The 57,671-nt window shown below is 60.9% G+C and carries 49 protein-coding genes (1 of these 49 running past the window's edge); 19 read left to right on the plus strand and 30 right to left on the minus strand.

Annotated features, from left to right (window positions below):
• From B3R00_RS08060 to B3R00_RS08090, 7 genes are all read right to left on the minus strand, one after another.
• The coding region (locus B3R00_RS08060) for a hypothetical protein (RefSeq protein WP_286998556.1) at positions 1-234 on the minus strand (234 nt) is incomplete at its 3' end.
• On the minus strand, positions 203-1,153 hold the full coding sequence (gshB, locus tag B3R00_RS08065; RefSeq protein WP_286998557.1) for a glutathione synthase: 951 nt from the start codon (positions 1,151-1,153) through the stop codon (positions 203-205). The genes B3R00_RS08060 and gshB, both read right to left, overlap by 32 nt.
• Positions 1,154-1,196: 43 nt before the next feature.
• On the minus strand, positions 1,197-2,384 hold the full coding sequence (locus B3R00_RS08070; protein WP_286998559.1) for a benzoate/H(+) symporter BenE family transporter: 1,188 nt from the start codon (positions 2,382-2,384) through the stop codon (positions 1,197-1,199).
• A 227-nt stretch (positions 2,385-2,611) separates the two neighbouring features.
• Positions 2,612-3,907, minus strand: a complete 1,296-nt coding sequence (gshA, locus tag B3R00_RS08075; RefSeq protein WP_286998560.1) for a glutamate--cysteine ligase — start codon at positions 3,905-3,907, stop codon at positions 2,612-2,614.
• Positions 3,908-4,002: 95 nt separating this feature from the next.
• Complete coding sequence (locus B3R00_RS08080; RefSeq protein ID WP_286998561.1) at positions 4,003-5,469, minus strand: TrkH family potassium uptake protein; 1,467 nt, start codon at positions 5,467-5,469, stop codon at positions 4,003-4,005.
• Positions 5,470-5,484: 15 nt separating this feature from the next.
• The gene (gene trkA, locus B3R00_RS08085) at positions 5,485-6,942 is read right to left on the minus strand and encodes a Trk system potassium transporter TrkA (RefSeq protein WP_286998563.1); all 1,458 of its coding nucleotides are present in this window, start codon (positions 6,940-6,942) and stop codon (positions 5,485-5,487) included.
• Between the two features lie 74 nt (positions 6,943-7,016).
• A complete protein-coding gene (locus B3R00_RS08090; protein ID WP_286998564.1) occupies positions 7,017-8,297 on the minus strand; it encodes a glutamate-5-semialdehyde dehydrogenase in 1,281 nt (426 codons plus the stop codon).
• Between the two features lie 111 nt (positions 8,298-8,408).
• Between B3R00_RS08090 and B3R00_RS08095 the strand changes: the two genes are divergently transcribed.
• Positions 8,409-8,696 (plus strand): hypothetical protein, encoded by a 288-nt coding sequence (locus B3R00_RS08095; protein ID WP_286998566.1) that lies wholly within the window; start codon positions 8,409-8,411, stop codon positions 8,694-8,696.
• A gap of 133 nt (positions 8,697-8,829) precedes the next feature.
• Here the strand turns inward: B3R00_RS08095 and mnmA are convergent, their stop codons facing one another.
• Positions 8,830-9,951 carry a tRNA 2-thiouridine(34) synthase MnmA gene (gene mnmA, locus B3R00_RS08100; RefSeq protein WP_286998567.1) on the minus strand — a complete coding sequence of 374 codons (1,122 nt, stop codon included), beginning with the start codon at positions 9,949-9,951 and terminating at the stop codon, positions 8,830-8,832.
• A 61-nt stretch (positions 9,952-10,012) separates the two neighbouring features.
• Positions 10,013-11,251, minus strand: coding sequence for a mechanosensitive ion channel family protein (locus B3R00_RS08105; RefSeq protein ID WP_286998685.1), 1,239 nt, complete (start codon positions 11,249-11,251; stop codon positions 10,013-10,015).
• Positions 11,252-11,462: 211 nt separating this feature from the next.
• Here B3R00_RS08105 and leuS point away from each other — a divergent pair, with 211 nt between their 5' ends.
• From leuS to holA, 3 genes are read left to right on the plus strand one after another with little or no spacing between them, the layout of a single operon-like run.
• Positions 11,463-14,237, plus strand: a complete 2,775-nt coding sequence (gene leuS / locus B3R00_RS08110) for a leucine--tRNA ligase (RefSeq protein WP_286998569.1) — start codon at positions 11,463-11,465, stop codon at positions 14,235-14,237.
• Positions 14,238-14,258: 21 nt separating this feature from the next.
• Positions 14,259-14,771, plus strand: a complete 513-nt coding sequence (gene lptE / locus B3R00_RS08115; RefSeq protein WP_286998570.1) for an LPS assembly lipoprotein LptE — start codon at positions 14,259-14,261, stop codon at positions 14,769-14,771.
• Positions 14,772-14,777: 6 nt separating this feature from the next.
• Positions 14,778-15,842, plus strand: a complete 1,065-nt coding sequence (holA, locus tag B3R00_RS08120) for a DNA polymerase III subunit delta (RefSeq protein ID WP_286998571.1) — start codon at positions 14,778-14,780, stop codon at positions 15,840-15,842.
• Positions 15,843-16,032: 190 nt separating this feature from the next.
• Here holA and B3R00_RS08125 read toward each other — a convergent pair whose 3' ends face one another.
• Positions 16,033-16,953 (minus strand): phosphoribosylaminoimidazolesuccinocarboxamide synthase, encoded by a 921-nt coding sequence (locus B3R00_RS08125; protein WP_284213701.1) that lies wholly within the window; start codon positions 16,951-16,953, stop codon positions 16,033-16,035.
• 386 nt (positions 16,954-17,339) lie between these two features.
• Between B3R00_RS08125 and hpf the strand changes: the two genes are divergently transcribed.
• From hpf to hprK, 3 genes are all read left to right on the plus strand, one after another.
• Positions 17,340-17,687 (plus strand): ribosome hibernation-promoting factor, HPF/YfiA family, encoded by a 348-nt coding sequence (gene hpf, locus B3R00_RS08130; protein ID WP_219163113.1) that lies wholly within the window; start codon positions 17,340-17,342, stop codon positions 17,685-17,687.
• 129 nt (positions 17,688-17,816) lie between these two features.
• The gene (locus B3R00_RS08135; RefSeq protein ID WP_219163115.1) at positions 17,817-18,287 is read left to right on the plus strand and encodes a PTS sugar transporter subunit IIA; all 471 of its coding nucleotides are present in this window, start codon (positions 17,817-17,819) and stop codon (positions 18,285-18,287) included.
• A gap of 52 nt (positions 18,288-18,339) precedes the next feature.
• Positions 18,340-19,308: an HPr(Ser) kinase/phosphatase gene (gene hprK, locus B3R00_RS08140; protein ID WP_174863556.1), complete on the plus strand. Its 969-nt coding sequence runs from the start codon at positions 18,340-18,342 to the stop codon at positions 19,306-19,308.
• 76 nt (positions 19,309-19,384) lie between these two features.
• Here hprK and fur read toward each other — a convergent pair whose 3' ends face one another.
• Positions 19,385-19,813 carry a ferric iron uptake transcriptional regulator gene (fur, locus tag B3R00_RS08145; protein ID WP_284213699.1) on the minus strand — a complete coding sequence of 143 codons (429 nt, stop codon included), beginning with the start codon at positions 19,811-19,813 and terminating at the stop codon, positions 19,385-19,387.
• A gap of 149 nt (positions 19,814-19,962) precedes the next feature.
• Between fur and B3R00_RS08150 the strand changes: the two genes are divergently transcribed.
• Positions 19,963-20,505, plus strand: a complete 543-nt coding sequence (locus tag B3R00_RS08150; protein ID WP_219163119.1) for an outer membrane protein assembly factor BamE — start codon at positions 19,963-19,965, stop codon at positions 20,503-20,505.
• 89 nt (positions 20,506-20,594) lie between these two features.
• Positions 20,595-21,416, plus strand: coding sequence for a 4-hydroxy-tetrahydrodipicolinate reductase (gene dapB, locus B3R00_RS08155; protein WP_286998574.1), 822 nt, complete (start codon positions 20,595-20,597; stop codon positions 21,414-21,416).
• 56 nt (positions 21,417-21,472) lie between these two features.
• On the opposite strand, the gene B3R00_RS08160 is transcribed toward dapB, so the two are convergent.
• From B3R00_RS08160 to B3R00_RS08170, 3 genes are all read right to left on the minus strand, one after another.
• A complete protein-coding gene (locus tag B3R00_RS08160; protein ID WP_286998575.1) occupies positions 21,473-22,819 on the minus strand; it encodes a diguanylate cyclase in 1,347 nt (448 codons plus the stop codon).
• A 180-nt stretch (positions 22,820-22,999) separates the two neighbouring features.
• Positions 23,000-23,560, minus strand: coding sequence for a single-stranded DNA-binding protein (ssb, locus tag B3R00_RS08165; protein WP_219163171.1), 561 nt, complete (start codon positions 23,558-23,560; stop codon positions 23,000-23,002).
• 292 nt (positions 23,561-23,852) lie between these two features.
• A complete protein-coding gene (locus tag B3R00_RS08170; protein ID WP_286998686.1) occupies positions 23,853-25,028 on the minus strand; it encodes an MFS transporter in 1,176 nt (391 codons plus the stop codon).
• A gap of 305 nt (positions 25,029-25,333) precedes the next feature.
• Between B3R00_RS08170 and uvrA the strand changes: the two genes are divergently transcribed.
• The gene (gene uvrA, locus B3R00_RS08175) at positions 25,334-28,264 is read left to right on the plus strand and encodes an excinuclease ABC subunit UvrA (protein ID WP_286998687.1); all 2,931 of its coding nucleotides are present in this window, start codon (positions 25,334-25,336) and stop codon (positions 28,262-28,264) included.
• Positions 28,265-28,439: 175 nt separating this feature from the next.
• Here the strand turns inward: uvrA and B3R00_RS08180 are convergent, their stop codons facing one another.
• Positions 28,440-30,440, minus strand: a complete 2,001-nt coding sequence (locus tag B3R00_RS08180) for a methyl-accepting chemotaxis protein (protein ID WP_286998576.1) — start codon at positions 30,438-30,440, stop codon at positions 28,440-28,442.
• Between the two features lie 247 nt (positions 30,441-30,687).
• Here B3R00_RS08180 and B3R00_RS08185 point away from each other — a divergent pair, with 247 nt between their 5' ends.
• Complete coding sequence (locus tag B3R00_RS08185; RefSeq protein WP_286998577.1) at positions 30,688-31,830, plus strand: NAD(P)/FAD-dependent oxidoreductase; 1,143 nt, start codon at positions 30,688-30,690, stop codon at positions 31,828-31,830.
• Between the two features lie 159 nt (positions 31,831-31,989).
• Here the strand turns inward: B3R00_RS08185 and B3R00_RS08190 are convergent, their stop codons facing one another.
• The 6 genes from B3R00_RS08190 to B3R00_RS08215 all read right to left on the minus strand — a co-directional run bounded on the left by B3R00_RS08190 (position 31,990) and on the right by B3R00_RS08215 (position 39,077).
• Entirely contained in the window at positions 31,990-32,970 is a 981-nt protein-coding gene (locus tag B3R00_RS08190) for a Bug family tripartite tricarboxylate transporter substrate binding protein (RefSeq protein ID WP_286998578.1), read from the minus strand.
• 243 nt (positions 32,971-33,213) lie between these two features.
• On the minus strand, positions 33,214-34,278 hold the full coding sequence (gene fba / locus B3R00_RS08195) for a class II fructose-bisphosphate aldolase (RefSeq protein ID WP_286998579.1): 1,065 nt from the start codon (positions 34,276-34,278) through the stop codon (positions 33,214-33,216).
• Between the two features lie 153 nt (positions 34,279-34,431).
• A complete protein-coding gene (gene pyk / locus B3R00_RS08200; RefSeq protein ID WP_219164859.1) occupies positions 34,432-35,868 on the minus strand; it encodes a pyruvate kinase in 1,437 nt (478 codons plus the stop codon).
• A gap of 67 nt (positions 35,869-35,935) precedes the next feature.
• Positions 35,936-37,312 carry an aminopeptidase P N-terminal domain-containing protein gene (locus B3R00_RS08205; protein ID WP_174863295.1) on the minus strand — a complete coding sequence of 459 codons (1,377 nt, stop codon included), beginning with the start codon at positions 37,310-37,312 and terminating at the stop codon, positions 35,936-35,938.
• 96 nt (positions 37,313-37,408) lie between these two features.
• The gene (locus B3R00_RS08210) at positions 37,409-38,155 is read right to left on the minus strand and encodes a TSUP family transporter (protein ID WP_286998581.1); all 747 of its coding nucleotides are present in this window, start codon (positions 38,153-38,155) and stop codon (positions 37,409-37,411) included.
• Between the two features lie 136 nt (positions 38,156-38,291).
• Positions 38,292-39,077: a nucleotidyltransferase family protein gene (locus tag B3R00_RS08215; RefSeq protein WP_286998583.1), complete on the minus strand. Its 786-nt coding sequence runs from the start codon at positions 39,075-39,077 to the stop codon at positions 38,292-38,294.
• A 161-nt stretch (positions 39,078-39,238) separates the two neighbouring features.
• Here B3R00_RS08215 and tkt point away from each other — a divergent pair, with 161 nt between their 5' ends.
• Both tkt and gap read left to right on the plus strand, forming a co-directional pair.
• The gene (gene tkt, locus B3R00_RS08220) at positions 39,239-41,281 is read left to right on the plus strand and encodes a transketolase (RefSeq protein WP_286998585.1); all 2,043 of its coding nucleotides are present in this window, start codon (positions 39,239-39,241) and stop codon (positions 41,279-41,281) included.
• Positions 41,282-41,380: 99 nt separating this feature from the next.
• The gene (gap, locus tag B3R00_RS08225; protein ID WP_286998587.1) at positions 41,381-42,379 is read left to right on the plus strand and encodes a type I glyceraldehyde-3-phosphate dehydrogenase; all 999 of its coding nucleotides are present in this window, start codon (positions 41,381-41,383) and stop codon (positions 42,377-42,379) included.
• A 219-nt stretch (positions 42,380-42,598) separates the two neighbouring features.
• Here the strand turns inward: gap and B3R00_RS08230 are convergent, their stop codons facing one another.
• Complete coding sequence (locus tag B3R00_RS08230) at positions 42,599-42,859, minus strand: hypothetical protein (protein WP_219163186.1); 261 nt, start codon at positions 42,857-42,859, stop codon at positions 42,599-42,601.
• A 487-nt stretch (positions 42,860-43,346) separates the two neighbouring features.
• Here B3R00_RS08230 and B3R00_RS08235 point away from each other — a divergent pair, with 487 nt between their 5' ends.
• A complete protein-coding gene (locus tag B3R00_RS08235; RefSeq protein ID WP_286998590.1) occupies positions 43,347-44,753 on the plus strand; it encodes an aspartate ammonia-lyase in 1,407 nt (468 codons plus the stop codon).
• A 128-nt stretch (positions 44,754-44,881) separates the two neighbouring features.
• On the opposite strand, the gene B3R00_RS08240 is transcribed toward B3R00_RS08235, so the two are convergent.
• The gene (locus tag B3R00_RS08240; protein ID WP_174863538.1) at positions 44,882-45,253 is read right to left on the minus strand and encodes an HPF/RaiA family ribosome-associated protein; all 372 of its coding nucleotides are present in this window, start codon (positions 45,251-45,253) and stop codon (positions 44,882-44,884) included.
• 370 nt (positions 45,254-45,623) lie between these two features.
• On the opposite strand from B3R00_RS08240, the gene B3R00_RS08245 reads away from it, so the two are divergent.
• The gene (locus B3R00_RS08245) at positions 45,624-46,496 is read left to right on the plus strand and encodes a gamma-glutamyl-gamma-aminobutyrate hydrolase family protein (protein WP_286998591.1); all 873 of its coding nucleotides are present in this window, start codon (positions 45,624-45,626) and stop codon (positions 46,494-46,496) included.
• A 294-nt stretch (positions 46,497-46,790) separates the two neighbouring features.
• Here the strand turns inward: B3R00_RS08245 and B3R00_RS08250 are convergent, their stop codons facing one another.
• The 6 genes from B3R00_RS08250 to B3R00_RS08275 all read right to left on the minus strand — a co-directional run bounded on the left by B3R00_RS08250 (position 46,791) and on the right by B3R00_RS08275 (position 54,066).
• Positions 46,791-47,282 (minus strand): FKBP-type peptidyl-prolyl cis-trans isomerase, encoded by a 492-nt coding sequence (locus B3R00_RS08250; protein WP_286998592.1) that lies wholly within the window; start codon positions 47,280-47,282, stop codon positions 46,791-46,793.
• Positions 47,283-47,467: 185 nt separating this feature from the next.
• Positions 47,468-48,505: a pirin family protein gene (locus tag B3R00_RS08255; protein ID WP_286998593.1), complete on the minus strand. Its 1,038-nt coding sequence runs from the start codon at positions 48,503-48,505 to the stop codon at positions 47,468-47,470.
• Positions 48,506-48,657: 152 nt separating this feature from the next.
• The gene (locus B3R00_RS08260) at positions 48,658-49,371 is read right to left on the minus strand and encodes a glutathione S-transferase N-terminal domain-containing protein (RefSeq protein ID WP_376747652.1); all 714 of its coding nucleotides are present in this window, start codon (positions 49,369-49,371) and stop codon (positions 48,658-48,660) included.
• A 129-nt stretch (positions 49,372-49,500) separates the two neighbouring features.
• Positions 49,501-50,070 carry a DUF1439 domain-containing protein gene (locus tag B3R00_RS08265; RefSeq protein ID WP_219163198.1) on the minus strand — a complete coding sequence of 190 codons (570 nt, stop codon included), beginning with the start codon at positions 50,068-50,070 and terminating at the stop codon, positions 49,501-49,503.
• Between the two features lie 166 nt (positions 50,071-50,236).
• Positions 50,237-50,998 carry a tyrosine-protein phosphatase gene (locus tag B3R00_RS08270; RefSeq protein WP_286998597.1) on the minus strand — a complete coding sequence of 254 codons (762 nt, stop codon included), beginning with the start codon at positions 50,996-50,998 and terminating at the stop codon, positions 50,237-50,239.
• A 143-nt stretch (positions 50,999-51,141) separates the two neighbouring features.
• Positions 51,142-54,066, minus strand: a complete 2,925-nt coding sequence (locus B3R00_RS08275; RefSeq protein ID WP_286998599.1) for a DNA topoisomerase III — start codon at positions 54,064-54,066, stop codon at positions 51,142-51,144.
• A gap of 150 nt (positions 54,067-54,216) precedes the next feature.
• Here B3R00_RS08275 and B3R00_RS08280 point away from each other — a divergent pair, with 150 nt between their 5' ends.
• The 3 genes from B3R00_RS08280 to B3R00_RS08290 are packed head-to-tail and all read left to right on the plus strand — an operon-like array spanning position 54,217 to position 56,291.
• Complete coding sequence (locus B3R00_RS08280) at positions 54,217-54,741, plus strand: SET domain-containing protein (protein ID WP_286998601.1); 525 nt, start codon at positions 54,217-54,219, stop codon at positions 54,739-54,741.
• Complete coding sequence (locus tag B3R00_RS08285; RefSeq protein WP_286998688.1) at positions 54,732-55,595, plus strand: biotin--[acetyl-CoA-carboxylase] ligase; 864 nt, start codon at positions 54,732-54,734, stop codon at positions 55,593-55,595. Before B3R00_RS08280 ends, B3R00_RS08285 begins: the two co-directional genes overlap by 10 nt.
• Before the next feature lie 18 nt (positions 55,596-55,613).
• A complete protein-coding gene (locus tag B3R00_RS08290) occupies positions 55,614-56,291 on the plus strand; it encodes an SPOR domain-containing protein (RefSeq protein ID WP_286998603.1) in 678 nt (225 codons plus the stop codon).
• Between the two features lie 230 nt (positions 56,292-56,521).
• Here the strand turns inward: B3R00_RS08290 and B3R00_RS08295 are convergent, their stop codons facing one another.
• Positions 56,522-57,490: a tripartite tricarboxylate transporter substrate binding protein BugE gene (locus tag B3R00_RS08295; RefSeq protein WP_286998604.1), complete on the minus strand. Its 969-nt coding sequence runs from the start codon at positions 57,488-57,490 to the stop codon at positions 56,522-56,524.
• A gap of 121 nt (positions 57,491-57,611) precedes the next feature.
• Here B3R00_RS08295 and B3R00_RS08300 point away from each other — a divergent pair, with 121 nt between their 5' ends.
• On the plus strand, positions 57,612-57,671 hold the 5' end (the start) of the coding sequence (locus tag B3R00_RS08300; RefSeq protein ID WP_286998606.1) for a LysR substrate-binding domain-containing protein. It continues 918 nt past the right edge of the window; the window shows 60 of its 978 coding nt (coding positions 1-60); its start codon is at positions 57,612-57,614; its stop codon lies off the right edge, out of view.

Raw genomic sequence — 57,671 nt, forward strand, 5'->3', positions numbered from 1 at the left:
TGACTCGCTGCGATCAGCGAAGCCTTGTATTGTAGCACCAATTTCTTGGTGCTTGAAAAAGAATTTTTGATCTTCTTTTTCTTCGTGATCAGCATCAGCGTAACCAGCGAAGAACGCAATTGTATACCTAGTTTTGAGCAGCTTTAGGGAAATCCCTTGAATTTCCCTGCAACCGCCTTGCGGCGGTTGCTTGCCATGAGGTTTAGCACTGCTGGACGGCTTGCTCCAGTGCATCGACGAACAAGGCGGGAACGTCACAACCTGTTTGCTGCTGGATTTCTTGGAAGCAGGTGGGGCTGGTAACGTTGATCTCGGTGACCTTGTCACCAATCACATCTAAGCCCACCAGCAACAAACCACGCTCCACCAAGATGGGCCCCAGCTTTTGCGCAATCGCACGGTCTGTATCGCTCAGCGGCTGGGCCACCCCTTTGCCACCAGCTGCCAAGTTGCCACGCACTTCGCCACCTTGGGGAATGCGGGCCAAGCAATAAGGTACAGGCTTGCCGCCAATAATCAGGATGCGCTTGTCACCCAACGCAATCTCCGGCAAGAACTTTTGCACCATGACGCTGGTTGCACCCTGCTGATTCAAGGTCTCGATGATGGAGCCAAGGTTCATGCCATCCGCACCCACGCGGAAGATGCCCATGCCGCCCATGCCATCTAGCGGCTTCAAAATGATGTCTTGGTGCTGTGCGTGGAAAGCACGGATATCTTGGGCGCTGCGCGTGATCAAGGTGGGGCCCAGTACTTCGGGAAACTCCATCACCGCCATTTTTTCCGGGTGCTCCCGCAAGGCTGCGGGCTTGTTGAAGACCTTTGCACCTTCCCGCTCTGCCTGAGTGAGCATGTGGGTGGCATAGAAGAACTCACTATCAAAGGGCGGGTCTTTGCGCATCAGCACGGCATCAAAAGCAGCGAGCGCCTGCTGAGCGACCGCCAGCTCTTCAAACCAAGCGTGTGCATCACCCGTGAGGCGAATCTCACGCACCTGGGCCATGACCTTGCCGCCCACCTGCCAGCTCATATCTTTCGGCTGCGTCGCAAAGATTGTGTGGCCGCGTCGCTGCGCCTCACGCATCATCGCAAAGGTGGTGTCTTTTTTGGTGTTGAAGGATTCCAGCGGATCGGCAACGAAAAGCAATTGCATGGCAAGCAGGGGGGGCAACCCCGTTCAATAAAAGAGAGAGTGTTCAGCGCTCAGTTGTACGCCAAGGTTTGTACTGTTGCACAAACAGGGCCAAACTGCCGGCGACCACGCCCCAGAACGCAGAGCCCACGCCCGCAATCACCACACCGCTCAATGTCACCAAGAAAGTAATGAGCGCAGGCTCGCGGCTGCTGTCTTGCTGCATGGCCACCAGCAGCCCACCGCCGATACTACCCAGCAGTGCCAGACCCGCAATGGCCATGACCAATTCTTTCGGGAAAGCAGCCAGCAGCCCTGCCACCACGGCACCAAAGATTCCGATGAGCACATAAAACAGGCCGCACCACACCGCAGCGGTATAGCGCTTGGAGGGATCGGCATGCGCTTCGGGGCCCATGCAGATGGCGGCAGTGATGGCCGCCAAGTTCAGACCAAAGGCACCGAAAGGCGCCAAAAGCAGATTGACGACGCCCGTGCCGCCAATCAATCTGGAGACCGGCATCTGGTAGCCCGCCGAGCGAATCACCGCCACGCCCGGCAAATTCTGCGAGGCCATAGTGACCACACACAAAGGCAAGGCCAGGCTGATGCACGCTTGCCAAGAGAAGACCGGGCTGGTCCATTGCGGCCTGGCCAGCGACCACTGCACCTGCTCCCAGTGCATCAGCCCCTGGCTTGCGGCATAGGTAACACCCGCCAACAAGGTACACATCACCGCGTAGCGCGGTAGCAAACGCCGCGACAGCAAGTACACCAGCAGCATGGCAAGCACCAAGGGCAGCGCTGTTTGTGCCGACTCAAACACCTGCAGCCCAAACCTTGCCAGCACCCCCGCCAGCAGCGCTGCAGCAATCGATGCGGGAATGCGGTCCATCAACTTTTCAAACCAGCCGCTAAAGCCAAGCAGCACGATCAAGGCCGCACTGACCATGAAGGCGCCCACGGCTTCGCCCATGCTAAAGCCCCCCGTCAAACCCGCTGCCGCCAAAACAGCCGCACCAGGTGTGCTCCATGCCACCATCACTGGCTGGCGCAAGATGAGTGACGGCACCGCGCAGCACAGGCCAATGCCCCAGCCCAAGGCCCACATCCATGAACTGATCTGCGCCGGCGTGGCCCCAAAAGACTGCGCAGCCTGAAAGACCAGCGCCACCGAACTGGTGACCCCCACCAGCACCGCCACAAAGCCAGCGCTCAACGCCGACAGGCTGAAGTCTTTGAAAAATTGCATAGCTGCACATTGTGCGCAGAGGCGCTGCAGTGCGCTACCACCAACGCGCCTCCCCACCCAGGCAGCCACAAAAAAAGCGCGGGGCTTGCACCACGCGCTTTAAAAAGGTGAGCTATTAGCGCTTGCATTCAAAGGATTTCAGATAGATATAAATCTGAATCCCAGTAAATACCAGCGCAAGCAGCTCTTATTTTTTACAAAACCACCTGCATTGCTGCACGCAGGCTTTAGTCGTACACCTCGGCTTCGGGGTTGGTGGCCTCCAACTCATAGCTGGCAGCCAGCATGGCCAGGCGAGCGATGACGCCATACATATAGAAGCGATTGGGCGCGCTGGCACCGGGGTGCATGCCGGGCTGGGGCATGTGGTTGCTGTGCGCAAAGGCCAGCGGCACATAGCTAGAGCCGGGGGCATTCAAGTTTTCGTCGATGCCGCGTTCGGGGTGCATGCGGTAAAAGCCGCCAACCACATAGCGATCCAGCGTGTACACCACCGGCTCCGCCACGGCATCGTTCATGCGCTCCGAGGTTTGCACGCCTTCTTGGATGATGAAGTCTTGCACCGGCAGGCCATCTTTGATGATGCCCATCTTGTTGCGCACCTTCTTGGTCAGGTCATCCAGTTCTTTGGCATCGCGCACCGTCATCACGCCCATGCCATAGGTGCCGTTGTCGGCCTTGACGATGGCAAATGGCTTTTCCTTGATGCCGTATTCCTTGTACTTGCGGCGCACCTTGGTCAGCAAGGCATCCACCTGCTCTGCCAAGTTACCGATGTTGCCACCTTCGCTGAAGTCCAAGCCTTCCGCTTTCGCGAACAGGGGATGAATCAGCCAATGGTCAATACCCAGCAATTTACCGAAGCGCTTGGCCACATCTTCATAGCTTTGGAAGTGACGGCTCTTGCGGCGTGTGCACCATCCTGCATGCAAGGGTGGCAGCAAGTATTGCTCGTACAGCTCTTCCAAAATGCCAGGCACACCGGCAGACAGATCGTTGTTGAGCAAGATGGTGCAAGGGTCAAAGTGCTTCAGGCCAATGCGGCGCTTGGTGCGCAGCACAGGCTCGAGCAGCACCGTCTCGCCATTGGGCAACTTGAGCTCGGTTGGCTTCTTGATGTCCGGGCTGATCGAGCCCAGACGCGTGTTCAGCCCTGCCATCTTGAAGATACGTTGCAGCTGCGCCAGGTTGCTCAGGTACGAGGGGTTGCGGTTGTGGTTCTCCGGAATGATCAGGAGGTTGCGCGCCTCGGGGCAGATTTTTTCAATCGCTGCCATGGTGGCCTGCACGGCCAGGGGCAACATCTGGTCGGTCAGGTTCTGCCAGTTACCGGGGAACAGATTGGTGTCCACTGGCGCTAGCTTGAAACCCGAATTGCGGATATCCACCGAGCTGTAAAACGGCGGCGTGTGCTCCATCCACTCCAGCCTGAACCAGCGCTCAATAGCGGGCATGGAGTCGATGATGCGCTGCTCTAACTCGTTGATCGGGCCAGTCAAAGCGGTGATGAGATGTGGAACCATGTGTGTCCTTGAACGACGGTGGTTATGTAATTGTAAGTAATCGCTGCAAACTTAAGTGTTTACCCTTATGCCCCGGATCATACGCAGGTGCTTACTCACCTGCGCCAGAATGCCGGAGTCAAAAGGGCGATGAAGCTCAAAATCTCCAACCGCCCCAACAACATACCAAGTGTACAAACCCAGATTTGGAAGTCTGTCAACGTGGCATATGAAGAAGTCGGTCCAATGCTACCGAGCCCAGGCCCCAAGCAGTGCACACTGGCAATGGCAGCGGAAAAAGCCGTTACAGGGTCCAAATCCGTCAGCATCAACACCATGCTCAGCAGCACAATCGTGCCGCCATACACGAGCATAAAGGCCAAAACCGCAAAAATCATGCGGTTATCCACAACGCGCCCGCCCAGCACCACCGGTTGTACTGCGCGCGGATGCACCAGCCTTGTCAGCTCACGCCGCGCCTGGCTGAACAAAATCAGCATACGCATCATTTTGATGCCTCCGCCCGTGGAACCTGCACTGGTCGCCATGCCAGACAAAATCAACATGAAGACCGGCGCAAACACCGGCCACGTCAGATAGTCTGTCGTGGCAAAGCCCGTGGTGGTGGCGACCGATACCGTATTGAACATGCCGTAGCGCAAGGCATCCAGCGGGCCGTAGATGCCTTTGACCCACAGCAGCAGCGCCACCAGCAAGCCCCCCAGCAGCAACACCCCCACGGTGGCGCGCATTTCGGGGTCATGCCAAAAACCACGCCAATTGCCTTTGCGCATGGCCACAAAGTACAAGGCAAAGTTACAGCTGGCGGCCACCATAAAGACAAAAGCAATCGCTTCCAGCAGCGGTGACTGGAAGTAGGCAAAACTCGCATCATGGGAGGACAGCCCCCCCAGGCTCACGGTGGTGAACATGTGCATCAACGCATCCAACGGCGTCATGCCACCCCACCAAAATGCCAAGAAACAGCTGATGGAAAACACCGCATACACGCCCCACAGCCCCTTGGCCGTACCGGTGATACGCGGCGTGAGCTTGGTGTCTTTGACAGGCCCCGCCGCTTCTGCGCGAAACAGTTGGCTGGCCCCGACACCCAGCAACGGCATGATGGCCACCGCCAAAATCAAAATGCCCATGCCGCCAATCCACTGCAAAAAGGTGCGCCAGATGTTCAGGGACACCGGCAAGGTATCCAGATTGCTGAGCACCGAAGCGCCCGCCGTCGTCAGCCCTGAAACCGCCTCAAAGTAGGCATAGGTGAATGACAGGTCTTGGCCCATCTGGTTGTAGACCAGCATCATGGGCAGCGCAGCGCTCAAAGGCAGGCACACCCACACCAGCGTCACCAAAATAACCCCGTGGCGCGGCTGAAGCTCTTGCTTGTGGTGGCGCATGAAGAACCACACCAGCACCCCCACCACTGCGGTGACCAGCATGGATGCCGGCCAGGCCTGCCACATACCGTCTTGCCATAACCACGACACCGCCAGCGGCACATTCATGCTGAGGGCAAAGAACACCATCAGCACGCCCAGCACGCGTAAGACAGGAAATAGATCGCGCATGCGCTGCCTCTGCCGTTAAAAGAAAGTCGCACTCACGCGGAACAGGCGCTCGACCTCTTGCACCAGGCGCTTATTCGGCAGGAAAAACACCACGTGGTCATTGCTCTCAATCACCGTGTGGCTGCGCGGAATGATGACCTCAGGCTCAGCGCCCTCGGCCTGCGCACGAATATCTTCCGTATCTGGCAGGCCGCGAATGATCAGCCCAATGTGCACCTCATGCGGCAGCTTCAGATCACCCACCTTGCGCCCCACCACCTTGGAGTTTTTGCGATCACCGCGCGCCACAATCTCCAGCGCCTCTGCCACGCCGCGGCGCAAGCTGTGCACCGCCTGCACATCGCCCTGGCGCACATGGGCCAAAAATTCCCCCAGCATGGCTTGGGCGGGTGACAACGCAATATCAATTTGCGTGCCATGCATCAAATCGGCATAGCTGCGGCGGTTGATCAGCGCCAGCACGCGCGTGGCTCCCATGCGCTTGGCCAGCAAACTGGCCATGATGTTGTTTTCATCGTCTTCCGTCAGCGCCAAAAACAGGTCGGTTTCATCGACGTTTTCATCCGCGAACAAATCCTCATCAGTCGGATTGCCTTGCAGCACCAGCACTTCACTGGGCAGTACCGACGCCAGTTGTGCGCAGCGCTGGGGGTCATCTTCGATGATTTTGATATTGAAATCCCGGGACTCCGCAGAGAGCTCCTGCGCCAGTTGCAGGCTGACCTGCCCACCACCTGCTATCAAAATACGCCGCACGGTGCGCGCTTTTTGGCCGCTGGGGCGATGAAAAGCATCCAGCACCCCTTTCAGGTGCTCGCTGGCCGCCAGCACAAAGACTTCATCGCCGGGCTCAATCCGCGTCACACCGTCGCAGCGGATAAAGCGGTCGGGCTCATCCGCAAAACGGCGGTAGATGGCCACAATGCGCAGTCCCAACTCCGGGTTGTGCAAACGCAAATCCCCAATGCGCATGCCTACAGCCGGAGCCCCCAAGCGCGCACGCACCGAGGACAGGCACGCCCGCCCACCGGCGAACTCGCGCACCTGCAAAGAATCGGGGTACTCAATCAGCTTGCGGATGTAGCGGGTCAGCGAGGCTTCGGGGCAGATGATGGCATCCACCGCAAAGCCTTCCGGCCCCATCAAGGGCTGGTTGATGTCAAACCCTGAGGAGCGCACCCGTGCCACGCGGGTGGTAATGCCAAACACCATGTGCGCAATCTTGCAGCACACCAAATTGGTCTCATCCTGCGCGGCACAGGCAATCAGCAAATCGGTGTCGGCGGCCCCGGCATCCGCCAGCACCTGCACATCGATGCCGTTGCCCACCACGCCGCGCAGGTCAAAGCGCTCTTGCAACTCCGCCAAGCGCTGCGCATCGGTGTCGATGACCGTGATGTCATTGCGCTCCGAGACCAGACTCTCCGCCACGCTGTAGCCCACACGGCCCGCACCCAAAATAATGATCTTCATGCACTGTCCTTGGTGTTGTCGCGCATGCAAAAGAAAAGGCAGCCGAGGCCGCCTTTGCATTGTGTACCTATGGCTTAGCCGCGCACGTCACCTTCGCCCAACACCACGTATTTGAGCGAGGTCAGGCCTTCAATGCCTACCGGCCCACGTGCATGGAACTTGTCGGTGCTGATGCCAATTTCTGCGCCCAAGCCATATTCAAAGCCATCCGCAAAGCGGGTGCTGGCGTTGACCATGACGCTGGACGAGTCCACCTCGCGCAAGAATTTCTGCGCGTGCACATGGTCGCGCGTCAGGATGGCCTCGGTGTGGCCGCTGGAGTACTGGTTGATATGGGCAATCGCCGCGTCCACATCGTCCACCACCTTCACGCTGATGATGGGCGCCAGGTACTCTTCGCTCCAGTCGGCCTCGGTGGCGGCAGCCAATTGCAGGCCTGCTACAGACTGCAAAATCGCCAGCGATTCGGGGCAGCCGCGCATTTCCACGCCTTTGGCGGCAAAAATCGCGCCGATTTGGGGCAAGAACTCCTGCGCCACACCGCGTGCCACCAGCAAGCTCTCGGTGGCATTGCAGGGGCTGTACTTGTTGGTCTTGGCGTTGTCCGTCACCTTCACGGCCAAAGCCATGTCGCAAGGGTCATCGACATAGGTGTGGCAGTTGCCATCCAGATGCTTGATGACCGGCACCTTGGCTTCGCGGCTGATGCGCTCGATCAGGCCCTTGCCCCCACGCGGAATAATGACGTCCACATAGTCAGGCATGGCAATCAGCTGGCCCACGGCCTCGCGGTCGGTCGTGCCCACCAGTTGCACCCCATGGGCGGGCAAGCCCGCTTCTTGCATGGCCCGCGCCACCAGTTGGGCCAAGGCTTTGTTGGACTCAATCGCTTCCGAGCCGCCACGCAAAATGCAGGCATTGCCGCTCTTGATGCTCAAAGAGGCCGCCTCAATCGTCACGTTGGGGCGGCTTTCAAAAATCATGCCGAACACACCAATCGGCACACGCATTTGCCCGACGCGAATGCCGCTGGGCTGCTGCTTCATGCCCGAGATTTCACCAATCACATCCGGCATGTGGGCCAGCTGCTCACAGCCTTGGGCGCAGGTTTCCAGCACCTTGGGCGTCAGCCGCAGGCGATCCACCATGGGCGCGGCCAAGCCATTGGCTACGGCCCGCTCCAGATCCTTGGCGTTATCGACTTGCAAAGCCTCTACGCTCTCACGCAGCAGGCGTACCAACGCCAGCAGAGCTTTGCTTTTGGTAGCAGCATTCGCCCGTGCCATCTGGGCAGAGGCCACTTTTGCTTGCAAACCAAGGGTGTGCATATATTCGGCAATATTCAGCGCGTTCATGCCGCCATTCTCGCCGAGAACGCCAGCCCCATACACAGACAGGGCTGTGAGGTCGCCATACACTGGACACACCGACACATACACCGGCACGTCCATCTGCAGGAGACCACCATGACCGCCCCCACCGATGCCTGGGTTCAGCTCCAGGCTTTCCAAGATGCACTGCAGCGCTTTGAGGACGGCAGCATCAGCGCATCCACGCTGAACAACCAGGCGCGTGCTTCGCAAGCGCTGCTGTCGGCCCTGCCCGAACGCTACGGGCAGGTGCTGCTACAGCTGCTCGACCGGTTGGAATCCAGCGCCTTGTTCACCGAGGAAAGCTGCTCTTTCAGCCAAAGCGACTTGCACCAGCACCTGCACGACTGGCTTGCCAAGGCGCACACCCAGCTTAACGCTTAAAACTATAGCTGCTAGCGCTTACCAGATAAGCACCAGAAGGCAAAAAGGCTCTGAATCACTTCAGAGCCTTTCTTCTTTTTTGACTGCAGCCGCCTGCGTCGGGGCTAGCGCATATTCCTGCGCTCCACGCGCCTCAATCCTTGGGGTCTACCGCAGCGATGATGCCGCCGCCCAGGCACACCTCGCCGTCGTACAGCACGGCAGACTGGCCAGGGGTGACCGCCCATTGCGCCTCGGGAAAGTTCAGGCGGAAGTGGGTGTCGGTGGCATCGCTGCCAATCACCGCCGGGGAATCCGGCTGGCGGTAACGCGTTTTCGAGCCATAGGTGCCAGCCACTGGGGGCTTGCCCGCCACCCAGCTTGCGCTGTCGGCATCCAGGCGGCGTGACAGCAGCATGGGGTGGTCGTGCCCCTGCACCACGCGCAGCACATTTTTCTCCATGTCTTTGGCCGCCACGAACCAGGGCGCATGGTCGCCCGCGCCACGGGCCGCGCCCTTTTCCTTGACGCCGCCAATCCCCAAGCCCGAGCGCTGGCCCAGCGTGTAAAAACTCAGGCCCACGTGCTTGCCCAGACGGCGGTTGCGGTCGTCCAGTATCCAGCCGGGCTCCTTGCTGATGTAGCGGTTCAGAAACTCGCGAAAGGGGCGCTCTCCGATAAAGCAGATGCCGGTGGAGTCTTTTTTCTTGGCGTTGGGCAAGCCAATTTCTTCCGCAATCCGGCGCACTTCGGTCTTGCACAGTTCGCCCACAGGGAACAGCGCCTTGGACAGCTGCGCCTGGTTCAGCCGGTGCAAAAAGTAGCTTTGGTCCTTGCTGCTGTCTACGCCCTTGAGCAGTTCGTACAGCCCGGTTTCGGTGTTGTGGCGCACGCGGGCGTAGTGGCCCGTCGCAATCTTTTCGGCGCCCAGACGCATGGCGTGGTCCAGGAAGGCCTTGAACTTGATCTCGGCGTTGCACAGCACGTCGGGGTTGGGCGTGCGGCCCGCCTGGTATTCGCGCAAAAACTCGGCGAACACGCGGTCTTTGTAGTCGGCGGCGAAATTGACGTGCTCAATCTCGATGCCAATCACATCGGCCACGCTGGCCGCGTCCAGGAAGTCCTGGCGGCTGGAGCAAAACTCGCTGTCGTCGTCATCTTCCCAGTTCTTCATGAAGATGCCGACCACGTCATGCCCTTGCTGCTTGAGCAAATAGGCGGTTACCGCTGAATCTACGCCGCCGGACAGGCCAACGACCACTCTGTGCTTAGTCATAGCTGCGAATTATCCCAGTGCGCCCGCGTTTGCGTGCGGGCACGGTTTTGCTGCGGCGGGCTCAGGCGGCGTCGCCGTCGTGTTGCAGCGCCTGCACGATCTGGCGGTGGCTGTAGTCCGACGAGCGCTGGTACAGCGCCAGCCCAAACAATGGCATCACGCCAATCAAGTGGTCAAAAATTTCACCCTGAATGCCTTCGTACTCCACCCACACCGTGGTGGCTGTGTAGCAATACAGCTGCAGCGGAATGCCGGTTGGCGACGGCTCCAGGGTGCGCGCCAGCAAGAACATGCCGGGCCCCTTGGCAATACGCGGGTGGGCCATCAGGTAGGCGTAGGCATACGCCTTGAACGCCGCCAGGTTGGTGACCATCTCCGGCGCGATGGCTTGCGTGGGCATGGCGTTTTGCGCAGCCTCTGGCTGGGCCAGCAGGCCATCGCGCTCACTCCAGTACCCCTTGAGCAGCGCGATATTGGACAGCGCCGCCCGCTCCTGGGGTGTGAGCAGGTGCACCGTGGCCGCGTCGATATGCAGCGCACGCAGAATGCGGCGCCCACCCGAGTTGAACATGCCGCGCCAGTTCTTGAAGCTGTCGCTCATCAGCTTCCATGTGGGAATGGTGGTGATGGTCTTGTCCCAGTTCTGCACCTTGACGGTGTTCAGGGCAATGTCCACCACAAAGCCATCCGCCCCCACCTGGGGCATTTCAATCCAGTCGCCCACGCGCATCATGTCGTTGGAGGCGATCTGCACCCCTGCCACGAACGACAAGATGGTGTCTTTGAACACCAGCATCAGCACCGCTGACATCGCGCCCAGCCCCGAAAGCAGCAGCAGGGGCGAGCGGTCCATGATGGCCGCGGCAATCAGCAGGGCACCAATGATGTAGGCCATCAATTTGCCCAACTGCACATAGCTTTTGATGGAGTTGGTTTGCGTGACCTTGGGGCCATCGTGGCGGTCATGGGCGTCATTGATCTCACTGAGCAAGGTGGCAATCACACGCACCACGTGGTAGACCGTGAGCGCCGTTGCCACATTGGCAATCGCTTTGCTGCCGTTGGCAGGAAGGTGTTCCACCCAATGGATGCCCAGTTGCACCACCACCGAAGGCACGATCTTGGCCATGCGCACCAGCACATGGTCGTGCAACAGAATCGGCGCCCACCCCGCGCCAGGCATGGCACGGCGCCACAGGCGGATGAAATGAAACAGCACGCCCTGCACCACAAAGCGCGAGACAAAAGCCAGCAGGGCCAACACCATCAAACCCGAGGTCGCCTGGGCCCAAGGCTCCATCTCGGCATAAAAAGCAATCGCAGTTAAATCCACAGATACCTACCTCCGCCCGCATTTCACATGCAGCGAATGACACAAATTCAAGTCTTCAGGGGGAAACACGGGCAAGCCGCACTTAAAGGGTCGCCCGTTCACGCGCAAGGGAATGCCCCCAAGCGCCTAAAATCCAAGAGAAGCAGTATTTTGACTGCACAACCGATCTACCAGCTCCATGCAAGACAAATACAACCACATTGAGGTCGAGCGCGCTGCGCACGACCACTGGGCCGCCACTGATGCCTACCGTGTCGTAGAGGACAGCAACAAGAAAAAGTTCTATGCCTGTTCCATGCTGCCCTACCCATCGGGCAAGCTGCACATGGGCCACGTGCGCAACTACACCATCAATGACATGCTCACGCGCCAGCTGCGCATGAAGGGCTACAACGTCTTGATGCCCATGGGTTGGGATGCTTTCGGTTTGCCCGCGGAGAACGCCGCACTGAAGAACAAGGTGCCGCCTGCGAAATGGACGTACGACAACATCGCGTACATGAAAAAGCAGATGCAGGCGATGGGCCTAGCCATCGACTGGAGCCGTGAAATCTCCACCTGCGACCCCGAGTACTACAAGTGGAACCAGTGGCTGTTCCTGAAGATGCTGGAAAAAGGCATTGCCTATCGCAAGACCCAGGTGGTGAACTGGGACCCGGTCGACCAGACCGTGCTGGCCAACGAGCAGGTGATCGATGGCCGTGGCTGGCGCACCGGCGCACTGGTGGAAAAGCGCGAGATTCCCGGTTACTACCTGGCCATTACCAACTACGCGCAAGAGCTGCTGGACCATGTGCAGGTCGGCAACGACAAGGCCACGCTGACGGGCTGGCCCGACAAGGTGCGCCTGATGCAGGAAAACTGGATCGGCAAGTCGGCGGGCGTGCGCTTTGCGTTCACCCACGACATCAAGAATGCCGCCGGTGAGCTGATTCAAGACGGCAAGATGTACGTCTTCACCACGCGCGCCGACACCATCATGGGCGTGACCTTCTGCGCCGTGGCGCCCGAGCACCCGCTGGCCCTGCACGCCGCTGCTGCCAACGAGAAGCTGGCAGCCTTTATCGAGGAATGCAAAAAAGGCGGCACCACCGAAGCCGAGCTGGCGGTCAAGGAAAAAGAAGGCATGCCCACGGGCCTGTTTGTCACGCACCCGCTGACCGGCGCGCAAGTGGAAGTTTGGGTCGGCAACTACGTGCTGATGAGCTATGGCGACGGCGCCGTGATGGGCGTGCCTGCGCACGACGAGCGCGACTTTGCGTTTGCAAAGAAGTACAGCATTGAAATCAAGCCAGTCATCCGTTGCTGGAAAGCGAATTATCAAGAAGTAGGTACATCTGCAGGCAATTTGCAAGATCCCGAAAACTACCTCTACGTTGACCCACAAGGCGAGTGGAAGGACTGGTACGGTGATAAGCACGCGGGCGGCATTTCGGTCTACAACAGTGGCGCCCCGCTGGACGGGTTGATGCCTAGCCAAGCCGTGGACAAGGTGGCCGAGCTGGTCACAGCCAAGGGCCTGGGCGAGAAGAAGACCACCTGGCGCCTGCGCGACTGGGGCATCAGCCGCCAGCGCTACTGGGGCACCCCCATCCCCATCATCCACTGCGCCGATTGCGGTGCCCAGCCTGTGCCCGAGCAAGACCTGCCCGTGGTGCTGCCGCAAGACCTGGTGCCCGATGGCTCAGGCAACCCACTGGTAAAAAGTGAAGCATTCCACGCAGGCGTGGTCTGCCCTTGCTGCGGAAAGCCTGCCCGCCGCGAGACCGACACCATGGACACCTTCGTGGACAGCTCGTGGTACTTCATGCGTTATTGCGATGCGCAAAACCGCGAGCAGATGGTGGCCGACGGCGCCGACTACTGGATGCCCATGGACCAGTACATCGGCGGCATTGAGCACGCCATCTTGCACCTGCTGTACGCCCGTTTCTGGACCAAGGTCATGCGCGACCTGGGCCTGGTGAAGGTGGACGAGCCCTTCTCCAAGCTGCTGACACAAGGCATGGTGCTCAACCACATCTACAGCCGCCGCACCGCCAAGGGCGCCAAGGAATACTTCTGGCCCAAGGATGTGGAACACGTCTATGACGAAGCGGGCAAGATCATCGGCGCCAAGCTGAAAGTGGAAGTGGACAGCGCCGACGGCCTGCTGCCCGTGGGCACGTCCATCGACTACGAGGGCGTGGGCACCATGTCCAAGTCCAAGAACAACGGCATTGACCCGCAAGAGCTGATCGAGAAGTACGGCGCCGACACCGCGCGCCTGTACACCATGTTCACCTCGCCCCCAGAGCTGACGCTGGAGTGGAGCGACTCTGGCGTGGAAGGCAGCTACCGCTTCCTGCGCCGCGTCTACAACTTCGGCCACAAGCTGCTGGGCATCAACTACACACCGGCCATCATGCTGGCGCTGGGCCTGGACCGACTGGACGACGTCGAGTTTGGTAAAGACGCCAAAGCCCTGCGCCTGGAGATCCACACCGTGCTCAAGCAGGTGGACTACGACTACCAGCGCATGCAGTACAACACTGTGGTGTCGGGTGCGATGAAGATGATCAACGCACTGGAATCCTTCAAGGGCATGGAGACGGCCGACGGCCAGATCGCAGCCATTGAGAGCTTTGGCATCTTGCTGCGTGTGCTCTACCCCGCTACGCCGCACCTGACCCACATGCTGTGGAAGGAGCTGGGTTACGCCAACAAGCAAGGCGACTTGCTGGATGCTGCCTGGCCCGAAGTCGACCCCAAGGCCTTGGTGCAAGACGAGCTGGAGCTGATGCTGCAAGTCAACGGCAAGCTGCGCGGAGCCATTTTGGTGCCCGCCTCGGCCGACAAAGCGCAGATCGAAGCCATTGCCGTGGCCAACGAAGACGCCTTGAAGTTCACCAACGGCGCCACGCCCAAGAAGGTGATTGTGGTGCCGGGCCGTCTGGTTAACATCGTCGTTTAACGCAACCCAAGGATGACCGCCATGCGTAAACGTACGCTGCTTTCCCTGATGGCGCTGGCCCCCGTGGTCAGTGCCTGCGGCTTTCGCCTGCGTGGCGCGCCGTCCTTTCCCTTCAAGACGCTGTATGTCCAGGCGCCAGAAGGCTCCCCCTTCACGCGTGAAGTGCTGCGCAATCTGGCCACTGCGGGCGGCAACCTCACTGTCGTGCTGCCACCCGCCAAGCCCGACACGGCCGAAGCCACGCTGCAACTGCTGGGCGAGCGCCGCCAGCGCATCATCTTGGCCAAGACCGTGTCTGGCCAGGTGCGTGAGGTGGAGCTGCGCTTATTTGCCCGCTTTCGCCTGGTAGACCAGCAAGGCCGCGTCTGGCTGGAAGACACGGAGCTGCAGCAAAAACGCGAGATGAGCTACAGCGAATCCCTGGCTTTGGCCAAGGACGAAGAAGAAGCCATGCTCTACCGCAATATGTACTCTGACTTGGCGCAGCAACTGCTGCGCCGCCTGTCCGCCGCACATGCGCCTGCCGACGAATAAGCGCCCATGCAACTGGCACTGAACCAACTGGCCGCACACCTCACCAAGGGTCTGCGGCCTTTGTACACCTTGCACGGCGATGAGCCGCTGCAGCTGCAAGAGGCGGCCGATGCCATTCGCGCCGCTGCCCGCGCAGCGGGCCATACCGAGCGCAGCGTGCACACCGTGCAAGGCGCGCACTTTGACTGGAGCACGGTACTGGCCGCTGGCGGCAGCCTGAGCCTGTTTGCCGACAAGCAGCTGGTGGAGCTGCGCATTCCTTCCGGCAAGCCCGGCAAAGACGGCAGCGTGGCCATCCAGCAGTTGGCCGCCCATACGGCGCACGACGAGAACACGCTGACCATCGTCACCTTGCCGCGCCTGGATGCCGCCACCAAAAAAGGTGCCTGGTTTGCCGCGCTGGAGGCGCATGGCGCCACCATTCAGATCGACCCGATTGAGCGCGCCGCGCTGCCGCAGTGGATTGCCCAGCGCCTGGCACGCCAGAACCAGCGTGTCGCCTCGGGCGAGGATGGCCAGCGCACGCTGCAGTTTTTCGCCGACCGGGTAGAAGGCAACCTGCTGGCCGCCCACCAGGAGATCCAGAAGCTCGGCCTGCTGCAGCCCGAGGGTGAGTTGAGCTTTGAAGTGGTGGAGCAAGCCGTGCTGAACGTGGCGCGCTATGACGTGTTCAAGCTGTCGAAAGCCATCCTCTCAGGCAATCTGACACGCGCCATGCGCATGCTGGACGGTCTGCAGGCCGAAGGCACGGCCGAGGTGCTGGTGCACTGGACGTTGGCAGAAGACATCCGCAACCTGCAGCGCGTCAAAAACGCCCAAGCCAGCGGCCAGCCACTGCCCATGGTGCTGCGCAGTCTGCGCATCTGGGGTACCAAGGAAAAGCTGTTCGAGCGCGTGGTGCCGCGCCTCACCCCCAACGCCGCGGTGCGCCTGCTGCATTCCGCCCACGTGGTAGATGGCATCGTCAAAGGCCTGCCCGCCGATGGCTGGCCGCGTGACAGCTGGCAAGCCCTGCGCAAACTGACCATGGACATGGTGGCTGCGCTGCAAGGCCCGCCTGCACGGCGCTAGCCCGCTAAAAAAAGTAGCTGCCAGCGCTTTGATTACCTGCTTTTTCAATGCTTTTCATATTGAAAACATTGTCCATCCAGCGCAAGCAGCTCTTCTTTTTAAATCTTGCATGGAATGCAGCCCATAAAAAAAGCAGCCTCGCGGCTGCTTTTTCGCATCTGCTGGGGCCGGTCATAGCGGCCATCCACGCTCAGGCCATCAGGCGCTCCAGCGCTTCACGGTACTTGGCAGCGGTCTTCTCGATCACCTCCTGGGGCAGGCGCGGCGCAGGCGCTGTCTTGTCCCACAAGCGGCCATTGACCTTGGCCTGCTCCAGCCAGTCGCGCACAAACTGCTTGTCGTAGCTGGGGGGGTTCACACCCGCCTTCAGTGCTTCTTCATAACCTTCCACGGGCCAGTAGCGCGAGCTGTCGGGCGTCAGCACTTCGTCCATCAGCACCAGCTCGCCGTCTTCAGTCAGGCCAAATTCAAACTTGGTATCGGCAATGATCAGGCCCTTGGTCAAGGCGATGTCTGCTGCTTCCTTGTAGATGCGAATGGCGGTGTCACGAATCTTGGAAGCCAGCTCTTCGCCCACCATCTCCACCGTGCGCTCGTAGGTGATGTTTTCGTCGTGGTCACCCATTTCAGCCTTGGCGGCGGGGGTGTAGATGGGCTCGGGCAACTTGGCCGAATTCACCAAGCCAGCGGGCAGCTTCACACCGCAGACCGCTTGCGATTCCTGGTATTCCTTCCAGCCGCTGCCAGCCAGATAGCCGCGCACCACCGCTTCAATCATCACCGGCTTGAGGCGTTTGACCAGCATGGAGCGGCCTTCCACCTGCTTGACTTCCTCGGGTGTGACCACGGACTCGGGCGCTTCGCCGGTCAGGTGATTGGGGCAGATGTGGCCCAGCTTGTCGAACCAGAACAGCGCCATCTGCGTCAGCAGCACGCCCTTGCCGGGGATGGGCTCGCCCATGATGACGTCAAAGGCCGACAGACGGTCCGATGCCACCATCAAGATGCGGTCATCGCCCACGGCGTAGTTGTCACGCACCTTGCCGCGCGCCAGTAGCCGCAGGGAAGTGATGTTGGAGGTGTGCAAAGCGGAAGTCGTGGGCTGTGTCATGAGAGGGCAGACAAAAAGAATTCGAAACGATGCAAAACCACCACCCTCCCAGAGGGCAGGCATTGCGCCGATACGGGATTTTAGAGCCTGACTGCCGCGCACAAAGCGGACAATCTCGACTGCTTCGATGTCGATGCCGATCATGATTGACGAGCTGCCGCCTTGGCAGCCGTCATCAGCAAAAACACCTCATTTTGCGCCGTTTTGGTGGATGCGTCTGCCAGCGCACCATTTCCCAGCAAAGCGTACCGAAATGCCGTTGCACACTTGTTCACACAGGCGCATAGTGAACCGCAAGCGATGAATGCGCATTCAACCGCCACCCCTCGCCCAGCACAGACTGTGTGAAATTGCTTGGAAAACCTGAAAGCACAGGAGGTTGTTTTATGAACTTGACTATCAGCGGCCACCATTTGGAAGTTAGCCCCGCCTTGCGCGCTTACGTCATGGCCAAGCTAGAGCGTGTGCTGCGCCACTTTGATCAGGTGATTCACGTCAAGGTTCTGCTCTCCAAACACAATGAAGCCCAGAAAGAGCGCCGCCAGCGTGTGGAATGCAGCATTCACGTCAAAGGCAACGCCCTGCACGCTGGCAGCAAACACCTGAACCTGTATGCCGCGATTGATGAACTGGTGGACAAACTCGACCGCCAAATCGTGAGCCACAAAACGCGTATCCAAGGTTGGCGCAACGCGCCTGTCAAGCGTGAATTAGCCATGACGGCATTGGCCTGAAACGAAGTATCTTTTGCTCGGGCAAAGATTTAGGTAAAGTCCTAAGTGACAGGCCGCCTACTGGCGGCCTTTTTGCTCTAACGCACTGGAGTCCCGTTTCTGGTGTGTGCAATGCATAATAGTTTCCACATGAACCGTCTTGCCTCCATCCTGTCGCCCGCTCAAGTGCTCGTGAGCGTAGATGCCACCAGCAAAAAACGCGCTTTTGAAGAAGCAGGTCTCCTGTTCGAAGGGCTGCATGGCCTGTCTCGCGCGCTGATTACCGATAGCCTGTTCGCCCGCGAACGCCTGGGCTCCACCGGTTTGGGTCACGGCGTTGCCATCCCGCATGGGCGCATCAAGGGCTTGAAGGCCCCGATGGCAGCTGTGTTCCAGCTGGCACGCTCAATCGGCTTTGACGCACCGGATGAGCAACCTGTGCAACTGCTGATTTTCCTGCTGGTACCCGAAGCCGCAACGCAGCAGCACCTGGAAATTCTGTCGGAGATTGCAGAACTGCTCAGCGACAGCCATTTGCGCGAATCCCTCAAAGCCTCCACCGATGCAACGGCATTGCACCAATTGATTGCAGGCTGGACCTCGGCCGCTGCCGCCTCTTAATTGAACCCCTTGCTTGCCCGCCCAAGGCGTGCAAGCTTCTGAGGCACTGCCCATGCGCCACAAAGCCATTAATGCCAACCGGCTCTTCGAAGCTTTTCGCGACACTTTACGCTGGGAGTGGCAAGCAGGCCTTGGCGCGTCCGAGCGCCGCTTCGATGAGATGGCGGTGCGCTCTGCACGCTCGGGCGCCGACTTGGTCGGTTACCTTAACTACATCCATCCTTACCGCCTGCAAGTGCTGGGCGAGCGCGAAGTGGCCTATCTGCAAAATGCCACCGACGAAGATTGCGCCCGCCGCATTGCCCGCATAGTGAAGCTGGAGCCTCCCGTCTTGGTGCTGGCAGACGGGCAGACTGCGCCCCAAGCACTGCTCACCATGTGTGAGCAGGCGCAGATCCCCATGTTTTCGACCACCGAGGCCTCTGCCTTTGTGATCGATGTGCTGCGCGCCTACCTGTCCAAGCACTTTGCGGACCGCACCACCATGCACGGCGTGTTCATGGATATCTTGGGCATGGGCGTGATGATTACGGGCGAATCCGGCCTGGGCAAAAGCGAGTTGGGGCTGGAGCTGATCACCCGGGGGAATGGTTTGGTGGCCGATGATGCGGTGGATCTCTATCGCATCAACCAGACCACCATCGAAGGCAAGTGCCCAGAGCTGCTGCAAAACCTGCTGGAAGTGCGCGGGATTGGCCTGCTAGATATTCGTGCCATCTTTGGTGAAACCGCAGTGCGCCGCAAAATGCGCCTCAAACTGATTGTGCACTTGGTGCGCAAAGAGACCATGGAGCGCGAGTACGAACGCTTGCCCCAAGAGCCACTTACACAAGACGTACTCGGTATTCTGGTGCGCAAAGTGGTGATCCCTGTGACGGCAGGGCGCAATATTGCCGTGCTGGTGGAGGCTGCTGTGCGCAACAGCATTTTGCAATTGCGCGGCATTGATACCTACCAAGAATTTGTAGAGCGCCACCGCAAGGCCATGGAGCGTGACATGGGCAAAGGCGCTGCACACTGATCACGGATGCGGGCAGGACAAACCAAAAAGGCATCCATGATGGATGCCTTTTTTATGGAGCCCCCACCGCCAGCGATTAACGCTTGGGAATACGGGTTACGCAATCTGCGCATTGCCCATAGAGCGACATGGAGTGATCCTGGATGCTCCAGCCCATTTGGTCTGCAATCATCTGCTGACGCTTTTCAATTTCCGGGTCGTAAAACTCTTCCACCTTGCCACACGCGGTGCAAACAAAGTGATCGTGGTGCTGCCCCTCATTGAGCTCGTACACCGCTTTGCCACTCTCAAAATTGCTGCGCAGCAAAATACCAGCCTGCTCAAACTGCGTCAGCACCCGGTACACCGTCGCCAAACCGATGTCCGAGCGCTCATCCAGCAGGACACGGAACACATCTTCCGCTGTCATGTGGCGTTGTTTGCCCGTTTGGAAAATCTCCAAAATTTTCAGACGCGGCAATGTCGCTTTCAGGCCCGTATTTTTAAGGTCGTCAATATTCTTCATGGCATAAGTAGAGAGTGGGTGTCTGGCACAAGCTTACGACACTCGTGTCTGACATCAAAACAGCCCGAATACGGGCTGACGCGTCGTGCATCAGTCCAAGCGAAACCTGCCGCTACAATGGGGCAGATCATATCCTTGGCTTATTACCCATGCATGTACAAGCTCGTTGTCGCCTTCGGGTGGCGCTGACTCTGTCTCTCGCCTCACTCTTGGCTGCATGCAGCAGCATTGGCGAAAGCACACGTAACGCCATGAGCGCCATCACCCCTTACAAGGTGGAAGTGGTGCAAGGCAATTTTGTCTCCAGTGAACAAGTCCAAGCCCTGCAGCCCGGCATGAGCCGCCAGCAGGTGCGTGAAATTTTGGGGACGCCTTTGGTGACCAGCGTGTTTCACGCAGACCGTTGGGAATATGTATTCACCATCAAGCGCCAAGGCGTGCAAGCGCAAAGCCGCAAGCTGACGGTGTTCTTCGAGGGCGAGCGTTTTGTGCGCGCTGAAGGCGATGAAATGCCGTCGGAAGCTGAGTTTGTCGCAACGTTGGGCAAGCCTACCGGCAAGATCAAGGTGCCTGAGTTGCAAGCCACCGAAGCACAGTTGGCCAAATTCCCTGTGGCGAAAAAGGCGGCCGATGACACTGCTGCGCAGGCCCCCCAGCCCCAGCGCAGCTACCCGCCCTTGGAAAGCCGCTGAGCTTTCGTGTAACCCTGTGCTGTCTACAGGCCGCTCCGCCCTTGGGTGCCAGAGCGGCCTTGTGCGTTTGATACCCTGACTGGATTGTTATGACCTCGACCTCTTCCTCCCCCTTGCGCGTGGCTGTTGCTGGTGCATCTGGCCGCATGGGCCGCATGCTGGTGGAAGCCATTCAACACAGCAGCGACTGCGTGCTGACGGCGGCTTTGGATCTGCCTGGCAGCCCTGCACTGGGCACCGATGCGGCCGCTTTTTTGGGCCAGTCCAGCGGCGCCATCATCGAAAGCGACCTGCGCAGCGCGCTGTCCAAGGCCGACTTTCTGATTGACTTCACCCGTCCCGAAGGCACGATGGCCCATTTGGCCGTGTGCGCTGAACTAGGGGTCAAGGTGGTGATTGGCACCACCGGCTTTAACGATGCCCAAAAGGCCGAAATTGCGGCTTTTGCGCAAAAAACAGCCATCATGCTGGCTCCCAACATGAGCGTGGGTGTGAACGTCACCCTCAAGCTGCTGGAAATGGCCGCCAAGGCCTTGAACACAGGCTATGACATTGAAATCGTCGAGGCGCACCACAAGCACAAGGTAGATGCGCCGTCGGGCACGGCCATCAAGATGGGAGAGGTGATTGCCGAAGCCCAGGGTACCCAACTGGAAGATCGCGCGGTGTATGAGCGCTTTGGCCACACCGGCGAGCGCAAGGAAAACACCATCGGTTTTGCCACCGTACGCGGCGGCGATATCGTGGGCGACCACACGGTGCTGTTTGCCGGCACTGGTGAGCGCGTAGAAATCTCCCACAAGTCCAGCAGCCGTGCTGGCTATGCAGACGGCAGCCTGCGCGCCGTGCGTTTTTTGGCCGGCCAACGCACCGGCCAGTTCGACATGTTTGATGTGCTGAACCTGCGTTAAACCCATGCACCTACAAAAAAACCTGCAGCATGCTGCAGGTTTTTTTGCTTGGGGGCTTAAGCGATCACTACGCGGTTGCGCCCTGCTGCCTTGGCACGGTACAGCGCCTCATCGCTTTGGCGCAAGATCCGCTGATAGTCAGGATGGCCGTCAAAGGTTGCAATGCCTGCGCTGATGGTGATGCTGCAGTGTTGGTTCTGCGGCAGATGAAAGACTTCTCGCTCAATCTGCGCGCGCAACTTCTCGGCCACACTGACCGCACCATTCAACGACGTATCCACCAGCAACAGCAAAAATTCTTCCCCGCCCAAGCGGAATAAATAGTCTCCCCCACGGATGTTGTTACCCAGCACCGTCGCGGCTTGCTGCAGCACCATATCGCCCCCTTCGTGGCCATATTGGTCATTCACTTTTTTGAAGTGATCAATGTCCACGCTCACGACGCTAAAGACCGAGGCATTCTGGCGCGCATACTGCACTTCTTTCGTGAGCACCACTGGCAGAAATTTGCGATTGAGCAATTGCGTGAGCACATCACGCCCGGCATCCAGTTCGGTGTTCTGCGCAAACAATCCCTCCAAACTCATGGCGATATGCCGCGCCTGCTCTCGAAGTTGCAGCAAAGGCGCGGTGACTGCTGCACCCTTGGCTTTCATCAGCGCAGGTAAAAGCTCGGTATCGATGCGCTCCATGGCTTCCAGAATGCTCTGACAGGCTGGAGCCCCATGAAAAACATCCACCCCTTTATGGCGAAACCACAGGCCAAAGTCTGAGGTGGCCAAGCTACTCAAGGGCTGGCTTTCGGCGCCCATGGCGTGCAAATACAGACACTGGTTTTCCCAGTCCAGCAACTCTGCACGACGCTGTTCACGCACCGTGGCCAAGTTTTGCGTCATGGTGAACAGGCGGTAGGCCTCTTGGGTGCGCGAGTTGCTGTCGCGCGACACGACATAGCCTTGCGACATCAGCTCCATGGCATGGTCAATCACCGTGCTGGCCAATTGCATGACCTGGTACTGCCCAGCGACCGCCTCTTGCTGCAAAGCGGCGCGCAAGCCTTCTTTCAAGCTTCGGGCGCCACGCAGCACCACATGCACCGGCACATCAATGCGCGCATGCACCTCGCCAATTTTGATTTGGTGCGCCACCAAGGCTTCCAAATCGTCTTCAGGCTGGGCACCCAAGACCTGCAAGATCCATTGGCGCATGGAGGCCATCAAACGCGTATGCACTTGCTCATGGGAGAGCATGCCTGCAGCGGTTTCGTCCTCCAGCATCACCCGGTAAAAATGCTGGGCCAAAATTTCGTTGTGGGACTGGGCAACACGTGCCAGTGCTGCACGGGGCGCGGCATCAAAGCCTTCTAGCAAGCGGCGCCACTCACTGGCGTAGAGAGAAAACATCGGCAGAGATACGCTGACAATAAAACGGAGGAAAGAGCCGCAGTCTCTCCCAGAAACTCACAGGGCGAAGCCTTTGCCCCCTAAACCCCCGCAAATACCCTGGACTAAAAAAGCCCATGCGATCACTCACATGGGCTTGTCTTGGGCAGCGCCCGGTGGGCAGTGCTTGGGGGAACGCTTTTAAAACGGGATATCGTCATCCATATCGTCAAAGCCCGACGCAGCACGCTGGGGAGGTGGCGCCATGGGTGCAGGGGCTGCCGCGGGCGGTGCCATGCGCTGGGCAGGCGCTGGGCGCGCTGCGGGGGCGGGGGCCTGACGGCGGGGCGCTTCGTAGCCACCGCTGTCGCCATAACCGGCATCATCGCCATAGCCTTGGTTTTGCTGGCCGCCGCCCATACCCTGGCGGCTGCCCAGCATTTGCATGCTGTCGGCACGGATTTCGGTGGCGTAACGCTCTTGGCCGGTGGCTTGGTCGGTCCACTTGCGGGTGCGCAGGCTGCCTTCTACATAGACTTGGCTGCCCTTGCGCAGGTATTGACCCACGATCTCGGCCAGACGGCCGTTGAACACCACGCGGTGCCACTCGGTGGATTCTTTGTTCTCACCGGTGTTCTTGTCGCGCCAGCGGTCGGTGGTGGCGATGGTGACGTTGGCCACTTGGTCCCCGCTGGGGAAGGTGCGCATTTCAGGGTCGCGACCCAGATTGCCAACGATGATGACTTTATTGACGGATGCCATGGTGAAAAATCCTGTGCTGGTAGTTCGGGCGATAAAGGGGAGGCCCCGAACCAAATCAAGTGAGTACAGCCCCTCCGACAGGCCGCAGGAGAGGCAGCTTAACGCATGTTTTCAGGCCCTGCACGCCGATTGAGTTTGAGCGGGCTCCCCGCATGCAGCGCGTGGTGCTGGAGCGACGGATGACTAAAAAACAATAGCTGATAGCGCGCTTATTTCAATAACTTCAAGTCGCTTTGATATTGAAGTTATTTATTTGCAAGCGCTAGCAGCTATGGTTTTTGGGGTTTTTGAACTATCCGTGGCGCCCCACCGGGCGCAGCGGCCAAGTCAGCACCAGCCAAAGCACCATCAGCACCGTGGTGGCGGTAAACAGCGCAGGCATGCCGCCCCACTTGGCCAGCACGCCGCCCAAAAAGCCCCCGGCAAACAGGCCCAGCGACTGCAGCGTGTTGTAGGCCCCCAGGGCCGCGCCCCGCAAATGGGCGGGCGCCATGCGCGAGACCAGGCTGGGCTGGCTGGCTTCCAGCACGTTAAAGCCGACAAAGAACAAGAACATCAGCACGCCCATCAGCGCCAGCGGGGGCTGGCTGCTGGCCTGCGCCACGGCACCCAGACCGATTTGCACCACCAGCACCAAGCCGATAGCGCCGAGCAGCGCGGCGCGCAGCTTGCCTTTGCGCTCCATGGAAAACAGGCCGCCCATGGCCACAAACGACAGCACGACCGCGGGCAAATACAGCTTCCAGTGCCCGTCTTTGGCCAGCCCGGCAGACACCAGCAAGGCCGGCACCGCCACCCACATGGCCATTTGCACGGTGTGCAAGATGAAGACCCCGGCATTCAACCGCAGCAAATCCTTGTGTTGCAGCAACTCTGCCGGGCGGCCACGCGGGGCGTTGCTTTGTTGCGCAGGCTCAGCAGGTACCACCCACAGCACCACCGCAATGCCAGCCAGCGCCAGGGCAAACGTCAGCCCGAAAATGCCCGACAGCCCCACCCATGCCGCCAGCAGGGGGCTGAGTACCAACGCCAGTGCAAACATCAAGCCGATGGAGCCTCCCACCATGGCCATGGCCTTGGTGCGCACGCTGTCGCGGGTTAAATCGGAGATCAACGCCGTCACGGCGGCCGACACGGCGCCCGCACCTTGCAGAGCGCGGCCCACCATCAGCCCAGTCAGCGAATCTGCCAGCGCGGCCACCAGGCTGCCAATCGCAAACACCGCCAGCCCGCCCACGATGATGCGCTTGCGCCCCCAGCGGTCGGACGCCATGCCCAGCGGCAGCTGGAACACGGCCTGCGTCAGCCCGTACAGCCCCATCGCCAGCCCCACCATGGCGGCATCGTTGCCGCCGGGGTACTTGCTGGCCTCTAGGGCAAACACCGGCAGCACCAAAAACAGCCCCAGCATGCGCAGCGCAAAAATCAACGCCAAGCTGCCGCTGGCGCGCAGCTCTTGCGAGGTCATCGTGCTGCTGGCTGCAGCTTGGGGGGTGGCAGAAAGGGATTCGTTGTGGGCTTGGGACACGCGCTAAACCAAGAAGGGGACGGCACAAAAAAGCCGCACGTGGCGGCTTGCGAGACCGAGTACGCCCGGTCTGCAGCAAGCCCTTATTGTCGGTGATTGGGCGCAGCGCTGCTACACATGCGCTGGGCCAAGTGTCTATGATGGATGATTTTTCCCTTACACCTCGCTCCTTCGTGACTGCAGCTTCGACACCTTCCCTGCCAGCAGATGCGCCAGACACCACAGGGCGCTACCTGGGCCAAGCCATGGGGCATCCGCGCATCAGCATTCGCGGCGCTCGCACGCACAACCTCAAAAACATTGATCTGGACATTCCCCGCAACCAGCTGGTGGTGATCACCGGCTTGTCGGGTTCTGGCAAGTCCAGTCTGGCGTTTGACACGCTGTATGCCGAAGGCCAGCGGCGCTACGTGGAAAGCCTCTCGGCCTATGCGCGCCAGTTTCTGGGGCAGCTGGACAAGCCCGATGTCGATTTGATTGAGGGCCTCTCGCCCGCGATTGCGATTGAGCAAAAGGCCGCCAGCCACAACCCGCGCTCCACGGTGGGCACGATCACCGAGATCAACGACTACCTGCGCCTGCTGTTTGCCCGCGCGGGCACGCCGTATTGCCCCGAGCACAACTTGCCGCTGCAGGCGCAAACCATCAGCCAGATGGTGGACGCCATCCTTGCCTTGCCAGAGGGCACCAAGCTGATGCTGATCGCCCCCGTGGCACGCAGCCGCAAAGGCGACTTTGCCGAGCTGTTTGCGCAAATGCAGGCGCAAGGCTATATCCGCTTTCGCATCAACGGCAATGTGGTGGATGCGGCGGATTTGCAACCGCTGGACAAGCACCAGAAGCACGACATTGACGTGGTGGTGGACCGCATCAAGGTGCGCCCTGATCTGCACCAGCGCTTGGCCGAAAGCCTGGAAGCAGCCCTGCGCATTGGGGGCGAAGCCGCCAGCGGCCGCGTACTGGCCGTGGACATGGATTCGGGCCAAGAGCACGTTTTCAGCAGCCGCTTTGCCTGCCCGCTGTGCACGTATTCGCTGGAAGAGCTGGAGCCGCGCCTGTTTTCCTTCAACTCGCCCATGGGCGCCTGCCCCACCTGCGATGGACTGGGGGTGAGCGATGATTTCGACCCCGACAAGGTGGTGCCATTCCCCTCGATCAGCGTGGCCAATGGCGCCATCCATGGTTGGGATCGCCGCAACAGCACCTATTTCACCCTGCTGCAAAGCATTGCCCAGCACTATGGCCAAGATGTAGAGGCCCCGTTTGAAAGCTGGCCAGCGGCGGTACAAAAAGTGGTGCTCTGGGGCTCTGGCAGTGAAAAAATTGCCTTCACCTACGAAGGCGATGGCAAGCCCACGGTGGTCGAACATGTGTTCGAAGGCGTGATTCCCAACATGGCGCGCCGCCTGCGCGAGACCGACTCGCAAATCATCCGCGATGATTTGGCCCGCCTGCGCAGCACACGCTGCTGCCCCGACTGCCAGGGCACACGGCTGCGCCGTGAAGCACGCTTTGTGCGCGTGGGTGAAGGGGCGCAATCGCGTGCCATCTACCAGGTCAACGCCAGCACCTTGGCGCAGGCGCACCAATGGTTCACCACGCTGAAACTGCAAGGCAACAAAGCCGATATTGCCGAGAAGGTGGTGCACGAGATCGCCGCGCGCCTGCGCTTTTTGCTGGATGTGGGACTGAACTATTTGAGCCTGGACCGCAGCGCAGACACGCTGTCGGGGGGAGAGTCGCAACGCATTCGCCTGGCCAGCCAAATTGGCAGTGGCCTGACGGGGGTGATGTATGTGCTGGACGAACCCAGCATTGGCCTGCACCAGCGCGACAACGACCGCCTGATTGCCACGCTGCAGCACCTGCGCAATATTGGCAACAGCGTGATCGTGGTGGAGCACGACGAAGACATGATGCGCGCCGCAGACTGCCTGATCGACATGGGCCCTGGCGCAGGGGTGCATGGCGGCCAGGTCATGGCCATGGGTACGTTCGATGCGGTCAAAGCCAACCCACAATCGCCCACGGGCCAGTATCTGAGTGGCGCCAAATGCATTGCGGTGCCCGCAAAGCGCACGCCCTGGCTGCCCGTGAAAGTGGAGGATGCCAGCGCCCAACCCGCAGGCGGCTTTCCGTCGGTGCCCGGCACTGCAGCCGCAACCCACCACCACGCCCTGCAAAGCCTGCGTGTGGTGGGAGCCAGCGGCCACAATCTGCAAGCGGTGACGGTGGAATTCCCCGTGGGCCTGCTGACCTGTGTGACCGGGGTGTCTGGCTCGGGCAAATCCACCTTGGTCAATGACACGCTGTACGCCGAAGTTGCCCGCCAGCTGCACCGCGCAGGGACGGAGCCGGCGCCCTTCCAGGCCTTGGAAGGGCTACAGTACTTCGACAAAGTCATCAACGTCGACCAGGCGCCGATTGGCCGTACACCGCGCAGCAATCCAGCCACCTACACCGGCTTGTTTGCCCCCATCCGCGAACTGTTCACCGAAACCAGCACCGCCCGCGAACGCGGCTACGGCCCCGGGCGCTTTAGCTTTAACGTGGCCGGCGGCCGCTGCGAGGCCTGCCAGGGCGACGGCATGATCAAGGTGGAAATGCACTTTCTGCCCGATGTTTATGTGCCTTGCGACATCTGCCACGGCAAGCGCTACAACCGCGAAACGCTGCAAGTGCAGTGGAAGGGCAAGAACATTGCCGATGTGCTGGGCATGACCGTGGAAGACGCGCACGCCTTTTTCAAAGACGTGCCCAGCATTGCGCGCAAGCTGCAAACGCTGCTGGATGTGGGGCTGGGCTATATCCGCCTGGGGCAAAGCGCCACCACGCTCTCGGGCGGGGAGGCCCAGCGCGTGAAACTGGCGCAAGAGCTGTCCAAACGCGACACCGGCCGCACGCTCTACATCCTGGACGAGCCCACCACCGGCCTGCACTTTGCCGATGTGGAGCTGCTGCTCAAAGTGCTGCACCAGCTGCGCGATGCCGGCAACACCATCGTGGTGATTGAGCACAACCTCGACGTGATCAAAACCGCGGACTGGATCATCGACATGGGCCCCGAAGGGGGCGCAGGCGGTGGCTATGTGGTCACCACCGGCACCCCCGAGCAGGTGGCTGCCCATCCAGACAGCCACACGGGCCACTACCTCCAGAGCTATTTAAAGCGTTAGGCTTTCAAGATTAAGAGCAGGCAGCGCTTGCATTGAAAGGCTTTCCGCATGGTTTGGCTTGCGATGGCTGATACAACCTACGCCAGCCGCTCTCATTAACGATCAACCGCATTCGTTGCCGCACCACAAAAAAGGAGCCCTCAGGCTCCTTTTTTTATCGCTGCGCTGCGGAGCGTTACGCCCACTGCAGCGCCTCACGATGCGCTGCGCCTGAAGATCGGCCCTGCACGGCTTCGCTGGCTGCACTGCCATCCCAGCGGAAGAGCGAAACGGCGCGCACCAGCTCCTGGCCTTGCAGGTTCAGGCTGTTGGCGGCGGCGGCCATTTCTTCGACCAGGGCTGCGTTTTGCTGCGTGGCATGGTCCATTTGCGTGACCGCTTCGCCCACCTGCGCCACCCCGTTGGCCTGCTCCTGGCTGGCGCTGCTGATGGCCGACACGATGTCGTTGACCTTCTGAATCGCCGTCACCACATCGCCCATGGTATTGCCGGCTTTTTGCACCAGCACATTCCCCTCACCCACCCGCGAGACACTGGTGTCGATCAGGTGCTTGATCTGCTTGGCCGCCTCGGCGCTGCGCTGCGCCAGCGAGCGCACTTCGCTGGCCACCACGGCAAAGCCGCGGCCCTGCTCACCCGCCCGCGCGGCTTCCACCGCGGCATTGAGCGCCAGGATGTTGGTCTGGAAGGCAATGCCATCGATCACGCTGATGATGTCGGCAATCTGGCGGCTGCTGTCGTTGATGCCCTGCATGGTCTGCACCACCTGGGCCACCACATCGCCGCCCTGCACCGCCACATCGCGCGCCGCGCCGGCCAGCAAACTGGCTTCGCGGGCGTTGTCGGCGTTGTTGCGCACCGTGGCGCTGAGCTGCTCCATGGACGCCGCGGTTTCTTCGAGCGCGCTGGCCTGCTGTTCGGTGCGGCCCGACAGATCCATATTGCCTTGGGCAATCTCCGCGCTGGCCAGCGCCACGCTGTCGGCGCCGCTGCGCACCTGCGCCACCATGGGGCGCAAGTGCGCCCGCATGGCGTACTGGGCCTGCAGCAACTCGCCCACTTCATTGCTGCCAACGGGGCTGTCGCTCCCACTCAAATCCCCTTCAGAAACCGCTTGCGCCAGTTGCACGGCTTGCCGCAAGGGCACGGTGACAGAGCGCACAAACACCAGCGCCAAGCCCAAGGCCAGCAGCAGCGCCAGGGCCATCAGTGCCAGCACGGTGATGAGTTGCTGGCGGTGCGCCCGCTCTTCGTCGCGCAGCGATTGAGCCAGCAGTGCCGAGCCATCGGTCACCAGCGCGTTGACGGCCTCAATGGTGCGTGTGAGCGTGTCAAAGAAGAGGGGGGCAGCCAGCGTCAGCTCAGGCGCTTCAATCAACTGCTCCTTGGCCATTTGGAGGCTCTCATTCGTCAATGCGGCCACCTGCTTGACCTGCGGCGCCATGCGCGTGCGAAAGTCTGCGTTCAAATCCATGGCGCGCTGGATGGAGTAGCCCGCTGCGGCCTGTACCTCCACCACGCGGCGCTGCAGCGCCCGCAGCGCACCGCGGTTTTCAGGGGGTAACTGGCCTTGGGCCAAAAAGCCTGCACCCTGGCCGCGCAGCAAGCCCAGGTTTTCTGTCAGCTGCGGGGCCTGCATCATCACGGCCTGGATCAGCGCCTGGTTGTCGGCATGCGGCGTGGTGCTCAGGCTGTAGGCGTGCAGCAGCGCCTCATTCAGATGCAGCAACTGGCCCACCAGCTGGGTGTGCTGCGCCATGCTTTGTGGTGCGGCAATGCTGCGGCTGTCCACGGCTTTTTCCAGGCTTTGCCAGGTTGTCACCAGCTGCTGCAGTTGCTGCTGCAAGGCGCTGGGTGCCTCGGCCTCACGCAGCGCGGCCTGGGCTTGGTTCAAATGCTGGTTCACAGCATCGCGGATCGCAGGCCGACGCGCGGCCATGGTGCTGTCGCCGCCCAGCATGGCGGCGGAGGTACCGCGGTGCACCTGCAGGCGTTGCACGGCTGCATTGACGGCCATCAGCGAGGGCATGCCCAGGGCTTCCTGGCGTGCCTGGCGCAGTTCCGTCAGCACATCCTCGGCGTACAAAGCGAGTGGAATAGCGGTCATCACCAAAGCGATCAGACCCAGAATAGAGAACTTGTGCGCCAAGCGCAGCCGATGGAGCCAATGTGTCATGCAAAGCGTGCGGCGGTGACAGTGGTTGCAAACCGGTCGACCACCTTGAGGTAACAGAATGTAGTGTTTTCCAGTATGGACTTTGCGTTTTGTTTTAGAGGTCTTCAATGCGCGAATGCAGGGGCAATTGCGCCCAAGGCTTGACCCATATCAAGCAACCGTTTGCACCCTCAGCGCGGGTTCCCTCACATGCAAGCCCCGCTGGGGGGTGTAAGGTTTCACACTGGATTGATCCGAAAGATGCAAGATGACTGATACAACATGGCATGTGGTGGTGGTGGGTGCGGGCATGGCCGGTGCTTCGGTGGGCTGGCAGCTGGCCCAAGCCGGACAGCGCGTGCTGCTGCTGGAGCGCGAAAGCCAGCCCGGCTATCACACCACCGGGCGTTCGGCCGCCCTGTTTGAAGAGCATTACGGCCCCGAGCAAGTGCAGGCGCTGACGCGCGCCAGCCGGGCGTTTTATGAGCACCCGCCGGCCGGGTTTGTGGACACGCCCATCCTGCATCCGCGCGGCGTGATGTATGTGGGCACGGCGGCGCACAAGTCGCTGATTGACGCCGCTTACACCGAGGCCGTGGAGCACTCGCCCGATGCCCAGCGCCTGGACGGCGATGCCTTGCGCGCCATTGTGCCGGTGCTCAATGCCAGCATCGTGGATGGCTTTGTGGACGATGGCGCACGCGACATCGATGTCAACGCCCTGCACCAAGGCTTTTTGCGCGGCCTGCGCCATGCCCATGGCGAGCTGTGGTGCAACGCAGAAGTGACCGCGCTCACGCACGACGGCAACACCCGCAGGTGGAGCATTACCTTGGCCGATGGCCGCAGCGTCCAGACCGCCATCGTGGTGAATGCGGCTGGCGCCTGGGCCGACGGGATTGGCGAGTTGGCCGGTGCCCGCGCCATTGGCCTGGTGCCGGCACGCCGCAGCGCCTTCACCTTTGCCGTGCCGGAGGGCATGGATGCCACGCACTGGCCCGCCGTCATCAGCGCAGACGAAAGCTTTTACTTCAAGCCCGACGCAGGCCAGCTGCTGGGCAGCCCCGCCAATGCCGATGCCACCTATCCGCACGATGTGCAACCCGAAGAGGAAGACATTGCCACCGGCATCTGGAACATTGAGCAAGCCACCACGCTGCAGATTCGTCGCCCCTCCCACACTTGGGCGGGCCTGCGCTCGTTTGTGGCCGATGGCGAGATGGTGATTGGCTGGGATGACACCGTGCCCAATCTGTTTTGGGTGGCGGCGCAAGGCGGCTACGGCATCCAAAGCGCTGCGGCTTACAGCTTGCTAGCGCGCAACCTGCTGCTGGACGAGCCCATCGATGAAAGCCTGCTGGATCAGGGCGTGAGGCTGGAAGCGCTAGAGCCGGTGCGGCTGCAAAAATAAGAGCTTGCCGCGCTTACAAAATAAAGATTTCAGATAGAAAACAATCTAAAACCCTTGTTTGGCAAGCGCTAGCAGCTATGGTTTGCGCAGACCACAAAAAAGCCCGCAAGGCCAGAACCTTGCGGGCTTTTGACATCAGAGATGCAGGCGCGGGAGCTTTTACAGCTCGATCTTCGCAACGTCGATGATCTTCTTGTACTTGGCGATTTCGCCGTTGATGTACTTGCCAGCATCGGTCTTGCTGTCCATCACCGCAGCGCCCGCGTCTTCCATCTTCTTGCGGAACTCCGGCGCAGCCATGGTCTTGTCCAGTGCCGTCTTGAGCTTGGCGGCGATAGGCGCAGGCAAGTTCGCGGGCGCCATCATGGCAAACCACGAGTTGATGTCCACGTTCTTGAACTCAGGCGTTTCTGCCAGAGCAGGAATATCCGGGGTCGCTGCGTAGCGCTTGGCTTCGGTGGTGCCGATGGGCGTGACCTTGCCAGCCTTGATCAGCGGCAGGCCCGAAGACAGCACAAAAATGCCGTATTCGATGTTGTTGCCCAGCACGTCGTTGGTCAACGCAGGCACGCCGCGGTAAGGCACGTGCTGCATATCGATCTTGCCCTGGTCCTTCATCATCTCGCCAGCCAGGTGCAACGCAGTGCCGACCCCTGAGGAGCCGTAGCTGAACTTGGCAGGATTGGCCTTGACCGCCGCCACAAATTCCTTGGTGTTCTTCACACCAGCCTTGGCCGACGCCACCAGCACCATGGGCTGCGAAGCCACCATGCCGATGGGCGTGAAGTCAGAAATCTTGTACTTCACCGACTTGTTGATCTGGTTGGCAATGGCGATTTCGTTGTTCGCGCCCACCAGCAAGGTGTAGCCATCGGGCTTGGCATTGGCCACCTTTTGCGCGCCAATTGCACCACCTGCGCCGCCGAGGTTTTCCACCACCACGGTTTGGCCCAGATGCTTTTCAATTTCATTGGCCACCAGACGGCCCACCAAGTCGGTCGAGCCACCTGCGGGGTAACCCACCACGATGGTGACAGGCTTGTTAGGGTAGGACGCAGCATCATCTGCCAATGCGGTACCGGTTGCCAGCAGGGCTGCACCGCAAGCAATCAGCGTGCGACGAAGAATGGTTGTGCTCATAAAAGTTCCTTGTTGCTGCGATTGTGAACAACTTTCCACAGAGTTTGCATGAAGATATGCAATATTGACATGCCGAACCAGCAAGACCCTCCTCCAGATATTTGTTGCAAAAGTTAACAATCTCACGTAAAGGGCAGAGCGATTTCGCCGCTGCGAGCATAAAAAAACCCGCACGGCATCACCATGCGGGTTTTCTTCCAGCGCCCGGCACGCCTCAAGGCGGCAACGGGGTCAGGCAGGCAATTACTTCACCAGCTGGGCCAGCTCGCCTGCGGCGTACTTCTTGGCCATTTGCTCCAGGCTGTAGCCCTTGATCTTGGCAGCCTGGCCTTCGCAACCGAATTCCAGATAGCGTGCCTTGCACACTTGCTTGGCGGCTTCGCGCGCAGGCTTGAGCCATTCGCGGGCGTCGAACTTGTCGGGATTCTCGGCCAGGAACTTGCGCACCGCGCCCGTCATCGCCAGGCGGATGTCGGTGTCAATGTTCACCTTGCGCACGCCGTGCTTGATGGCTTCCTGGATTTCCGACACGGGCACGCCGTAGGTTTCCTTCATCTTGCCGCCGTACTGGTTGATGATGGCCAGCAACTCTTGGGGCACCGAAGAAGAGCCGTGCATCACCAAGTGGGTGTTGGGGATGCGGGCGTGGATTTCCTTGACGCGCTGGATGGACAGAATGTCACCGGTAGGGGGGCGGCTGAACTTGTACGCACCGTGGCTGGTGCCGATGGCAATCGCCAAGGCGTCCAGTTGGGTTTCGCGCACGAACACGGCGGCTTCTTCGGGGTCGGTCAGCATCTGGCTGTGGTCCAGCTTGCCTGCCGCGCCAATGCCGTCTTCTTCACCAGCATCGCCGGTTTCCAGGTTGCCTAGGCAGCCCAGCTCGCCTTCCACGGTGGCACCGATGGCATGGGCCATGGCCACCACTTGCTTGGTCACGTCCACGTTGTAGTCAAAAGACGAAGGCGTCTTGCCATCACCCATCAACGAGCCGTCCATCATCACCGAGCCAAAGCCCAATGCCAGCGCGCCGCGGCACACCTCGGGGGTGGTGCCGTGGTCTTGGTGCATCACCAGGGGGATGTGGGGGTACATCTCGGCAGCGGCCTGAATCAGGTGCTTGATGAAAGGCTCACCGGCGTACTTACGGGCACCGGCGGAGGCCTGCAAGATCACGGGTGCGCCGACTTCGTCTGCCGCCGACATCACGGCCTGAACTTGTTCCAGGTTGTTGACGTTAAAGGCGGGGATGCCATAGCCGTTTTCGGCGGCATGGTCGAGCATTTCACGCATCGAGATCAGAGGCATGGTCGTGGTCCGGTAAGGGTTGAGCTAAAAATTTTGTGCGGTGGTAACCGCATGGTAACTGGCGATTTTAACCGCCCATGCCCAGCCTGGCGATGGCGTGTGGCAATCGCCTTGGCAGCCGGCACGGTTGCAGGCCTGTGCAGGCTGTGTTTTTTACTGCACGCGGCAAATTTGCAGCATGTTGGAGCCCCCGGGCTGGCCCATGGGCTCACCGCAGGTGATGGCATACACATCGCCGGACTGCACAATGCCGCGCATGCGCAAATGGCCTTCCGCCTGCACCAAGGCTTTGTCACGCTCCGCGCTGGTGTCCATCAGCAGGGGGCGCACATTGCGGTACAGCGCCATTTTGCGCTGGGTGCTGATGTTGGGAGTCAGTGCGTAAATCGGGGTGTGAATGCGGTGGCGGCTCATCCACAGCGCGGTCGAGCCACTTTCGGTCATGGCCACAATCGCTTTGGCGCCCAGTTTGTTCGCTGTGAACAGCGCACCCAGTGCAATCGCCTGGTCAATGCGCGTGAATTCACGCTCGCCAAACTGCGCGTCTTGGCGGCGGTCTTCGGCGGCTTCGGCAGCGGCGCAAATTTTGGCCATCTCGCGCACGGTTTCCAGCGGGTATTTGCCGGCGGCGGTCTCGGCGCTCAGCATCACGGCATCGGTGCCGTCCAGCACCGCATTGGCCACGTCGCTCACTTCGGCGCGCGTGGGCACGGGGTTGGTGATCATGCTTTCCATCATCTGCGTGGCGGTGATGACCACCTTGTCCATCTCGCGCGCCATGCGGATCATTTTCTTTTGCAGCGCAGGCACAGCCGCATTGCCTACTTCCACCGCCAAGTCACCCCGCGCGACCATGATGCCGTCGGAGGCCTTCAAGATTTCTTCAAGGCGAGGAATGGCCTCCGCACGCTCAATCTTGGCAATCAAACCGGGGCGGTGCTGGCCGGGCGCGCAGGCCACGGTGCACAGCTGGCGCGCCATCTCCATGTCGGTCGCGTTTTTGGGAAAGCTCACCGCCACATAGTCGGCGCCCAGCGCCATGGCGGTCTTGATGTCTTCCATGTCCTTGGCGGTCAGCGCAGGCGCGGTCAGGCCGCCACCTTGCTTGTTAATGCCCTTGTTGTTGGACAGCTCACCACCAATCGTCACTGTGGTGTGCACGGCAGCGCCCAGCACGCGGTCCACCGTGAGCACGATCAGCCCGTCGTTGAGCAGCAGCACATCCCCGGATTTGACATCGCGCGGCAGCTCTTTGTAGTCCAGGCCAACGCCTTGGAAATCGCCCAGTTCGGTGCGCGAGGCATCCAGCACAAACGGCGCGCCTTCTTGGAGCATCACTTTGCCTTCGGCAAACTTGCCGACGCGGATCTTGGGGCCTTGCAGGTCGGCCATGATGGCCACTTCACGGCCGGCCATCACGCCAGCTTCGCGCACCGCTTTGGCGCGGTCGATATGGTCTTGCGCGGTGCCGTGGCTGAAGTTCAGGCGCACCACGTTCACCCCGGTGGCAATCATTTTGGCCAGCAGTTGCACGTCGCTGGATGCAGGGCCCAAGGTCGCCACAATCTTGGTGGCGCGGCGGATATACAGGTCTTGCAAGCTCATACTTTCCTTTGTTGACTGGCGTTCCAACATTGCAGTTTTACAGTTGCAACGTTCAGCGCATTAACGCTTCAATTTCGGCGGCCTCTACAGGCACATCGCGGGTGATCAGTTCACAACCCGTCTCGGTCACCACGGCATCGTCTTCAATGCGAATGCCGATGTGGTGGAACTGCTCGGGCACACCGGGCGCCGGGCGCACGTAGATGCCAGGCTCGATGGTGGTCACCATGCCGGGGCGCAAGATGCGGCTGGGGCGGGTGATGACCTCGCCCGACAGGGGGTCTGTGCGTGTGCTGCTGTGGGCCAGCTCACTCATCTCCACATAGCTGCCGCAGTCGTGCACATCCATGCCCAGCCAGTGGCCCGTGCGGTGCATGTAGAACTGGAAGTAGGCACGCTGGGCAATCACGTCCTGCGCATTGCCGTATTTGGATTTGTCCAGCAGCCCGACATCCAGCATGCCTTGCGCCAGCACCGCCACGGTGGCGTCGTGCGGGTCGTTGAAGCGGTTGCCGGCCTTGGTGGCCGCAATCGCGGCTTTCTGGCTCTCCAGCACCAAGTCATACAGCGCGCGCTGCGGGCCGGTGAAGCGGCCATCGGCCGGGAAGGTGCGGGTGATATCGCTGGCATAGCCTTCCAGCTCGCACCCCGCATCAATCAACACCAGATCACCGCTGCGCACGGGTGCTTTGTCGGCCCGGTAGTGCAGCACGCAGGCGTTCGGCCCGGCGGCGACGATGGAGTCATAGGCCACGCCTTCGGCACCGCCTTGGCGAAATTCATGCAGCAGCTCGGCATCGAGGTGGTATTCGCGGCAGTCTTGCCCCGCACGCAGCATGCGTGCGCTGCGCTGCATGGCGCGGATGTGGGCACGGGCGCTGATCTGCCCCGCACGACGCATGATGGCCAGTTCGTGCGCGTCTTTGATCAGACGCATTTCGTCCAGCAGCGTGCAGACATCACCTTGCTGACTTGGGCACAGCGCCCCGGCACGGGTGCGGGCACGCACGCTGCCCAGCCAGCCTTCCACACGGGCGGCCCAGCCTTCGTGCGTGGCAAACGGCCACCAGACGGTGGCCTGGTTTTCCAGCAGGCGGGGCAGGCGCTGGTCGATCTCATCCCATGAAAACGCCTCGCTCATGCCCAACGTAGCCACGGCCGCTTGCGGGCCCAGGCGGTAGCCGTCCCAAATTTCGCGCTCTAGGTCTTTGGGCTGGCAAAACAAGGTGCTGCTGCCGTCGGCCTTGAGTACCAGGCAGGCGTGGGGCTCCGTAAAGCCGGTCAGGTAATAAAAATAGCTGTCGTGGCGAAACAGATAGCTGTTGTCGCGGTTACGGCCACGCTCTGCAGCCGTGGGAATGATGGCGATGCCGCCATCGCCCAATTGGGCAGCCAGACGGGCGCGGCGTTGTGCGTAAACAGAGGTCATAGCAGCTATCGTAGCGCCGCTGCGAGGCACTGCGCCGCACAGGGCCTGCGAGAGCCTGCTGACCAAGGGTCATCAAGCCCCTCCTGTGGGAGGCCGCTACGACAGCAGCATGCTCACCCCGGCGATCAGCAGCAGGCTGCACACCATCCACTGCAGCATGCGGGTGGACAGCGGCGGGGGAAACTTCACCAGCAGCCACGTCACGCCCGCCACCACCGGCACGGCCACGGCAGCGGTGATGAGCGATGACAGCGACAACTCGCCCGCCGGAATCACAATCCCCAGGCGCAGCACCACATTCGCCAAAAACATCACCATCAGGCACTGGCGCACCAGCACAGGCGACAGCGGCTGGCGGTACAGGTGGTAGACCATGGGCGGCCCCGACGTGGAAAACAGCCCGCCCAGCAGGCCCGACAGCAGGCCCGCCACCCAGTTGGCCAGCTTGCCCGAGAGCGTGGCGCGCTGCTGTTTTTGCAGCAGCAACATGATGGCGCAGGCAATGATGGTCACGCCCAGCAACATGCGCAGCACGCGCACCGAATCGCCGCTGAGCCAGTGCAGCAGCGCCAGCCCACCCAGCACGCCCAGCAAGCTGCTGGCCAAAATCGGCTTGAGCAAATCCCAGCGCGGCTCAAAGGGGTGGCTGCGCAAATACACCAAGCCGTTGACCAGCGACAGCAAGCCCGCCACATTCGCCGCATCGGCAATCGGCATCAGGTGTAAGGCACCGGCCAGGCCCACAAAAATCAGCCCAAAGGCAAAGCCCGTCAGGTTCTGGCAGGCCGAGGCCAGCACCACCACCCCGATCAGCCACCCGTAGGTGCTCCATTCCACGTCCATGTCTGCATCCATCAACGGCGTTTGCCCCCGCCGTTGCTGTGGGGAAATTGAAAAAAGAAGGAGCGGCTTGCGCAGCTCCTATGCCTGATTTAACTATCTTTCATAAGCAAATGCACTGCACACATGCGACAGCCGCTCACTTTTTATATGCAGCCGCTTCTGCAGCGTTGAGCTGGGCCAAGCGTTCGGGCGTGCCCACATCGGTCCAGCGCCCGGTGTAGAGGGTGGCGCCGCAGCGGCCTGCATCCATCGCCCGGCGCAGCAGCGGTGCCAGCGGCGCAGCCACGCCCGTGGGGTTGCCTGCTGCCAGCTCACACCACGGCGCGGTCAACAGCTCGGCTTTGAGCAAGGCGATGGTGCTGTAGGTCCATCGCGGCAGCGCGTCGCGGCTGATGTCTGCAGGCGGCAAATTCAAAGCCCGCCCCGTGCCGCTGCCCGGCGCGCTTTCGTCCAGGCCAAAGTCGCCTTGCACGTGGTGCGCGGGGTTGGGCACCAGCCACACATGGGCCAGGTCGTTCGACTGCACAAAGGCCTGTGCGGCAGCGGCATCAAACACAAAGTCCGGGGCAAACACATCGCCTGCGGCCAGCCAGAACGCCTCCCCCAGCAAGGGCAGGGCACGCGCGATACCGCCTGCGGTTTCCAGCGCATGGCCAAAATCTGCTTGCTCGTGCGAGTACTGCAGCAGCATGCCCTGCTGCGGCCACCGCGCATTCAGGTGTGCAGGAATCTGCGCGCCCAACCACGCAGTGTTGACCACCACCTTGCGCACACCGTCGCGCTGCAAAGCAGCCATGTGCCAGTCCAGCAAAGGCTGGCCCTGCACGGCCAGCAAGGGCTTGGGGGTGGTGTCAGTCAGCGGGCGCATGCGCTCGCCGCGGCCTGCGGCCAGTAACATGGCGGGAAGGTTTGCAAAAGTCATGGGCTACCAGTTTTTCGTGCGTGTTTTCTTGCGTGCACATGCGTGCAACAGCCCTCACTGTAGGCGATGCAGGGGGCTATGTAATTGCATGGAAACCGGCTCGGGCCCACATCGGTAAAATCTCGCCATCTTTGAATCAATCCCTCCGGAATCACCTTCCCATGGCAAACACCCCAATGATGGCCAACGCAATCCGCGCTCTGGCTATGGACGCAGTGCAACAAGCTAACTCCGGCCACCCCGGTGCCCCCATGGGCATGGCCGACATGGCGGTGGCGCTGTGGAGCCGCCACCTCAAGCACAACCCCGTGAACCCCCACTGGGCCAACCGCGACCGCTTCATTCTGTCCAACGGCCACGGCTCGATGCTGATTTACGCGCTGCTGCACCTGAGCGGTTACGACCTGCCCATGGAAGAGCTCAAGAACTTCCGCCAGTTGCACAGCAAGACCGCAGGCCACCCCGAAGTGGGCATCACCCCTGGCGTGGAAACCACCACCGGCCCACTGGGCCAGGGCATCACCAATGCCGTGGGTTTTGCACTGGCTGAAAAGCTGCTGGCTGCCGAGTTCAACCAGCCCAAGCACGAGATCGTCGACCACCACACCTTCGTGTTCATGGGTGACGGCTGCCTGATGGAAGGCATCTCGCACGAAGCCGCTTCGCTGGCTGGCGCCTGGAAGCTGAACAAGCTGATCGCCCTGTGGGACGACAACGAAATTTCCATCGACGGCAAGGTCACGCCCTGGTTTGCCGACAACACGCCTGCACGCTTTGAAGCCTACGGCTGGAACGTGATCCGTGACGTTGACGGCCACAACGTGGACGCCGTGGACGCAGCGATTGCTGCTGCCAAGAAGAGCAAGGACAAGCCCACCCTGATCTGCTGCAAGACGCACATCGGCAAGGGCTCGCCCAACCGCGCCAACACCTCCAAGGCCCACGGCGAGCCACTGGGTGCCGAAGAAATCGCACTGACCCGCGCCGCACTGGGCTGGACGGCAGCTCCGTTTGAAATCCCTGCTGACGTGTACGCCGACTGGGATTGCAAGGCCAACGGCAAGAAGCTGGAAGCTGCCTGGAACAAGAAGTTCGCGGCCTACGCCAAGGCTTTCCCCGCACAAGCGGCCGAATTCACGCGCCGCATGGCCGGTGAGCTGCCCGCCAACTTCCTGGAAGTGGCCGCACAAATCGCCTCTGCAGCCCACGACACCGCCGCTACCGTGGCCAGCCGCAAGGCCAGCCAGCTGGCCCTGGAAGGCCTGACTGCAGCCCTGCCTGAACTGCTGGGCGGCTCCGCCGACCTGACAGGCTCCAACCTGACCAACACCAAGTCCACCCCCGCTTTCCGCGTGGACGCCAAGGGCGCAGTGGTCAAGACCGAAGAGGGCCAGATCGGCCGCCACATCAACTACGGTGTGCGTGAGTTTGGTATGGCCGCCATCATGAACGGCGTGGCGCTGCACGGTGGTTACATCCCCTACGGCGGGACGTTCATGACGTTCTCCGACTACAGCCGTAACGCCATCCGCATGGCTGCGCTGATGAAGCAGCGCGTGATCCATGTGTTCACGCACGACTCCATCGGTCTGGGCGAAGACGGCCCCACCCACCAGTCGATCGAACACGCTGCATCGCTGCGTTTGATCCCCGGTCTGGACGTATGGCGCCCCGCTGACACCACGGAAACTGCCGTGGCCTGGACCGTGGCTCTGAGCCAAAAGAACAAGCCCACCGCACTGCTGCTGAGCCGCCAGAACCTGGCCTACGCACCCAAGAGCGAAGATGCGCTGGACCACATCGCCAACGGTGCGTACGTGCTGTCCGAGCCCAAGGATGTGGGCATCAAGGGCAAGGCCCAGGCCGTGATCATTGCCACCGGCTCCGAAGTGCAACTGGCTTTGGCCGCACAGAAGATGCTGGCTGCGCAAAAGATTGGCGTGCGCGTGGTTTCCATGCCCAGCACCACCACCTTCGACAAGCAGGACGTGGCGTACAAGACCAGCGTGCTGCCTGCCGGCATCCCCCGCATCGCGGTGGAAATGGGCGTGACCGACTTCTGGTGGAAGTACGGCTGCGCCGCCGTAGTGGGTATCGACACCTACGGCGAATCGGCACCTGCCCCTGTGCTGTTCAAGCACTTTGGCTTCACAGCAGAGAACGTCAGCGCCACCGTGATTGAAGCGATCCAGCGCAACAAGTAATTGATGCAACAGCACCCGCCCCGGCCTTGGCCTCGGCGGGTGTTTTACGTACAGTCGAACCAGTTTTCTTATCTCCCCTATCCATAGCAAGAGGCAACTATGACTATCAAGGTTGGTATCAACGGCTTCGGCCGCATTGGCCGTAACGTACTGCGTTCCGCCATCCAGAACTTCTCGGACATCGAAATCGTTGGCATCAACGACCTGCTGGAGCCCGACTACCTGGCGTACATGCTCAAGTACGACAGCGTGCACGGTCGCTTTGACGGTGAAGTTTCGGTTGAAGGCAACACCCTGGTGGTCAACGGCAAGAAGATCCGCCTGACCCAAGAGCGTGACCCTGCCAACCTGAAGTGGAACGAAGTGGGCGCGGAAGTGGTGATCGAATCCACCGGCCTGTTCCTGACCGACGAAACCGCCCGCAAGCACATCGCCGCTGGCGCCAAGAAGGTCATCATGTCGGCCCCCTCCAAGGATGCGACCCCCATGTTCGTCTTCGGTGTGAACTGCAAGACCTACGCCGGCCAGGACATCATCTCCAACGCTTCGTGCACCACCAACTGCCTGGCACCCGTGGCCAAGGTGCTGAACGACAAGTGGGGCATCAAGCGCGGTCTGATGACCACCGTGCACGCAGCCACTGCCACGCAAAAGACCGTGGACGGCCCTTCCAACAAAGACTGGCGCGGTGGCCGCGGCATTCTGGAAAACATCATCCCCTCCAGCACTGGCGCAGCCAAGGCCGTGGGCGTGGTGATTCCTGAGCTGAACAAGAAGCTGACCGGCATGTCCTTCCGCGTGCCTACGTCCGACGTGTCTGTGGTCGACCTGACGGTGGAGCTGAACACCGAAGCTTCCTACGAAGAAATCTGCGCGGAAATGAAGGCGCAATCCCAAGGTGCTTTGAAGGGCGTGCTGGGTTACACCGAAGACAAGGTGGTGGCCACCGACTTCCGTGGCGAGACCTGCACCTCCGTGTTCGATGCTGAAGCCGGCATCGCCCTGGACAAGACCTTTGTGAAGGTCGTGGCCTGGTACGACAACGAGTGGGGCTACTCCAACAAGTGCCTGGAAATGGTGCGCGTGGTGGCCAAGTAATCCTTGCGGATTACAAGCAAATAGGCTGCTAACGCTTGCTGGACAAGCGCTAGCAGCTATTAAAAAAGCCAAGTCTCATAACTTGGCTTTTTTTATTGGCACTGCACGATACCCGGCATGCCTCCACCAGCAGCCCTGTGCCCCAATAAGCCCAGCGCCCCCAGCGCGCAAAAAAGCCAGCACAAGGCTTGCGCTGAGCAGGCGGGGCAACGGCGGCGCCTAGGACAAGATCACGATGCTGCCTTCGTCCACATAGAACAAAAATTCATCGCGGGCCACCGTCACGGTCACGGGCTGGCCTTCGCTCAGCCATGACAGCACCATGCTGGCAATCGCTACGTCGACCTGCACTTCCAGCCCCACAGGAATGTCGTCCGTGGGGCCATCGCCCACGCGGTGCTGCACACGGCCTTCAATACGTGCCATAAAGCGCTCGGGCAGCGCGGTGCTGATCGCGGGTGTCTGTATTGCAGTCGTCATAAGGTCCTCCTTGTTGTGTGGCAGCGCGGCTCAACGCCGCGCCTTCTGGCTCCAATGTAACCACAGCCCTGCACAGCGTCTGTCAGCAAGGTTGCCATATGCGCCCTCGCAAGCGTTTCGAAATGTTTTTCATGCAGAGCACTCTGTGCATCCGCACCAGTTTGGACTCGTTATTCGCACTATTTCAGTGCGAAATTCGTCGAAAAACAACCTAACTATGCTTTTTATTCATTTTGATGCCTATTTATTCATCTAATTCATACTTTTTGCACCCATAAAGCGCAGTCACAACGCATGTATGCACAAACACAGTGCAACCCATGCAAAAAAGATTTCATAATTCATGCATCGCCCTGCTCCACTGGGCCCCGCACACGCAGCGCTTTCGGTGGAACAGGGCGTTGCCACGTATGCCTTGAAACGCCGCCTGCTGGGCGGCGTTTGCACGTGCGTCCCGCCTGTTTTATTGCATCAGAGAGTGATAGCTATGCGCCAAGAGAGCGACTTTTTGGGTCCCAAGGACATTCCCGATAACGCCTACTGGGGCGTGCATTCGGCCCGTGCGGTCGAGAACTTTCCCATCACGGGCCGCACGGTTGCCAATATGCCCGCGCTGGTGCGTGGCTTTGCCTACGTGAAGAAGGCCGCTGCTGCAGCCAATCTGGCTATGGGTGCCATCAACCAGCAGCAAGCCGATGCCATCGCCAAGGCCTCTGACATCTTGATCGCTGGCCAGCACCATGAGCAGTTTGTGGTGGATGTCATCCAGGGCGGTGCAGGCACCTCGACGAACATGAATGCCAACGAGGTGATTGCCAACATCGCCTTGGAAACCCTGGGGCTGCCCAAGGGCCGCTACGACGTGATCCACCCCAACGACCACGTCAACGCTTCGCAATCCACCAACGACGCCTACCCCACAGCGGTCAAGCTGGCCACCTACTTTGGCATCCAAGACCTGCTGGCCGCTCTGGCCGCGCTGCGCGGCGCCTTCCAGGCCAAGGCTGAAGAATTCAAAGACGTCCTCAAGATTGGCCGCACCCAGCTGCAAGACGCCGTGCCGATGACGCTGGGCCAGGAATTCAGCGCCTTTGTCTCGATGATTGCCGATGACGAAAAGCGCCTGCGTGAATCCGCCTACCTGATGTGCGAGATCAACATGGGTGGCACCGCCATTGGTACCGGCATCAACGCCCCTGTGGGCTATGTCGACGTGGTGGTACCCAAGCTGGCCGAATTCTCGGGCGTGCCCGTGGTCAAGGCCGCGGACTTGATCGCCGCCACCGGCGACACCGGCGCATTTGCCGACATTTCCGGCATTTTGAAGCGCATTGCCGTCAAGCTGTCCAAGATCAGCAATGACCTGCGCCTGCTGTCTTCCGGCCCCCAGGCCGGTGTGGGCGACATCAAGCTGCCCGCGCGCCAAGCGGGCTCGTCCATCATGCCCGGCAAGGTCAATCCCGTGATCCCCGAAGTGATGAACCAGGTGTGCTTTGAAGTGATCGGCAACGACGCCGCCATCACCATGGCTGTGGAAGCCGGGCAGCTGCAACTGAATGCCTTCGAGCCTTTGATGGCCTGGGCACTGCACCAAAGCCTGAGTCACCTGAGCAATGCCTGCAAGACCTTGCAAGTGAACTGTGTAGAAGGCATTGAAGCCAACACCAGCCTGCTGGATGCGCGCATTGCCGAGTCCGTGACCCTGGTGACCGCCCTGAACCCCATGATTGGCTACGAAAAGGCGGCCCAAATTGCCAAGACGGCCATCGCTTCGGGCAAGCCGATTGCCGTGGTGGCAGAAGAGCTGGGCATCATGAGCCAAGCCAAGATGAAGTCGCTGCTGGTAGCCGACAAGCTGACCACGCCCGGCGCTTTGACCGCAGAAACCGTGTAAGCCATACCGCTTTCAACGCGCCCTGGAGCACCCATGTAGCGCCTATGAAAAAAGCCATGACCTGAGCAGTCATGGCTTTTTTCGTTGAAAGATGTCAGTGCGTCAGTGAATCAGACTGCGGCTGGCAATTAGCCCTCTGTGCCGGTGGCGGCGTCATCCACCCCGCGCACGCTCTCACGGCCATGTTTTTCGCGCACCTTGTCCAGATCGGCTTCCACGGCACGGCGCAGTTTCTCAAGCGCCGCGTTAAAGGCGTCTTTGACCTTTTCTGCCTCGGCGTTCACGGCAATCGGCGGGCGGCCGTTGGCCCGGGTTTCCAGCACGCATTTCTTGCCGGGGCCCCCAGTGGCCTTGAGCGCATCTACGCCGGTGAGGAACACTTCCACACGCACCACGTACTCCTTCAGCCGAGCCAACTTGGTGTTGATCTCTTCTTTGGCCCATGTTTCCAGCGAATCGCCACCCTGGATGGTTGCGTCGGTATGGACTTGTACTTGCATGCTCTCTCCTTGTCGCCAAATGCCGTGCCGTTCATCGCACAGCGGGTTTTGCTGAGGCCAGCAGAAATCAGGTCTTGGCTACATCCTAGCAGTGCCGGGCGCGCTTGCAACCTGCTGCTTGACATGGACAGTGTGGGGGAAAATTAACGGCCTGCAAGTCGGCAGACGGCGGAATTTTGATCCGCATCAACCGCTGCGCGGTCTGGTACACGCCCGGGGCAACCGACCTTCCCTCGGTCTTATAGGGTTTTTCTGCACGACCAAACCGCGCTGCACCGCCCGCACGCCCAGCGGCTGCCGCCGCTCTCCTACATGACAAAACCGCAGCACCCGGTTACAAACAAGGCCATCCCTTGCTCTGCCTGCTGCCATGTCGCCACCCGCCAAGCGCCGACTCAAAATCGGCTTATCTGCCTGTTTCTCGCACGCCGACCCCAGCCGCCCCCTGTTCACAGGCAAAACCCTGCAATACGTAGAGCAATCGATTGCGCACTGGATCATGTCCAGCGGCGCCATGGTGGTGATGGTGCCTTGCCCCATGGGCGAGACTGCCAAGGGCGATGTCACGCTGGCGCATTACGCCGAGTGGCTGGACGGCGTGGTCATGCACGGCGGCGCCGATGTCTGGCCCGGCAGCTATGGCGAAGAACCCCTGCGTCCCGAGTGGCTGGGCGACCGCGTGCGCGACCTGTATGACCTGGCCGTGGTCGAGGCTTTCAGCCAGGCGGGCAAACCCATTTTTGGTGTGTGCCGTGGGCTGCAGCTGATCAACGTGGCCTTTGGCGGCACGCTATACCAAGACATCCTGACCCAGGTACCCGGCGCGCAGATGCACCGCAATGCCACCATCTACGACCGGCACCAGCACGACATCCACATCGTCAAAGGCTCGCGCCTGGCGCAGCTGTACCCTAACACCTACATGGCGCGGGTCAACAGCATTCACCACCAAGGCATCAAAACCGTGGCACCGGAGTTTGCGGTGGAGGCGTGGAGCGTGCCCGACCACATTCCCGAGGCCATCTACCGCCACGCCCCCGGCAAAAGCTATATCGCCGCCACCCAATGGCACCCAGAGTTCCACAACCCTGACAGCCCCACCATCGACAGCGGCGTGCTGCTGGGCGACTTTCTCGCGGCCTGCCAGCGCGCCAAATTTCAGCCCGCGCACGGGCACAGCCCCTTCCAGATCCGCGACCGTGCCGCGCGCTTGCTGCGCCGCGCCTTGCTGCGCAGACGCTAAAAAAGAGAGCTGTCAGCGCAATATTGAACATGATTTCAGATAGATAAGCATCTAAAACCATTTACCAATAAGCGCAAGCAGCTCTCTTTTTTAATTATTCAACCAACAAAAAACCGCCCTGAGGCGGTTGCTGCAGAGGCTGAAGCCCACAGTCTTTGCGCAGCGCCGTGCCCACTACCCGGCCCAACGCAGGTTAGCAACTGCGACAAGGGGCAAAGCCGCAGGCACTGCGGTGCCAAGCCAAGGTACGACCCAGCGAAGCCAGGACGTACCAAGGGGCGCATTTGCGGAGTGTTAGTGGTGGTGGTGGTGGCCGTGGCCGCCGTGCACGTGGCGGTGGGCAATTTCTTCTTCCGAGGCTGCGCGCAGCTCGGTCACCTTGCAGCTAAAGCGCAGCGCTTTGCCTGCCAGGGGGTGATTGCCGTCCAGCAGCACCACAGGGCCCTTGATCTTCACCACGTTGTAAATCTGGGGCAGACCTTGGTCGTCGGTGCCGCGCAGCTGGCCGCCCACCTTCACGCCGGCAGGGAATTCCCCCTTGGGAATGCTGCGCTGCAGGCTCGGGTCGTGCGGGCCAAATGCGTCGTCCACGCACAGGTCAATGGTCAGCGTATCGCCCACGGTCTTGCCTTCCAGGGCAGCTTCTACCTTGGCGAAGATGTTGTCGTAGCCACCGTGCAGGTAAGCCACATCGCCCTTGTCCAGCAAGCCGCCCGCAATGCCGCCCTTGAGGACTTCGTGAATCTTGTAGTTCAGCGTGACCGCTGTGTCTTTGGTGATGTTCATGGGTTGTGCCACAAAAGAAGTGGCGGCCTCAGGCCGCCACGGTTGGTATGCGCTGCATTGTCCCCCATCCCCCACAAGCTTTGCAGGGCATGGCTTCTTCGCTGGGCGCTTAAGCGCAAGCGCTTTATGCACCCAAGGTACGTCAAGCCGAAGCAAGGACGTATCAGCGGGCCACGAATCGGCCTCTAAGCGCTGGGCACTTCGTCTTCGGTTGCGCCGGGGTAGCGTGCAAAGCGACGTGGCGCGCTGCCGTGCACGGGGGCATGGCTGTCCCAAGGCCAGCCGCCAAACTGGGTGCGGCGAAAGTCCGTCATGGCCTGCATGATTTCTTCCTGCGTGTTCATGACAAACGGGCCGTACTGCGCCACGGGCTCACGCAGCGGTGCGCCCTGCAGCAGCACCAGCTCGGCCACGTCCGTGCCGGTATTGACCAGCGCCAGATCACGGCCCCCTTCCACCTGCAAGGCGGCGTGCTCGCTCAGGCTGGCGCCTTCCAGCTGCAGGCGACTGCCCCCAAACCAGTAGAGCATGCGGCGTGTGTCAGCGCCTTGGGCTGCTGGCAGCGTCCAGTGGGCGCCTGGCTCCATGCGAATGGTCCAGATCGCCACGTCCGAGCGCGCTTGGCTGGCCCACGACTCAGGCGGTGGCGGCAAAGGCGCGCCAGCACCGGCCAAGGCACCCGCCACCACGGTCACCGTGGTCTGCTGGCCCCCTGCATCGGTATGGTGCAAGCGCGGAATGCGCTCGTTCCACAGCATGGTGAAGTGGGGCTGAACCATCTTGTGGCTGGCTGGCAGGTTCAGCCAGATCTGGAACAGCTCCAGCGGGTTGGACTGCTCGGTGTGCAGCAGCGGAAACATCTCGCTGTGCATGATGCCCGCACCGGCCGTGACCCACTGCACATCGCCGCCGCCAAAGCGGGCGGCTGCACCGAGGGAGTCGGCATGGTCGATCAGGCCCTTGCGCACCAGGGTCACGGTCTCAAAACCACGGTGCGGGTGGCCGGGAAAGCCGGGCACATGGTCGCCGTGGTACATGGAAAAACCGTCCTTGCCGCTGAAGTCGCTGCCCATGGGCCGGTCTTGCAGCTCCACCGCTTGCACGCCCATCTTGCCGTCGCCGGCGGGGTAGGCATCGTTGTGGTGGGCACAAAACAAAAAGGGATCCATACAGGGCCATTGCGCACCCAATGGCAAAGTCTGAATGATGGGGGATGCTGACATCCGTGTCGCTCCTGCGCTGGTGCTGCCGTGCCCACCCCCTGTGGGCAGACAACGCTGCAGCGTTGCAATCCTTCCAAGATAAGGGCTTGGTCACCACTTACCAAGCCCCTGAAGCCGCGACAGTGCGTTCCAGGTGCGCAACGATGCAGGTTTTAGGGGGAGTGCGGCGCTGGCGGCATGTTCAGGCCGCGCTGCACCGGGGGGCGATCCAGCCAAGCGGCCAGCACGCGCTGCACGTTGCGAAAGCGCGCCAACTCCAGCAGCTCGTCGGCCTCGTAGTTCACGTGCAGGCAGCGCACCCAGGGCAGCACGGCAATGTCGGCAATGCTGTAGTCCCGGCCCATGATCCATTCACGGCCTGCCAGGCGCTGATCCAGCACACCCAGCAAGCGTTTGGATTCATTCACATAGCGCTGCAAGGGGCGCTTGTCCTCAAAATCTTTGCCGCCATAGCGGTGAAAAAAACCCACCTGACCAAACATGGGCCCGGCGCCGCCCATTTGCCACATCAGCCATTGCAGGGTCTCGTAGCGCTGCGCGGCATCCAGCGGCAGCAGTTGCCCCGATTTTTCAGCCAGATAGATCAGGATGGCACCCGACTCAAACAGCGCCAAGGGCTGGCCGCCGGGGCCGTGGGGATCCAAAATGGCGGGAATTTTGTTGTTCGGGTTCAGTGCCAGAAACTCGGGCGAGAACTGGTCGTTGGCCTGGATGTCGACCCGGTGCGCTTCATACGGAATCCCCACCTCTTCCAGCATGACCGACACCTTGATGCCATTGGGGGTCGGCAAAGAGTACAGCTGCAGCCAGTCGGGAAACTGCGCGGGCCATTTGCGGGTGATTGGGTGGGCTTGGGATGGCTGCATCGTCATTCACTCCTACCAACGCCGCAGCACCAGCGCTGCGGCCTCTCGTTGCATCAAGTTGCCGATGTTAATGCGCTTACCCCGGGCACACCAGCGTCCAAGCTCGCACCCAGGACGGGTTCTTGGTGATTACTTGGCCGCTGCGGCAGGCTGGGCTTCAATCGCCACATCCAGCCCTTGCCCGGTGACCGTAATCGCCCCGGGCCGCAGGCCCAGGTTGTCCATCAGCTCCATCTCTTCGGGTTTGACGGTGTACAGCGCAAAGCCTTGCAAGGCTTGTTGGGCCACACGCTGGCCATAGGTTTGCACCATCTCGGCGATGGCGGGGTTGGCGTCTTCCAGCTGCAGCGACAACACTTCCACACGTTGGGCGCGCACGCTGCGGTCTTTGGGCTCGTAGTACAAGCCAAAGCGCACGCGCATTTGGCCGCTGAAGCTCTGGCGCAGCGCCGGGCCCGACAGTTGCACCACCCAATCCGTTTGTAGCTGATTGCTCACGGGCAGCAACAGCAGTTGGGGTTGCTGCATGTCGAGCTGCAGCAAGCCAGCAATTGGAAACTGCTTGGGAAATTGATTTTTCAGTCCCTGTTCCAGTTGCGCTTGTGTCACGCTGATCTTGGTGGGCACGGCCTGCGAACAAGCACTGATCCACAAGGTACTGGCGGCGGCAGCGGCCAGCAAGAAACGACGGCTGAACATGGCGGTGGCGATAGTGCTGCCAAGGCAGGGCATGAACCCGGAGTTGGCAATAAATGCTTAAAAATGTCACAAACGCTGATTCATTCAGCGTGCAGTGCTCTCAATTTAGGCAGTTTAACGCGGGTGCAAAGCACCTGCACGCCGCCCTCCTTGGATGTCCGGTATTTCAGCCCTGCAAATACCGCGCACGCAAAGCATGCAGGGCGTGCTCATCGAGCTGCATGACCTCACGCAAATAACGCTGCATGCCGCCATGCTCGCGCTCCACCATGTCGTAGGCACTGGCAAGGAACGAGGGTTGCACGCGCCACAGCACATCCAGAATGTCTTGGGGCATGGCCTGCGCCGCGCGCGCGGCCATGGCAGCCGGGCGTTGGTAGAACTGGTTGGTCAGCAGGTAGTCGTGTTCGATGTCGGCACGGGCCACACCCAGCGCCTCCAGAATCAGGGCGGCAGCCCAGCCCGTGCGGTCTTTGCCCGCCGTGCAGTGGAACACCGTAGGCACCTCGTCTTCCAGCAGCAGTTGAAACAGCTGTGCAAACTGCACCGTGTTGTCGCGCACAAAGTGGCGGTAGGTCTCTTGCATCAGCGCCACGCTGTCTGCTGCGGTCAAGCTGCCCCCGGCGTGGATCAAGGCAAACGCTTTTTGCACCACCGTGGGCTCGACCATCAGGGCGTGGGTGTGCAAGCCATCCCAGGCATAGGCATCCACACGGCGCTCTTGCGCACCGCGAAAATCGGCGCTGCGGCGCACGCCCAGGCCGTGCAGCGCTTGCACGCCTTCGGGGGTCAGATCGGCCAGATGGTCGGAGCGAAACAGCACACGCCAGCGTACGGAGCGGCCTTGGTGGCCGCGATAGCCGCCCAGATCCCGGAAGTTGGTGGTGCCGGGCAGAGCGATATGGCGCGAGGGGGCGGGGCTGGTCATCGAATGCATCTCCAATCAAACAGAGGCCAGACATGGAGACGGTCCATGCCCTGCCCATGAAAAACGCCGCAGAGGCTCCTTATTGGAGCGCACTGCGGCGCGGCTGTCAGTCACGCAAGCTGCAAGGCCGGGGCGCTACCCTCTCAGTCGTTGGGCAGCAGGTGCTTGCCCACGGCGCCGGTCACCTCAAACATGCCAATACGGTCTTTGCCAAACACGGGCAGCAGCTTGGCATCGGCCACGATCACGCGCTTGTCTGCAGGGTCTTGCAGGTTGTGGGCCTTGACGTAGTCCCACACTTTCTTGACCACCTCGGTGCGTGCCACGGCGCCTTCGCCAATCACGGCGGCCAGCGCCGCATCGGGGCGGAAGTTGGCGGCAGCAGGCTTGCGGGCAGTGGTTTTCTTGGCAGCTGCCGTCTTTTTGGCAGCAGGTGCTTTTTTGGCTGCAGCGCCCGTCTTTGCTACGCCAGTAGCTACAGTTTTGGTAGCTGCAGCGATCTTGCGCGCGGGGTATTTACTGGCTTCGAACTCAAAGTTCACCTTGCCCGCGGCGGCATCCCAGGCCAAGAAGGCCTTGAAGTTACGGCGCGTGCGGTTGGAGACAAACTTCTCCAACAAATCGGTTTTGCCCGTGGCCAGCAGCTTGCTCATCTGCTCGCGCTCAATCGGCTGCTGCAAGATGATCTGGCCGCTCTTGAAATCGCACGAAGGCACGGCTTGCGCCGCCGTGGGCACCGACTTGCTGCACACATAGTTGGCACCATGCTCAAACACGGGCGCGCCGCACTTGGGGCAGTGGCCCAGCGATTGCTGGCCGCCAAAGTCCACCGGGCCGCTGGCCTCGGCTTCTTTTTCGTCGTCGCCAAAGTCGAACTCAAATTTGAAGTTCTGGTTGTCCTCATCGCGCACGATGGTGACTTCGGCCACAAATGGCCAGCCTGCCTTGGAGCGGAATCCTTCCAGCGGGCCCAAGCGGCGGTCGCGCAGCAACTGCTCGGCTTCGGCCGTTTCAAAGGTGCGGCCAGCGGGCGATTTGGTGAACGAGAAACCGCAGCCATCGCTGTGGCCATCGGCACCCGTGCAGGCGTAGCGGCGGTAGTTCTCTTTGACGATGCCGCCGCAATTGGGACACGGTGCAGACAGCGTGGCGTAGTCGCCCGGAATGGTGTCGCGGTCGTACTCCTTGGCTTTTTTCACCATGCGCTCGGTCATGGCAGCAATCTCTTGCATGAAGGCAGCGCGCGACAGCGCGCCCTTTTCCATCTGCGACAGCTTGTACTCCCACTCGCCGGTCAGATCGGCGCGGCACAGCTCGTCCACCTGCAGGCCGCGCAGCAGCGTCATCAACTGGAAGGCCTTGGCCGTGGGAATCAGCTCGCGGCTTTCGCGCAGCATGTACTTTTCGGTCAGCAGGCCTTCAATGATGGCAGCGCGCGTAGCAGGCGTGCCCAGGCCCTTTTCCTGCATGGCGCTGCGCAGCTCTTCGTCGTCGATCTGCTTGCCTGCGCTTTCCATGGCGCCCAGCAGCGTGGCTTCGGAGTAGCGTGCGGGTGGCTTGGTCTTAAGGCCCTTGGGCTGGGCATCGCTGGTGCGCGGCTGCTCACCGGGCTGCACGGCCACCAGGGGCTGGCCCTTGTCGCCTTCCTTGGCATCCTCCACCTCGTTGGCGGCTTCTTTGCCGTAGATGGCAAGCCAGCCGGGTTTGACCAGCACCTTGCCCTCGGTCTTGAAGCTGTGCTGCTCGACCTTGCTGATGCGCGTGGTGACCTGGTATTCGGCGCTGGGGAAGAACACCGCCATGAAGCGGCGCACGACCAAGTCGTAGAGCTTCTGTTCGGCCTCGCTCAGGCCCGATGGGGCCTGGGTGGTCGGGATGATGGCAAAGTGGTCCGAGACTTTGCTGTTGTCGAAGATGCGCTTGGTGGGCCGCACATAACCCGCGCCGATGGCCTGCTGGGCAAACGGCTCCAGGTGTCGCATGCCGCTGTGTGCGAGCATCTCGAAGGTCTGCTGGGCCACGGGCACATAGTCCTCGGGCAGGGCACGCGAATCGGTACGCGGGTAGGTCAGGGCCTTGTGGCGTTCGTACAGGCTTTGCGCCAGCGCCAGCGTGGTCTTGGCCGAGAAGCCGAACTTGCCGTTGGCCTCGCGCTGCAGGCTGGTCAAATCAAACAGCAGGGGCGAGGCCTGGGTCGTGGGCTTGCTCTCTTCGGTCACGGTGGCGGGCTTGCCCTTGACCGCTGCGGCAATGGCTTGTGCTTCGGCAGCGCTCCACACACGGTCGGCCTTGGCTTCCGCGTCTTCGGTTTTCTTCCACTGCGGGTTGAACCACTTGCCCAGGTACTGGCCGGCCTGCGCGTCGAAGGTACCGTGCACTTCCCAGTAGTCACGGCTGATGAACTTGCGAATCTTGTCCTCGCGGTCCACCACCAGCGACAGCGTCGGCGTCTGCACGCGGCCCACGGTGGTCAGAAAGAACCCTCCGTCGCGCGAGTTGAAGGCCGTCATGGCACGCGTGCCGTTGATGCCCACCAGCCAGTCGGCCTCGGAGCGGCTGCGCGCCGCATCGGCCAGGCCCTGCATCTGCTGCTCGCTGCGCAGCTTCTCGAAGCCGTCGCGGATGGCCTGCGGAGTCATGGATTGCAGCCACAGGCGCTGGATGGGCTTACCCAGCCCGCCCTTGGCGCCGCCGGCGTACTGCTCAATCAAGCGGAAGATCAACTCCCCTTCGCGGCCCGCGTCACAGGCGTTGATCAGTTGCGTCACATCCTTGCGCTTGGCCTGCTTAACCACCGCGTTCAGGCGGCTCTTGGTCTTGTCCACGGGCTTGAGGTCGAAGCGCGGGGGGATCACCGGCAGGTTGGCAAAACTCCATTTGCCGCGTTTGACGTCGAACTCCTCGGGCGCCTGGATCTCCACCAGGTGGCCCACGGCACTGGTGACCACGAACTGCTCGTTCTCAAAATGGTCCTCGTGCTTGTCAAACTTGCCGTAGACGGGCGTGAGGGCCCGCACGATGTCCTGTGCCACCGACGGTTTTTCCGCTATCACCAAGGTCTTTGTCATTCAGTACTCTCGTCATTTGTAGCGGCCGCCCGCACCGTTGCCAGCCACCGCTTCTACAATTCGTCTTCACGCACGCGTGCGTGCGCACATGTACATGTACGCATGTGTGCGCACGTGCATGTGTGCATATTTAAGTTATCAGAGATTTCAATGCCCAGCACATCAGGCCCATCTTCCCCAGGAAAGCGCATCCAAACGCGCCGCTCCGGTGTACACGGCAAGGGGGTGTTTGCGGTGCAGGACATCGCCGCAGGCGAAACCATCATTGAGTACACCGGCGAAGTCATCAATTGGGAGCAAGCCCAAGCGCGCCACCCGCATGATCCCAGCCAACCCAACCACACTTTCTATTTTCATGTGGACAACGATGTGGTGATTGACGCGACGTATGGCGGCAATTCTGCGCGCTGGATCAACCACAGCTGCGCGCCCAACTGCTACACGGACGAGCGCGATGGCCGCATCTTCATTGTGGCGCTGCGCAACATCCACGCCGGGGAAGAGCTGAACTACGACTATGGCCTGATGGTGGAGGAACGCTACACCAAGGCCCTCAAGGCCGAGTACGCCTGCTTCTGTGGTGCCAAGACGTGCCGCGGCACCATGCTGGCTCCCAAACGCGGCTGGCGCCCCCCGATGCCCGAAGATTTTGCACAAGACGAAAGCTGGCTGTGACCCCTTCGCCCACACACTGGAACGCCGAAGACCTGTGGCTAGACATTGCACCCAAGCTACCGGGCTTTACGGTCGAGGTGCTGCCCGAAATTGATTCCACCAACACCGAACTCATGCGCCGTGCACGCGCCGGGCAGGCCGAGCCAATAGTGCTGGTGGCCGAATCGCAAACCGCAGGCCGGGGCCGCCAAGGCAAGACGTGGCAGAACCAGCCCGGTGACTGCCTGATGTATTCGCTGGGCATGGTGCTGAACCCGGTCGATTGGTCCGGCCTGTCGCTGGTGGTGGGGCTGAGCATTGCGGAATCGCTGCAGCGCGCTCCCGGCACCCACACCCCACGCATTGGCGTGAAATGGCCCAATGACCTGTGGCTGCACGATGGGCGCAAACTGGGCGGCACGCTGATTGAAACCGCCAACTTGCCGGCCCACACCCATGCCCCCTGCTTTGGCGCAGGCCAAGGCACACCGCGCTTTGTCATCATCGGCACCGGCATCAACGTACGCCCGCCACACACGCCTGCACATGCGCTGCATACGCCTGCGGCCTGCCTGCAGGATGTGGATGCGCGCTGGACCGCACCACATGCGCTTGCGCAGCTATTGCCACAGCTGGTGGACGATGTGCTGCTGTTTGCGCAGCAAGGTTTTGCCCCTTTCCAAGACCGCTTTGCGGCGCGCGACGTGCTGCGAGGCCAGCGCGTGCACCTGAGCGATGGCAGCAGCGGCGAAGCCGCCGGTGTGCTGCCCGATGGCACGCTGCAATTGCGCACCGATGCAGGGCTGCGCAGCGTCATCAGCGGCGATGTCAGCGTGCGACCCATCCATATGGCACTGCCACCGGCTGCCGTTTAATTCCGAGGAACTGCTGTCATGTTGCGTTTTGCCTTGCTCGTGCTGCTGATTGCCAATGCAGGCTATCTGGCGTGGACCCAGGGGTGGATGGCGACCTTGGGCTGGACGCCCGAGGAGCAGTCTGAGCCTTACCGGCTCAAGCAGCAGGTGCGCCCGGATGTGCTGAGCATTGCCCAGCCCGAAGCAGCACCCACCCCTGCCCCGAACGAACCTTTGGAAGAAATCTTGCCGGAAGAAACCATCTGCCTGCAAAGCGAAAGCATGGACGAAGCACAGTCCAAAAAGCTGCAGCGCGCCTTGCAAGGCAGCAACTTACCCACTGGCAGCTGGGCGATGGTGCCCAGCAGCATTGCGGGGCGCTGGATGGTGTATTTGGGCAAATTCCCGAACGAAATGTCCATGGAAAAGCGCCGTGCCGAGCTGCGCAACCGCAAGATTGGCTATGACCGTGCGGGTGGCAATTTGGAGCCCGGGCTGTCGTTGGGCCGTTTTTCGTCTGAAGAAGCCGCCACCCGAGAGCTGAGCCATATGCTCAATCAAGGTGTGCGTGGTGCCCGTGTGGTGCAAGAGCGTGCCCCCCAAACCCTGTATGTGCTGCGGCTGCCCCAAGCCACCGTGGCACAACGCAATGTGCTGCAAACCCTGCAAAGCGCTTTGGAGGGCAAAGCCCTGCGCACTTGCCCCGCTGCGCCGTAGACCACCACGCACCGGCCAAGGCCTGCCGTCTTGTGCGTGCAGGCTTTTTTTACGTGCTGCACATTGCGCGAGACCTGGGCTGTGTTGGCCGCTGCGTTACCTGCGCCCGGCACCACACCTGGATCACCAGCCCCACCCGCGCAGTCTTGTCTATGCCACGCTGCTGCGGCAGGCAACAAAAAACCCGCAGGCTTGCGCACTGCGGGCGGGATTGGGCATGCACGCGAGGGTCAGTTGACGCTGATGTTCGCTGCCGCTGCCACGCTCTTCATCTTGGTCACTTCGCTGGCAATTTGCTTGGTGAAGTCGGCGCTGGATGTGCCCGAAACGTACATGCCTTGTGCGTCCATGCGCTTTTTCACCGCAGGATCCTTCAGCGCATCCGCCACCGCCTTTTGCACACGGGCCACGGTGTCGGTAGGCGTACTCTTGGGCGCCACCAGACCAAACCACGAAGGATCGTTCAGCTCTGCGTGGCCTGCTTCCTTGTAGGTGGGCACATCGGGCAACACGGCCAAACGCTCGCTCCACGACACCGCAATCGCCCGCAGCTTGCCGCTTTGGATGTGGGGCAGCGAAGAAGCCACCTGGTCAAAGTACACCGGCACCTGCCCGCCCAGCACATCGTTGATGGCGGGGCCTGCACCACGGTAGGGGATGTGCAGCATGTCCACACCCGTCGCCTTGATGAACTGCGCGCCCCACATATGGCCGATGGTGCCGTTGCCAGGGGTGGCATAGCTGATCTTGCCGGGGTTGGCCTTCAGGTAAGCCACCAGCTCGGCAAAATTCTTGACAGGAATCAGCTTGGGGTTGATCACCATGACGCCCGGGGCCTTGACGATCTCGGTCACGCCCACGAAGTCTTCGGTCGCGTTGTAAGGCAGCTTGGTGTAGACCGCAGGGTTGACGCCGTGGGTCGACAGGGTTGCAATACCAAAGGTCAAGCCATCGGTCGCGCGCGCCACTTCGGCCATGCCGATGGAGCCACCGGCACCCGCCTTGTTTTCAATCACGACAGGCTGGCCCAGCAGCTTGGTCAGCACGTCTTGCATGTTGCGCGGCACCATGTCGGTCGAACCACCTGCGGGGAACGGCACGATGATGCGCAACGGACGTGTGTCTTGGGCCATCGCCATGCCAGATACAGAAACGGTAGCAGCCACGGCGACTGCAGAGAGAAAGTGACGACGTTGCATCGCGGGGCTCCCATGTTGAAAAAACAGCTTATCTATAAGACCAGCGCATAGATTAGGGTAAATACTGCTGGCAACCAAACAAATAGTCCTATTGTTATTATTCCCCGAAGGAATACGAACCGTGTCTACCAGCTTACTTCCCTTGCGCCGTTTAACGCCCCCTGTGCATTTGCTGCGGGCG

Origin of the sequence: Comamonas sp. UBA7840, from assembly GCF_002501455.1 — a bacterium.
GTDB classification, from domain to species: domain Bacteria; phylum Pseudomonadota; class Gammaproteobacteria; order Burkholderiales; family Burkholderiaceae_C; genus Comamonas; species Comamonas jiangduensis.

Coding starts and splice junctions, on each gene's coding strand:
- gshB (WP_286998557.1), bottom strand. CDS start 1,153: ATGCAATTGCTTTTCGTTGCCGATCCGCTGGAATCCTTCAACACCAAA.
- B3R00_RS08070 (WP_286998559.1), bottom strand. CDS start 2,384: ATGCAATTTTTCAAAGACTTCAGCCTGTCGGCGTTGAGCGCTGGCTTT.
- gshA (WP_286998560.1), bottom strand. CDS start 3,907: ATGGTTCCACATCTCATCACCGCTTTGACTGGCCCGATCAACGAGTTA.
- B3R00_RS08080 (WP_286998561.1), bottom strand. CDS start 5,469: ATGCGCGATCTATTTCCTGTCTTACGCGTGCTGGGCGTGCTGATGGTG.
- trkA (WP_286998563.1), bottom strand. CDS start 6,942: ATGAAGATCATTATTTTGGGTGCGGGCCGTGTGGGCTACAGCGTGGCG.
- B3R00_RS08090 (WP_286998564.1), bottom strand. CDS start 8,297: ATGAACGCGCTGAATATTGCCGAATATATGCACACCCTTGGTTTGCAA.
- B3R00_RS08095 (WP_286998566.1), top strand. CDS start 8,409: ATGACCGCCCCCACCGATGCCTGGGTTCAGCTCCAGGCTTTCCAAGAT.
- mnmA (WP_286998567.1), bottom strand. CDS start 9,951: ATGACTAAGCACAGAGTGGTCGTTGGCCTGTCCGGCGGCGTAGATTCA.
- B3R00_RS08105 (WP_286998685.1), bottom strand. CDS start 11,251: ATGGAGCCTTGGGCCCAGGCGACCTCGGGTTTGATGGTGTTGGCCCTG.
- leuS (WP_286998569.1), top strand. CDS start 11,463: ATGCAAGACAAATACAACCACATTGAGGTCGAGCGCGCTGCGCACGAC.
- lptE (WP_286998570.1), top strand. CDS start 14,259: ATGCGTAAACGTACGCTGCTTTCCCTGATGGCGCTGGCCCCCGTGGTC.
- holA (WP_286998571.1), top strand. CDS start 14,778: ATGCAACTGGCACTGAACCAACTGGCCGCACACCTCACCAAGGGTCTG.
- B3R00_RS08125 (WP_284213701.1), bottom strand. CDS start 16,953: ATGACACAGCCCACGACTTCCGCTTTGCACACCTCCAACATCACTTCC.
- hpf (WP_219163113.1), top strand. CDS start 17,340: ATGAACTTGACTATCAGCGGCCACCATTTGGAAGTTAGCCCCGCCTTG.
- B3R00_RS08135 (WP_219163115.1), top strand. CDS start 17,817: ATGAACCGTCTTGCCTCCATCCTGTCGCCCGCTCAAGTGCTCGTGAGC.
- hprK (WP_174863556.1), top strand. CDS start 18,340: ATGCGCCACAAAGCCATTAATGCCAACCGGCTCTTCGAAGCTTTTCGC.
- fur (WP_284213699.1), bottom strand. CDS start 19,813: ATGAAGAATATTGACGACCTTAAAAATACGGGCCTGAAAGCGACATTG.
- B3R00_RS08150 (WP_219163119.1), top strand. CDS start 19,963: ATGCATGTACAAGCTCGTTGTCGCCTTCGGGTGGCGCTGACTCTGTCT.
- dapB (WP_286998574.1), top strand. CDS start 20,595: ATGACCTCGACCTCTTCCTCCCCCTTGCGCGTGGCTGTTGCTGGTGCA.
- B3R00_RS08160 (WP_286998575.1), bottom strand. CDS start 22,819: ATGTTTTCTCTCTACGCCAGTGAGTGGCGCCGCTTGCTAGAAGGCTTT.
- ssb (WP_219163171.1), bottom strand. CDS start 23,560: ATGGCATCCGTCAATAAAGTCATCATCGTTGGCAATCTGGGTCGCGAC.
- B3R00_RS08170 (WP_286998686.1), bottom strand. CDS start 25,028: ATGACCTCGCAAGAGCTGCGCGCCAGCGGCAGCTTGGCGTTGATTTTT.
- uvrA (WP_286998687.1), top strand. CDS start 25,334: ATGGGGCATCCGCGCATCAGCATTCGCGGCGCTCGCACGCACAACCTC.
- B3R00_RS08180 (WP_286998576.1), bottom strand. CDS start 30,440: ATGACACATTGGCTCCATCGGCTGCGCTTGGCGCACAAGTTCTCTATT.
- B3R00_RS08185 (WP_286998577.1), top strand. CDS start 30,688: ATGACTGATACAACATGGCATGTGGTGGTGGTGGGTGCGGGCATGGCC.
- B3R00_RS08190 (WP_286998578.1), bottom strand. CDS start 32,970: ATGAGCACAACCATTCTTCGTCGCACGCTGATTGCTTGCGGTGCAGCC.
- fba (WP_286998579.1), bottom strand. CDS start 34,278: ATGCCTCTGATCTCGATGCGTGAAATGCTCGACCATGCCGCCGAAAAC.
- B3R00_RS08205 (WP_174863295.1), bottom strand. CDS start 37,312: ATGACCTCTGTTTACGCACAACGCCGCGCCCGTCTGGCTGCCCAATTG.
- B3R00_RS08210 (WP_286998581.1), bottom strand. CDS start 38,155: ATGGACGTGGAATGGAGCACCTACGGGTGGCTGATCGGGGTGGTGGTG.
- B3R00_RS08215 (WP_286998583.1), bottom strand. CDS start 39,077: ATGACTTTTGCAAACCTTCCCGCCATGTTACTGGCCGCAGGCCGCGGC.
- tkt (WP_286998585.1), top strand. CDS start 39,239: ATGGCAAACACCCCAATGATGGCCAACGCAATCCGCGCTCTGGCTATG.
- gap (WP_286998587.1), top strand. CDS start 41,381: ATGACTATCAAGGTTGGTATCAACGGCTTCGGCCGCATTGGCCGTAAC.
- B3R00_RS08230 (WP_219163186.1), bottom strand. CDS start 42,859: ATGACGACTGCAATACAGACACCCGCGATCAGCACCGCGCTGCCCGAG.
- B3R00_RS08235 (WP_286998590.1), top strand. CDS start 43,347: ATGCGCCAAGAGAGCGACTTTTTGGGTCCCAAGGACATTCCCGATAAC.
- B3R00_RS08240 (WP_174863538.1), bottom strand. CDS start 45,253: ATGCAAGTACAAGTCCATACCGACGCAACCATCCAGGGTGGCGATTCG.
- B3R00_RS08245 (WP_286998591.1), top strand. CDS start 45,624: ATGTCGCCACCCGCCAAGCGCCGACTCAAAATCGGCTTATCTGCCTGT.
- B3R00_RS08250 (WP_286998592.1), bottom strand. CDS start 47,282: ATGAACATCACCAAAGACACAGCGGTCACGCTGAACTACAAGATTCAC.
- B3R00_RS08255 (WP_286998593.1), bottom strand. CDS start 48,505: ATGTCAGCATCCCCCATCATTCAGACTTTGCCATTGGGTGCGCAATGG.
- B3R00_RS08260 (WP_376747652.1), bottom strand. CDS start 49,371: ATGCAGCCATCCCAAGCCCACCCAATCACCCGCAAATGGCCCGCGCAG.
- B3R00_RS08265 (WP_219163198.1), bottom strand. CDS start 50,070: ATGTTCAGCCGTCGTTTCTTGCTGGCCGCTGCCGCCGCCAGTACCTTG.
- B3R00_RS08270 (WP_286998597.1), bottom strand. CDS start 50,998: ATGACCAGCCCCGCCCCCTCGCGCCATATCGCTCTGCCCGGCACCACC.
- B3R00_RS08275 (WP_286998599.1), bottom strand. CDS start 54,066: ATGACAAAGACCTTGGTGATAGCGGAAAAACCGTCGGTGGCACAGGAC.
- B3R00_RS08280 (WP_286998601.1), top strand. CDS start 54,217: ATGCCCAGCACATCAGGCCCATCTTCCCCAGGAAAGCGCATCCAAACG.
- B3R00_RS08290 (WP_286998603.1), top strand. CDS start 55,614: ATGTTGCGTTTTGCCTTGCTCGTGCTGCTGATTGCCAATGCAGGCTAT.
- B3R00_RS08295 (WP_286998604.1), bottom strand. CDS start 57,490: ATGCAACGTCGTCACTTTCTCTCTGCAGTCGCCGTGGCTGCTACCGTT.